Raw genomic sequence first — 56129 nt, forward strand, 5'->3', positions numbered from 1 at the left:
CCCCCCCGGCGCTTAGATTTTGGGTTCAGCAAAAACCTAGACCCACCCCTTCGCTTTCACATCCGCATACGTCTTGTCCAGGCACAACCGTATCAAGCCCACCATTTCATCGATCTGCGCGCGCGTCATCACCAGCGGCGGGGCGACGATCATGCGCTCGCCCACGGCGCGCATGATGACGCCGTTGTCGAACATGTGGCCGCGGCAGATCATGCCCACGCCCTGGCCCTCGTCGAACAGCTCGTTCTCGTGCACGGTGGCGCCCTTCTTGCGCACCAGGTTCAGGCCCGCGACCAGGCCGCAGCTGTCCGCATAGCCGACCAGCGGGTGTTCGCCCAGGCTGGCGAAGCACTGCTGCAGGTACGGCCCCGTATCCTCGGCCACCTTGGCCACCAGCTGCTCCTCCTCGATGATGCGGATGTTTTCCAGCGCGGCCGCGCAGGCGACGGGGTGGCCCGAATACGTGAAGCCGTGGGTGAACTCGCCGCCCTGTTCAATCAAGACTTTAGCGACGCGGTCCCCCACCAGCACGCCGCCCAGCGGCACATAGCCCGAGGTGACGCCTTTGGCAAAGGTGATCAGGTCGGGCTTGATGCCGAACAGTTCGGAACCGAACCAGCGCCCCAGGCGCCCGAAGCCGCAGATGACTTCATCGGCGATGAGCAAAATGCCGTATTTGTCGCAGATGCGCTGGATCTCTGGCCAATACGTCGACGGCGGGATGATGACGCCGCCCGCGCCCTGCACCGGCTCGCCGATGAAGGCGGCCACCTTGTCGGCGCCGATTTCCAGGATTTTGTCTTCCAGCCAGCCGGCCGCCTTCAAGCCAAAGGCCTCCGGCGTCAAGCCGTGGCCCGACTCCAGGTAATTGGGCTGGCCGATATGCGCGATGCCCGGTATCGGCATGCCGCCCTGCGCATGCATGCCGTCCATGCCCCCCAGCGACGCTCCCGCCACCGTGCTGCCGTGATAGGCGTTGTGGCGGCTGATGATGGTATGTCTTTCCTTGTGGCCGAGGATATCCCAGTAGCGGCGCACCATGCGCAAATTCGTGTCGTTACCTTCGGAACCTGAACTGGTGAAGAACACGTGCTGGAACTGCGGCGGCGATATCTGCGCCAGCTTGGCGGCCAGCTGCGCGGCCGGCACGTTCGTCGTGCCAAAGAAGCTGTTATAGAACGGCAGCGTCTCCATTTGCCGGTACACGGCTTGCGAGATCGACGTGCGGCCATAGCCCACGTTGACGCACCACAGGCCGGACATGCCGTCGACGATCTTCTTGCCCTGGCTATCCCACAGATAGACACCGTCGCCGCGCACCATCACGCGCGCGCCCTTGCTTGCCAGATCTTTAAAATCGGTGAATGGATGCAGGTAGTGGGCCGAGTCCATCTGCTGGATGGCGTTTGTATCGTACACCTGCGGCGCCGCGTTTTTATGCGCCACGGAGGCGACCAAAGCGGCGCTGGGCGCCAGCGGATTGTTGGATGTGCTCATTGATATCCTTTCTTAAACGTGGAGCAGAAGATGCTCGCGCTCCCACGGGCTGATGACGGTCATGAACTCCTGGTGTTCCAGGTCCTTGATGGCCGCATACACGTCGATGAAGCGCTCGCCCAGCACCGTGCGCAGCTTGTCTTCCGCGCGCAGCAGCTGCAGGGCCTCGGGCAAGCCTTGCGGCAGTTCGAACTTCATGTCGTAGGCGCTGCCCACCATCATCGGTGTCGCCTCCAGCTGCTCCGTCATGCCAAGGTAGCCGCAAGCCAGGGTGACGGCCAGGGCCAGGTAGGGATTCGCGTCGGCGCCGATGATGCGGTTTTCCACGCGCCGGTCCTGCACGCCCGATTCGGGCACGCGGAAGCCCACCGTGCGGTTGTCCAGGCCCCACTGGATATTGATCGGCGCGGCCGTGTGGCGCACGATGCGGCGGTAGGAATTCACGTAGGGTGCGACGATGGCCATGGCCGACGGCATGTAGCGCTGCAAGCCCGCGATGTAATGTTTGAAGATGGGCGCGGCCGAACCGTCCTCGTTGCTGAAGATGTTCAGGCCCGTCTTCGCATCGACGACGCTCTGGTGCACGTGCATGGCGGAACCCGGTTCGCCCGCCATGGGCTTGGCCATGAAGGTGGCGTACATATCGTGTTTCAAGGCCGCTTCGCGCAAGGTGCGCTTGAAGAAAAACACCTTGTCGGCCAGGCCCAATGGGTCGCCGTGCAGGAAGTTGATTTCCATCTGCCCTGCACCGATTTCATGGATCAGGGTGTCGACGTCAAGGTTCATCAATTCGCAGTAATCGTAGATATCCTCGAACAGGGGATCGAACTCGTTGACGGCATCGATGCTGTACACCTGGCGGCTCGTCTCGGCCCGGCCGCTGCGCCCGATGGGCGGCTTCAGTGGCAAGTCCGGGTCCGTGTTTTTCGCCGTCAGGTAGAACTCCAGCTCCGGCGCCACCACGGGTTTCCAGCCCTTGTCCGCATACAGTTTCAGCACGCGCCGCAGCACGGATCTTGGAGCAAAATCGACCAGCGCGCCATCGGAAAAATAGCAGTCGTGGATGACTTGCGCGGTGGGGTCCGTGGCCCACGGCACCATGGTGATGGTGGTGGGGTCGGCCTTCAAGATCATGTCGCGGTCGGTGCTGGAAATGGCGCGGTCATAGCCGCCATCGTCGACCGGGTAATTGCCCGTCACCGTCATGCCCAGTACCGCTTCCGGGATGCGCATGCCGCGCTCCTGGGTGAATTTCCCGCGCGGCAGGATCTTCCCCCGCGCCACGCCCGTCAAGTCGGGGACCAGGCATTCGATTTCCGTGACGCGCTTTTCATTGAGCCACAAATCCATGTCCGTATAAGTGAAATTTTCGCGTATTGCCATGTTTCCCTCTCGTTGGTCTTGCGCTTTTCCTGATTAAGCGCCGCATGGTGCTGGTGCGGCGCGCCTGTCATCCTTTTTTCATCCTTCCTTGTCATTCATTCTTTCGGTGCTGCTGTTCCTGGTAATCGCGGCATGCCTGGCCGAAGGCGCCAAACAGGCGCATGGACTGCGGATTGTCTTCCACCTGCCATTCCGGATGCCATTGCACGGCCAAGGTAAAACCGGCGGCGCTGGCCACGCTATACGCTTCCACCAGGCCGTCGTCGGCCAGCGCTTCCACGAGCAAGCCATCGGCCAACCGGGCGACGCCCTGGCCATGCAGGGAATTGATCATCATCTCGCTCTCGCCGCCCAGCAGCCGTGACAGCAGGCCGTCGGGCATCAGCTTGATGCGGTGCGAAGGCGCGTACTGGCGGTTCAAAGGATCGAGCACGTTTTCACGGTGGTCCTGCATGCCGGGCACCGCATGCACGGCCTGGTGCAGGCTGCCGCCCAGGGCCACGTTGACTTCCTGGAAGCCGCGGCAAATGGCCAGCAAGGGCAGCTGGCGCGCCAGCGCGGCGCGGATCAGGGGCAAGGTGGTGGCGTCGCGCGCGGGGTCTTGCGGCAGGTCGGGATGCAGGATGTTTTCGCCATACAGGCGAGCGTCGACGTTCGAGGCGGAGCCGGTCAGCATGACGCCGTCGGCGATCTGCAGCGCCGCGTCCAGGTCGGCGTCCAGGCCCAGCGCGGGCAACAGCAGCGGCATGCAGCCGGCGCCGCGCAGCACGGCGTGCAGGTATTTATCCTGCGCCATGTGCCAGGCGTAGCTGCCGAGCTGGCGCTGGCAGGCGGGAACGAGAACGATGGGACGGCGCATGGAGCTTCCTCGCTGGCGTGACGATCCAATGACAGCGCCATGACAGCGCTGCCGCTCGCTTCACTGTACAGCAGAGCCGCAGGCAGCGGCCACACGGATGGGAATGGCCAGCGGTGGCACACATCGCCTACACTACGGCTTTGCAATATTGCTCTTGATAAAATCATCATATGCCCGTCCGGCGCCAAACACCAGCGCCGCAGGCAAAGTCCCTACCGTTCCCATGCATCCACACCGTTTTCCAGTCATCCCGAACACCATTGTCACCCTGCGGGGGCAGCCATGAAGCACATGCCATGGCGCGACTTCTTCGCCCTCGTCGTCAGCATCGGCGTGGTGGGACTGGGTCTGGGCGCCACCATGCCGCTCACCGCATTGACCTTGCACCAGCGCGGCGTGGGCACGGACATCATCGGCATGATCACGGCCGTCAGCGCCCTGGGCATCCTGGCCGCCTCGCCATTCGTCTCGCGCTGGGTGGGACGTTTCGGCGCGCGCGCCACCATGCTGGGCGCCGTGTGGGTGGCTTCGCTGGCGACGATCGCCATGCAGTGTACCGACCACCTGCTGGCGTGGAGCATGCTGCGCTTCCTGTTCGGCGGCGCCATGGGCGTGCTGTTTACCATCGGCGAAGCGTGGGTGAACCGGCTGGCGCCCGACAATTCGCGCGGCAGGGTGGTGGCCATGTACACCACCAGTTTTACGTTTTTCCAGCTGATCGGCCCTGCCCTCGTGGCGCTGTTCAATGACAAGATCAGCTGGAGCTTCGCCGCCTGCGGCCTGCTGTTTTTGCTGGCCGTGCCGGGATTGATGCTGATCTCGAACAGCGGCCCGGAAAAGGAACCGGAAGAGCATGGCGTGAAGTGGACCTTGATCCTGCCGCGCATGCCGATGATCGTGCTCGGCGCCGCCTTCTTCGCCCTGTTCGACACCCTGGCATTGAGCTTGCTGCCCCTGTACGCGATGGAGCACGGCATCGGCACGGACCTGGCCCTGCTGTCGGCCACCGTGGTGCTGGTGGGCGACACGGGCCTGCAATTCGCGCTGGGCTGGATGGCCGACCGCTACGGCCGCGCCAAAGTCCACGCGGCCTGCGGCGTGGCCGTCTGCCTGCTGCTGCCGCTGCTGCCATTCGCCGTCGGCACGCCGTGGCTGTGGTGGACCTTGCTGCTGTTGCTGGGCGCGGCGGCGGGCGGCATCTACATGCTGGCTCTGGTGGCTTGCGGCGAGCGGTTTACGGGCCTGTCGCTGACCAGCGCCAGCGCCATCGTCAACGCCACCTGGGGCATCACCAGCGGCGGCGGCCCCCTGCTGACGGGCGTGCTGATGCAATCGGTGGGCGTGAACGCCCTGCCTGCCGTGATGTGGGTGTGCGCCGCCATTTTCGTCGGCAGCGCCGTGTGGGAACGCAGGAAGGGGATCGTTTAGCGTTTTTTACTTACTATCCAGCCGCTGCCGCAGTTCCTCGGCCACCGGATAATCGGGATACGCCTGCCGGAACGCCGTCCACTCCTCCTGCGCCAGCGCGCCTTCGCCCGCCTTGAGCAGCGCGTCGATCTTCACCAGCCACACGGAAGCATCGAGCCTGGCCGGTGGTGGCAGCGGCGCCGACTTTGCCACGACGGGCGCGGGCATGGCCAGCGCCCGCTGTGCCGGCGCCTGGCGCTGCAGGCTGGCTTCGGCCTGCATGGCCGCTTGCTGCTCCATCGCCTCCCGCATTGCCGGAGGCGGTGGCGGGGCCGGTGGCGCTGGCGGAGGAACGGGTGCTGACACGGGTGCTGGCACTGGCTCGGCTTGCGCCGGCGGCCTCGGTGCCGCCTTGGCCATGGCGCGCGGTGCTGGCGGTAGTGGCGCAAACTCAGTCGCAGGTGCGGCCGCCGGTACAATGACCGGTGCGGCTTCCCGCATCACCTCTTGCGTGACCGGTTCCCCCACCACGGGAAATTGCGCCGGCTTCGAACCGAACCAGTCCACGCCGATCAGGTTCACCGTCAACAGCACGGCGGCGGCCAATCCCAGCGGAACGCGCCAGCGCTGCAGGTAGTCCGGTGATTTTTTGGCCGGCAGGGTGCGCAGCACGCCATCGGCGCTGTCGTTCGCGGCCGTCGGCTGGCGCAAGGCTTTTTCCGCATCCGCCAGGATGGCCGCATCAAGCGCGCTGGAAGGCGCGGGCTGCGGCAAGCTGGCCAGCAGCGCCTTCAATTCCTCGTCATGCAAATCGTCGTTATCTTGATCGTGCGTCTTCATGCCTGTCCTCCCGCGCCCGCGGCGCTGTCCAAGCCCGCGCGCAATTTCTGCATGGCGTAGCGCAGCCGGCTCTTGACGGTTTCCGCTTCCGCTCCCGTCACCACGGCGATCTCCAGGATACTCATGCCGCTGAACTGCTGCAGCACCAGCGCTTCCTTTTGCTCCACCGGCAGCGCGGCGATGGCCGCATGCAGCAATGCGTGCTGCTGTTTCTGTTCCAGCGATTGCGGCGGCGATGCGCCCTCGTCCGCCAGTTCGCCCACGTCGCCGTGTTCCTGACCTTCGCGCTGGCGCAGGAGGTCGATCAGGCGGTTGCGCGCGATCTGGTACAGATAGGTGCGGAATGCCGCTTGCGGCTGGTAGCCCGTGCGCGCCGCGTGCAGGCTGGCCCACGCATCCTGCACGATCTCGTCCACCCACGCGCGGCGCGGCGAACGCCATGCCACGAAGCGATACAGGCCCTGGCTATGGCGCCGGTACAATTCGCGAAACGACGGCAGGTCGCCGGCGCTGTAGCGCAGCATCAGGTCTTCATCCGTCGCGGTAATGAGGGTGTCGGGCATGCGGAGCAGTGTAGCCGAACTACGCGGCAGCGGCAATTTCCCTGCGCCGTCAGCGAACAGGGGACGCAATGGGTGCATAGCTGATGCGGCGCACTTCGCGGATCTGTCCATCCTTGAGCGCCCCTTCCACCACTTCATAGCCGAGCAGGGCGAAGACGCGGCCCAGCAGGAACAATGGCCGCGCATTGCCATACCAGTCCACGCACGATGCGCGGCAGCCGTCGTCCGGTGCCGGACCGGGACGCGCGGCCAGCGCACCGAGTTCCGTCAATGTCAAACCATTGTTGCGCAGATACAGGACGGAGGCGGCCGGCTTGTTGAGGCCAGGCCGCTCGTCCGCGCCCAGGATGGGCAGGCCGATCAGGCCTTCGCTGGCCGTTTGCGGCTTGTAGAAAAAGCCGTGGCTGCGCGACTCGCCCTGCGCCGCGTCGGCGCGGATGTAGCGCGTGGCGATCGCCGCCTGCGCCCCCAGGCGGATGGTGCTGAAGTGCAGATCCCTGCCCTGCGCGCCGATCACCACGGCGTCATTGCCCAGCGCCTCGATGCGCTCGACGCCATGCGGCAGGGACAAGGCTTGCACGCTGCCCGCATCGGCCCAGCGCACGGCATACAGTGGCTGGCGCGGCCAGGCCTGGTCCGCCTGACGGCGTCCAGGATTGCCCGGATTGCCGTACAAGAGATAGGATCCCACATAACGGTTTTGCAGCCCATAGCCGCCACCACCGGGCAGCGGCTGGTAGCTGCTGGCGGGCGCACTGTCGCGGCCATCGGAAAACGACGTCAATGGCACGCGCAGCAAGGCCATGTCGCCGCGCCCCCGCGTACCATCCCACATGGCGTCGCCCTGGCCTTCGGCGCGCAGCAGCACGTTCAGGTGGCCATCGCCACTTTCCAGGAACGAGAACTGGTCGACGGGTGCGCCCGCCACTTTCAATGCGCTGGGCGCGCTGCCATCGAGGGGAATGCGGAACACGCCCGAGTCGCGGCCGCGGCGCGTGGTCCACACGAAAACGGATTCGCCCGACACATAAAACACGCGGCCCTGCGGCCCCATCACGGCCGTCGCTTCGCAGCGCATGTCGCGCTGCGCCAGGTCGCACACGGTGACCGTGTGCAGGGTCAGGCCAAAGCCCGTTTCCGGTTCTTCATCGGTGCGGTAGATGCGCGTGGCCGGCGCGATGCGCTTGAAGTCGGACGGCACGGCGTCAGGACGCCAGCGGCGCAGCGCGGGAAAGCCGCCGAACGGGTCGCCCCGGCGCAGGTTCAGCGACAGGGGCGAATAGAACACCAGTTTGCCGCCGACCAGGCGGCTCGCGTAATTGCGCGACGAATAATAATCGTTGGAGCGCAAGTGATAGGTGGAGCGGTAGGCCAGCTTGCCGTCGGCGTTGACGTCGAACAGGCCGATCTCCGTGCCGCCACGGCTGTAGCTGTAGCCGATCACCACGACCGTGTCGCCATCGATCAGCATCTCGTCATACCAGCTGCCCGACGGGTCGCTGCCCGGCGCGAACGCGTCGAGCGACGACACGGGCTGCAGGGCATTGCCCCCCACCTGCACGGTAAACAGCTTGCCGCGCCGGAGCATCACCAGGTGCTTGCCATGCAGCTTGACGATGCCGCCTTCGTCCACGCCCGCCGTCTGCACATTGGTGACGGATTCCGCCGCTTCGGCCGATGCCGCCGGCGCGGATTTCGCCATCATCGGCGCGGGAGAGGCGGGAGGAGCCGGCGGCGCCGACATGGACTGCGCCGTGGCGCGCTGCAGTTTCTGCTGCTCCTTCTGCAGTGCTGCCTGGCGCGCCTGCAACTGCTGCAGATAGCTGCTCAAGGCTTGCTCGCTGGCGAACGGCGCCAGGGTTTTCCTTGGTGCCGTATCGGCGGCATGGCTGCCTGCCGACAGCAGCAGGGACAGTATCAATGTGATCTTGAGGGCGCTGGACATCGCTTCTTCTCCGGTTGGCTGGGGTGTCCAACATGAAACGCGGCAGCGCAGAAAAAGGGGTTAAACGCGCGTGAAAATATTCACGCAGCGTTTTACCTTATTCAAAACCCCGTATGCGGTCGCCATTGAAATTCGGCAGGCGCCATTCAAAATGCAGGGCCAGGAAGCGGAACAGGAAGCCGGCGCCGATGGACGCCAGCTGCGCCACCGAGCTGTCGACCTTGAAGTGCAGCAGGCCCACGTACAGGGCGCCCGTGAACAGGGCCACGGTGGCATACACTTCGCGCTGCAGCACGAGGGGAATCTGGTTGCACAGGATATCGCGCAGCAGGCCGCCGAAGACGCCCGTGATCATCCCCGCCAGCACGACGATGGCCGGATGCATCTTGGCCGACATGGCGATGTCGCAGCCGATCACGCAAAACGCCACCAGGCCCAGTCCATCGACCAGCAGGAAGATGGCGCGCAAATGGTGCAAATAGCGCGCGACAAAGGCCGTCACGATGGCCGCGCCGATGGTAAACAGCAGGTATTCGGGATGCGCGATCCAGCCCAGCGGATAGTGCCCCAGCAGCACGTCGCGCACGGTGCCGCCGCCGAGCGCCGTGACGGTGCCGATCATGCAGATGCCGAACAAGTCCATGCCGCGCCGCATGCCCATGATGGCACCGGACATCGCTTCGGCGACAATCGCCACCAGGTAAATCGTATATAGCAGCATGCTCTTATTCTTCCGAAAATGATTTGAGAATTTGTTCGCGTTCGCGCGCTTCGTTCAAGGTGCGCGCTTCATTCGTGCCCGTGCCGGAGCCGCCATCGCCGGCGTCACCGTGCGCCATGCGCGTATCCGCACCGCCGCTGCCGCAGCCGACACTGCTGTGGATAAAGGCAAAGTTATCCTGCAGGCAGTCGCCAGCCAGGTATTCGGCATACACGTAATCGCCATCGAGCAGCGCCAGGCCTGGCGGCTCGGCCAATACCTGTTCGCGGCGGCCCTGCACGGCCACCTGCATGTAGTCGCGCCAGACGGGCAGCGCCAGGGTGCCGCCCGTGGCGTTGCCCAGGCTTTTCGGCTGGTCGTAGCCGAGCCAGACGACGGACACCAGGCCCGAGGAATAGCCGGCGAACCAGGCGTCATACGCGTTGTTCGACGTGCCCGTCTTGCCGGCCGCGTCGCCGCGTCCCAGCGCCAGCGCGCCGCGTCCCGTGCCGCTCTTGACGACGTCGCGCAGCATGCTGTCCATGACGTAGGCATTGCGCGTGGAGATCACTTGCGTACCGGGCGCCGGCGCATCCTTGGCGCGTGGCGCCGCATCGCTGAACAGCACTTCGCCGCTGCGGCTGCGCACTTCCTTGATCAGTTTTGGCGGCATCTGCATGCCGCCATTGGCAAACACGGCATACGATTGCGCCAGCTGCAGCGGTGTGACGGCACCCGCGCCCAGCGCCAGCGGCAGGGAGACGGGATTGCGCGCGCCCTCGAAACCAAAGCGCGTGGCGTAGTGCTGCACGTAGCCGGGACCGGCCGCCTGCATCAGGCTGACGGCCACCAGGTTTTTCGAGCGCACGAGGCCGCGCCGCACGCTGATGAAGCCTTCATAGTTGTTGCCGTAATTGCGCGGACGCCACGGCCGCGCGCCCGTTTCCTGCGGCAGCAGCAGGCGCTGCGTGTCGTCCACGGCCGTGCCGGGAAAATATCCCTTTTCCAGCGCCGCCGAATACACGAAGGGCTTGAAGCTGGAGCCGGGCTGGCGGTAGGCTTGCATGGCGTGGTTGTAGTGGTTGCGGTAGAAATCGAAGCCGCCCGCCATGGCGACGATTTCGCCGCTGTGCGCCTCGACGGAGACAAGCGCGCCTTCCATCTCGGGCAGCTGGCTCACCAGCCAGCCCTTCTTGGCCGCGTCGTGCACAACGCGGATCACGCTGCCCGCGACGATGGCGCGCTTGCCATCCCATTGCAGCTTGCCGCCCAGGCGCGCTTCCGAGGCCGTCAGCACGATCTCGTCGCCATTGCGCAGCTGCGCCGTCAGCTGGCGCTTGCCGGCGGTATCGACTTTGCGCACGAGGGCGGCGCGCAGTTCACCGCTGTCCGGGTAGGCAGCCAGTTGGCGCGCCACGCTGTCTTCGGAAGCGGCCAGACGCGCTTCCGGGCCACGGTAGCCGCGTCGCGCCTGCGCATTCAGCAAGCCATCGCGCAGCGACTTGTCGGCCGCCCGCTGCGGCGCCATGCGGATGGTCGTCGTCACGTCCAGTCCCATGCTGTAAGCGCCTTCGGGATAGCTTTGCAAGATCAATTGACGCGCTTCCTCGACCGCATACGCGGCCGCATGCACGGAGCTGTTGCGGTCCTTGTTCAGGGCCAGTTTTTCCGCCACCGCCGCATCGTATTCGGCCGGCGTGATGTAGCCCAGTTCACGCATGCGCTGCAGGATGTAATGCTGGCGCACGGTGGCGCGCTGCGGATTGGCGACGGGGTTGTAGGCCGACGGCGCTTTCGGCAAGCCGGCCAACATGGCCGCTTCGGCGATGCTGACGTCGGCCAGCGGCTTGTCAAAGTAAACGTTCGAGGCGGCGGAAAAACCGTAGGAACGCTCGCCCAGGTAAATCTGGTTCATATACAGTTCCAGCAGTTTGTCCTTGCCGTAGTGCTGTTCCAGCTTGTAGGCGAGCAGCATTTCCGTCAGCTTGCGCTGCACGGTTTTTTCGCGCGACAGGAAAAAGTCGCGCGCCACCTGCATGGTGATGGTGCTGGCGCCCTGCGCATGATGGCCCGTGACGACGTTGGCCAGTGTTGCCCGCGTCAGACCATAGAAATCGACGGCGCCGTGTTCGTAGAAACGCGCATCTTCGATGGCCAGCAAAGCCTGGCGCATGCGCAGCGGGATGTCTTTCAAGGGCAGGAACTCGCGGCGCTCTTCGCCGTATTCGGCCAGCAGTTCGCCTTCGCTGGAAAAAATACGCAGCGGCAGCGCGGGCTTGTACTGGGCCAGGTGTTCGACGGCCGGCAAATCCTGCCATGCCTGGCGCAGCCACCAGCCGCCCGCCAGCGCGGCGGCCATGCCCAGGCCCAGGGTCAATCCCAGGCCGAATTTCAGATTGCGCGCCAGCTTAGACTGGGGCTTGCGGGTGGTGCTGTCGTTCGCTTGTGCTTCCATGGTGGTATTCCTTGCTGCCAGGAGGCCGCACGCTGACGCGCGGCACTCCATCAAAGAGGCATTGTGCACTGCAACACACCCATCCTTATCAAAAGTAAGTATTATTTAGTATTGATAAATTTTTCTTATGCAAGGCAATCACCATGGATCTCAACCCCAAGCACACGGAAGCGTTTCGCGCCGTCGTCGAAACGGGCAGCTTCGAGCAGGCGGCGTTGCGGCTGCACCTGACGTCTCCGGCCATTTCCCAGCGGGTGCGGGCGCTGGAAAGCCAGCTGGGCAATGCGCTGATCGTGCGCAGCCGTCCCGCGCGCGCCACGCGCATGGGCCAGCGCCTGATGCAGTACCTGAAACGCGCCAAGCTGCTGGAAGCGGACTTGCAGGCGGAACTGGCGGTGCAGCAGGATGCCCCGCTGACCCTGGTGCTGGCGCTGAATGCGGACTCGATGGGCACCTGGTTCTTCCCGGCCCTGTCCGAGGTGCTGATACGCGAGCGCGTACTGCTGGATCTGACCGTGGAAGACCAGGACCACACGTACACCTTGCTGGAGACGGGCATGGCCATCGGCTGCATCAGCACGGAAGCCAAGCCCATGCGCGGCTGCACGGCCGAGCCGTTGGGCGTGATGCGCTACTGGCTGGTGGCCACGCCCGCGTTCCGCCAGCAATGGTTCGCGAATGGCCTGACGCGCAAGGCGGCGCGCACGGCGCCCGTCGTCGCCTACACGCGCAAGGACACCTTGCAATCGTCGTTCCTGCAGGAAGCGCTGGGGCTGCCCGAAGGCGCTTACCCCTGCCATTACGTGCCGGGTGCCACCTCGCACTTCAATGCCATCCGCTATGGCCTCGGCTACGGCATGGTGCCCGAGCTGCTGCTGAAAGCGAACACGGATGGCGAACTGGTGGAAATGCTCACGGCCAAGACCCCGGCCGACGTGGCCCTGTACTGGCACACGTGGAAGGTGCAATCGCCGCGCATGGAGCAACTGTCGCGGCAAATCATCGCGGCGGCACGCAGCATGCTGAAATAGTTGTCGTGAGAACTAGCGCTGCATACCCCAGCGTTTCAGCGTGACGCGCTCCAGGCTGCGAAAGCCAAGGTTTTCCACAATTAGACCGATGACGATGACGGCCGCCAGACCAGCGAAGACCTTGTCCGTGTACAGCTCGTTACGGTTCTGGAAGATGTACCAGCCCAGGCCGCCCTGCCCCGACGTGGTGCCAAACACCAGCTCGGCCGCGATCAGGGTGCGCCAGGCGAATGCCCAGCCTATCTTCAAGCCCGAGACGATGGAGGGCAAGGCGCCCGGCACGAGGATGTGCAGCACTAGGCGCAAGCCGTTCAAGCCGTAATTGCGGCCCGCCATGCGCAGGGTTTCGGGCACGCCCTGGAAGCCTGCATACGTGTTCAGGGCCAGCGGCCACATCACGGAATGGACGATGACAAAGATCAGGCTGGCGCGCCCCAGGCCGAACCACAGCAGAGCCAGCGGCAGCAAGGCGATGGCCGGCAAGGGATTCAACATGGCCGTCAGGGTTTCCAGCAGGTCGCGCCCGATGCGGCTGGACACGGCCAGCAAGGTCAGCACGAAGGCGGCCAGCACGCCCACCGCATAGCCTTGCAGCAAGACAACGAGGGAGGCGGCCGTGCGCGTGAGCAATTCACCGCTGGCGATGCCGCCGATAAACGCCTGCGCCGTCTGCAGAAAACTGGGCAGCAATAAATCGTTCTGCGTCCAGCGCGCCGCGCCTTCCCACAGCAGGGCCAGGCTGAGCAAAATGAAAGCCTTGCGCCACAGCGCATGCTGGCTCAGACGCTGCCAGCGCGACAGCGGCCGCTCGACGGTGACGCCGGCCGGCGGCGGCGCCGCGTAGACGAATTCCTGGCGGATAGGCGGCTCCAGCAGCGCGCTCATACGGCCTCCCGCTGCGCGGTCACTGCTTGCGGGACGGGAGCGACTTCCTCATCGAACAGCAAGCCATGGATGCGGCTGCTGGCTGCCTGGAATTCCGCACTGCCCGCACTGTGCAAGCCGAACTGATGGCTGTTCAATTCAGCGCGCACGCGGCCCGGATGGGGTGACAGCAGCAGGATGCGGTTGCCCACGACCAAGGCTTCCTCGATCGAATGCGTGACGAACACAAGGGTAAAGCGCAGCTCTTCCCACAAGCGGCTCAGCTCTTCCTGCATCTTGCGCCGCGTCAAGGCATCGAGGGCGGCGAACGGCTCGTCCATCAGCAGCACTTCCGGCTGCATGGCCAGCGCGCGGGCGATGGCCACCCTCTGCTTCATGCCGCCCGACAAGGTATGCGGATGGGCATCTTCAAAGCCAGCAAGGCCCACCTTGGCGATCCAGTGATGGGCGCGCTCACGGGCCGCCTGCTTGTCCAGGCGCTTGCTGGCCAGCAAGGGGAACATGACGTTTTCCAGCACCGTTTTCCATGGCGGCAACTGGTCGAATTCCTGGAACACGACAACACGGTCCGGCCCCGGTTTGTGGATGGGCAGGCCCTGCATGGCGATGCTGCCCGCGCGCGGCGCGATGAAACCGGCCACGGCTTTCAGCAAGGACGACTTGCCGCAGCCGGATGGCCCCAGGAGCACGAAGCGGTCGCCGCGAAACACGTCGAAACTGACGTCATGCGTGGCGCGCACGGTGCGCTGCTCGGTGCGGTATTCCAGGCTGACATGCTTGACGCTGAGCAGCGGCTGTAGCGCAACGGGAGGACGGACCAGGTGAAAAGCGGGCGCGTTCATGTCAGCCTCCTTGCGTGATGGCAGGATCGTCAAAGAAATAATCGCGCCAGCTGTCGGGCAAGTTGCGGATGGCGCTCACGCGGTGCAGGAATTGCGCCAGGCCATAAGTGTTTTGCGGCGCGATCTTGAATTGCACTTGCGGGTTGGCAAAGATTTTCAGCAGCAGATTGCGGTCCACCTTGCTTTTATTCACCTTGATGTAGATGTCGGCCGCGCCTTGCGGGTTGCTGCTCGCATACTGCGCCGCTTCCGCCAGGGCGGCGATGAAGGCGCGGTACGTTTTCGGATTGTCCTTGCGGTATTTTTCCGTCGCATACAGCAAGGTCGACGAACTCGGTCCGCCCTGCACGTCGTACGAGTTCAGGATGATGTGGGCGTTCGGGTTTTGCGCCAGTTCCTGTTCCTGGAACGGCGAATTGCCGAAGTGGCCGCTGAGCTCCGTGCCGCCGGCGATGATGGCGGCGGCCGCGTCCGGGTGTGGCAGGGTTTGCGTGATTTTATCGAGGCGGGCAAATTCCTTGTCGCCCCACTGTTTCGCCACGGCCATTTGCAATATCCTCGCCTGGACGGAGACGGAGACGGCAGGCAAGGCGATGCGATCCTTGTCCGTCAAGTCGGCCAGGGTTTTCACCTTGGGATTGTTGCTGACCAAATAGTAGGGGAAGTTGCCCAGCGACGCCACGCCGCGTACATTCTGCCGGCCTTTGGTGCGGTCCCAGATGGTCAGCAGCGGCCCCAGCCCGGCGCCTGCGATATCGATATTGCCCGACAACAAAGCGTCATTGATGGCCGGCCCGCCGGACAGGGTAATCCACTCGACTTTCACATCGACGCCCTGCTGCTTGCCATGCTTTTCAATCAGCTTTTGTTCCTGTGCAATATTGAGTAGCAAGAAGGTGATGCCATGCTGGCCCGCGATGCGGATCTGCCCCTCGGCCCGGGCCATGGGCATGGCCATGCACAGCACGGCGATGGTGGCGAGCAGGCGGCGGGAAAAGCTAAAGATCGGCAACATGGACACTCCTTGGGTCAACTACGTTCAAAAAAATCAGTACGGCGCATCGCCTTCAATCGTGGTGCGATACAGCTTGCGGCGCTGCTCGGGCGGGCAACCCGTCGCCAAATGCATCAGGGAACGGTTGTCCCAGAACACCAGGTCATGCGGCTGCCAGCGGTGCACATACAGGTGCTCCGGGCGCACGCTGTGGGCAAACAGTTCGTCGAGCAGGGCGCGGCTTTCATCGTCGGGCAAGCCGACGATGCGCGTCGTGAAATGTTCGCTGACGAACAGGGCGCGGCGTCCCGTTTCCGGATGCACGCGCACGACGGGATGGGTGACGGGTTGGACTTCATCGATCTGCGCCTGCGTCAGGGCGGGCCGCCACGGGTTACGGCGACGCAATTCCTCATACTGGCTCAGGTAGCTGTGCTCGGCACGGGCGCCACGTACGGCATGGCGCAGCGCGGCCGGCAAGCTGTCCCACGCCAGGTGCATATTCGCAAACACGGTATCGCCGCCGTCCTGCGGCAACTCTTGCGCATGCAGCATGGAACCGAGGCTGGGCACTTCCTTGTACGACAAATCCGAATGCCAGAAATGGCCCGCGTCGCCGAGGCCGATGGGCTGGCCGTTTTCAACGATGTTCGAGATGATCAGTACTTCCGGCTGCGTTGGCAGCTGGAACTGGCGCAGCACGTGGATTTGCAGCGGACCGAAGCGGCGGCTGAAATCGACCTGCTGCTGCGGCGTGATGCGCTGGTCGCGGAACACCAGCACGTGATGGTCGAGGTGGGCGTGGTGCAGGCGCTGGAAGTCGTCCAGCGACAGCGGCTGCGCCAGGTCCAGCCCCAGCACTTGCGCGCCGAGCGGCGCATCGAACGTCTCGATACGGAAGTGGCTGGTGGAGTACTTGGGTTTCAGGACGGCCGACATGGGAACTCGCCTAGAGTCTGGGGAAGTCCACTGTATGCCTGCTCGCCCATCCTGCAAACGAAGCATTTCTGATATGGATATGCGCGGCGCGTTGTGCCACGCTGCAACAGGCACTGTCACGCAATGGCGCAGCTGCGCCGGCTTTGCCGGGGAATGGGGCTAGCACGCAACTTGCTTAGCTTATCTACCAGCTTCAATCGTTGATCAGGAAAGCCATGCCCACCTACGCCCTGCTGCTCGCCTTGCTGTTCCCTGCTTTCGTCCACGCCCAGGATAGCGAGGGCGAAAGTGATCTCAGCTACAAAGCCTATGTGCACAGCGACAAGCGCATCAAGTGTTTGTACGGCTATGCGGCCGACAAGACGGGCGACCATGCGTCCGCCGTCGCCATCTTTGAAGATTGCATCCGGCGCTGGAACGATGTGTATTCGATGATTTGGCTGGCCCAGCTGTACGAAACGGGCATCGGCGTGACTAAGGACTTGCAACAGGCGACGGCGCTGATGCGGCGCGGCGCGCATACGAATGATGACGCGGCCTATGCGCGGCTGGCGCGCTACCACTATGGCGTGGCGCTGGCCGAAGGCCGGGGCACGCCGCAAGACATTCCCCAGGCCAGAACCTGGCTGCGCCAGGCGGCGCAGGAGGGCGTGCGGGAGGCGGCCGATTACCTGGACCGCCTGGACAATGCGGCGCCGTAGGCACGGCGCCAGCATCGACTAAGCGATTGCTTCGTAGCGGGCCAGGCGCGTCGCCATGCGCGGCGCCAGCTCGTGGCCGGCCGTGACGGTCACTTCCAGGTCATTCAGCAAGCCATCCTTCAAACCATAGACCCAGCCGTGAACGCTGAGTTCCTGGCCCCGTTCCCACGCATCTTGCACGACCGTGGTCTGACACACGTTCAAGACTTGTTCCACGACGTTCAGTTCGCACAAGCGGTCGCCGCGCTGGCGGCTGGTCAGCACGTCGCCCAGGTAGCGTTCGTGCTTCTGGCCCACGTCCTGCACGTGGCGCAGCCAGTTGTCGACCAGGCCGATGCGCGTGCCCGTCATGGCCGCATGCACGCCCTTGCAGCCGTAATGGCCGACGATGATGACGTGTTTGACTTTCAGCACGTCCACGGCAAATTGCAGGACGGACAGGCAATTGAGGTCGGAATGCACGACCACATTGGCAATATTTCGGTGCACAAACACGTCGCCAGGCGCCATGCCCAGCAATTCATTCGCTGGCACGCGGCTGTCGGAGCAGCCGATCCACAGGTATTCGGGCGACGTTTGCGCTTCCAGGTTCTTGAAGAAGTTCGGGTCTTTCGCCACCATCGAGTCGGCCCAGCGGCGGTTACGCTGCAGCAGTTCCGCCAGGGCCGGGCCATTTTTCTGTTCGGTCATATCGCTCCCATTGTGTACGTACGACTGCATTGGCGGCAGATCGCGCCCATAGGCCGGCGATGCGCGCACATTGCTCAGTCGTGATGAAAAAAACGCCGGGATGTTGAAGCATCCCGGCGCATGGTATTACGTGTGCTTATTCAAAAAAATCCTTGACCTTGTCTTTCCAGGTCTTGCTTTGCGGACTGTGCTTGGCACCGCCCTCGGTGGTCGACTTTTCAAAGTCGCGCAGCAGGTCTTTCTGTTTTTCCGTCAGTTTCACGGGCGTTTCGATAGCCACGTGGCAGAACAGGTCGCCCGCGTAACCGGAGCGCACACCCTTGATGCCCTTGCCTTTCAGGCGGAAGGTTTTACCCGACTGGGTGCCTTCCGGGATCGTGAACGACACTTTGCCGTTCAGGGTAGGCACTTCGATTTCGCCGCCCAAAGCCGCCTTGGTGAACGAGATCGGCATTTCGCAATGCAGGTCGTCGCCTTCGCGCTGGAATACGGCATGCGGCTTGATGTGGATTTCCACATACAGGTCGCCCGACGGACCGCCATTCGTGCCCGGTTCGCCGTTGCCGGACGAACGGATACGCATGCCGTTGTCGATACCGACTGGAATTTTCACTTCCAGGGTCTTGTTGCGCTTGATGCGACCGGCGCCGCCGCATGGCGTGCACGGGTCGGTGATGACCTTGCCGCTGCCATGGCATTTCGGGCAGGTTTGCTGGATGCTGAAGAAACCTTGCTGCATGCGCACCTGGCCGTGGCCACCGCAGGTACCGCAGGTGGTGGGCGACGTGCCCGGCTTGGCGCCGCTGCCGTGGCACGTGTCGCACTTGTCCCAGCTCGGCACGCGGATGGTCGTGTCGAAGCCGTGCGCAGCTTGCTCCAGTGTAATTTCCAGGTTGTAGCGCAAGTCGGCGCCACGGTACACCTGTGGCCCCGCATTGCGGCTGCGTCCACCGCCACCGCCAAAGATGTCGCCGAAGATATCGCCGAAGCTGTCGGCAAAGCCGCCAGCACCGCCGCCGAAGCCGCCACCGCCGCCCATGTTCGGATCCACGCCAGCGTGACCATAACGGTCATACGCGTCGCGCTTTTCCGGATTGGTCAGCATCTCGTAGGCTTCTTTGACTTCCTTAAACTTTTCTTCCGATTCTTTGCTATCCGGATTGCGGTCCGGATGGTATTTCATCGCCAGTTTACGGTAAGACTTTTTGATCTCTTCTTCCGAAGCATTTTTTGCGACACCGAGTGTCTCGTAAAAATCACGCTTTGCCATGTTGTCGGCACCTTGCAGTCTATCTACTGATGTAAAAATTACACGAAAAAGCCGAGTCGAGTGCTGCGCTAGGCGCAGCGACTCGGCTCGGCCGGTCTTCGCGGCTAATCCCGCGATGTAGCGTTCAGCCCGGCTGCCCCCAGTTCATGGGAGCGCAAGACATTACTTGCTGTCTTTGACTTCTTTGAAGTCAGCGTCAACAACGTCGTCTTGCTTGGCGCCTGCGTCCGATGCGCCAGCAGCTTGCTGTGCACCTTCCGCGCCGCCGGCAGCTTGCTGCGCTTGCATGTCGGCATACATTTTTTCGCCCAGTTTCTGCGATGCGCTCGACAGTGCTTCCACCTTGGCGTCGATCTCAGCCTTGTCGCCCGCCTTGATGCTTGCTTCCAGGTCGGTGATTGCCGCTTCGATCTTCTCTTTCTCGCCCGTATCCAGCTTGTCGCCGTATTCGGTCAAGGATTTCCGGGTCGAGTGTACCAGAGCATCGGCCTGGTTGCGCGACTCGGCCAATTCTTTGACCTTCTTGTCTTCTTCCGCGTTCAGCTCGGCATCCTTGACCATCTTCTGGATTTCAGCCTCGGTCAAGCCGGAATTGGCCTTGATCGTGATCTTGTTTTCCTTGCCGGTGGCCTTGTCTTTCGCGCCGACATGCAAGATGCCGTTGGCGTCGATGTCGAAGGTCACTTCGATCTGTGGCGTGCCGCGCGATGCTGGCGGGATGCCTTCCAGATTGAATTCGCCCAGGCCCTTGTTGCCGGCGGCGATTTCGCGCTCACCCTGGAAGACCTTGATGGTCACCGCAGGCTGGTTGTCGTCGGCCGTCGAGAACACTTGGCTGAACTTGGTCGGAATCGTCGTGTTTTTGTGGATCATCTTGGTCATCACGCCGCCCAGGGTTTCGATACCCAGGGACAGAGGGGTGACGTCCAGCAACAGCAAGTCCTTGCGTTCGCCCGACAGGACCGAACCTTGAATCGCTGCGCCCACGGCGACGGCTTCGTCCGGGTTCACGTCCTTGCGTGGATCCTTGCCGAAGAATTCCTTCACTTTTTCCTGCACCTTCGGCATACGCGTCATACCGCCGACCAGGATGATGTCATCGATGTCCGACACTTTCACGCCAGCATCTTTGATAGCGGTGCGGCATGGTTCCATCGTGGCCGTGATCAGCTCTTCCACCAGCGACTCCAGCTTGGCGCGGGTCATCTTCAGGTTCAAGTGGACCGGTGCGCCGTTCGCCATGGCGATGTACGGCTCGTTGATCTCGGTTTGCTGCGACGACGACAATTCGATCTTCGCGCGCTCGGCCGAAGCCTTGATGCGCTGCAGGGCGATCGGATCTTTTTTCAGGTCGATGCCGTTGATCTTCTTGAACTCGTCGATGATGTAATCGATCACGCGCTGGTCGAAGTCTTCGCCGCCCAGGAAGGTGTCGCCGTTGGTCGACAGCACTTCAAATTGTTTCTCGCCATCAACATCCGCGATTTCGATGATCGACACGTCGAACGTACCGCCACCCAAGTCATACACGGCGATTTTACGGTCGCCTTTTTCGGTCTTGTCCAGGCCGAACGCCAGCGCTGCCGCGGTTGGCTCGTTGATGATGCGCTTGACGTCCAGGCCAGCGATACGGCCGGCATCCTTGGTGGCTTGACGCTGCGAGTCGTTGAAGTACGCAGGCACGGTGATGACGGCTTCGGTGACTTCTTCACCGAGGTAGTCTTCTGCCGTTTTCTTCATCTTGCGCAGGACTTCGGCCGAAATTTGCGGCGGCGCCAGTTTTTTATCGCGTACACCGATCCATGCATCGCCGTTGTCGGCTTTCATGATCTGGTACGGCATCAGAGCGATGTCTTTTTGGACTTCTTTTTCGTCGAACTTGCGACCGATCAGACGCTTGACTGCGTACAGCGTGTTTTTCGGATTGGTCACGGCCTGGCGTTTCGCTGGCGCGCCGACGAGAATTTCGCCATCTTCTTGATAAGCAATAATCGACGGCGTCGTGCGTGCGCCTTCAGCGTTTTCGATTACCTTTGGTTGACCGTTTTCCATGATGGAAACGCAGGAATTCGTGGTTCCCAGATCGATACCGATAATTCTACCCATGATTTATTTCCTTTTATTTGCTAGATTTCAGATGGTTCTTATATGTGGCAAAGCGGCATGGTTTCAAGGCTTGCTTGATGCCGCACTCTGATTATTTTGCTTGCGCGGTCGTTACAATGGCTGGACGCAGCAGGCGGTCCGCAATCATATAGCCCTTTTGCAGGACTGACACGATGGTATTGGCTTCCTGGTCCGCCGGCACCACGGCAACGGCCTGGTGTTTCATCGGATCGAGCTTCTCACCCTGCACTGGCAATACTTCCACCAGGCGGTTGCGCTCGAACGCGGCGTTCAGTTGCTTCAAGGTCATCTCGACGCCTTCTTTCAGCGATTCGATGGTCGGTGCTTCCACCGTCAGCGCCGTTTCCAGGCTGTCTTTGACGGGCACCATGGCTTCGGCAAAGCTCTCGACTGCGAATTTGTGCGCTTTAGCAACATCTTCCTGCGCGCGGCGGCGGATATTTTCGCCATCAGCCTTGGCGCGCATGAAGGCATCGTGCATCTCTGCAAGACGCGCTTCGGTACTCGCCAGCTGCTCTTCCAAAGTAGGCTCTGCGGGAGTCGATGGGGCAGTCGCCGCGGCGTCCGCTTGCGGATTAGGTACAGCTTGGTTTTCCTGATCTTGCATCTGAAAAGCTCCTACAATCAATGACTTAAATGAGTTAGTCTAACTATCTTTACAACACTAACGGGCAGATGGGGCTATATCCTATTGTTTCAAGGGGTATGCATGGCAAAACCAGAATTACATCGATCCATGTTACAGCGTATTACAAACGCTATCCATTTTGGCCAGCGATCCGTGCGCGCATCCCTTGATTTTCCTGGCTTCCCACGGCAAAGCGGGCATTCTACCAGCCCCGCCACGACCATCGCCACTGGCGGTGTTGCTATTTGGAAAACCCCTTGGCCGCGCCAGACATGACAAAGCCGCGCAAGCGCGGCTTCAAGATGGCAAAAATTCAATGATGTCAGTTCGTCGCGCCCAGGGCCAAGGCCGCCGCGCGCGCCTGTTCGCCCGCTTTCTTGTCCGCCTCGCGCTGCGCCGCCGTCTTCATCGTCGGCCAGCCAATCATGTGCTGTTCCGCAATTTCCGCCAGGCCCGCGATCCACGCTGGCGTTTCGTTCAAACAAGCGATGTAGTGAAACTGCTGGCCGCCGGCCGTCTCGAAATCATGCTTGGCTTCCATGGCGATCTCTTCCAGGGTTTCCAGGCAATCGCTGGTAAAGCCGGGACACAGCAGGTCGACGCGCTTGACGCCCTGCTGCGCCAGCGCCACCAGGGTGGGCGCCGTGTACGGTTGCAGCCATTCGGCCTTGCCAAAGCGCGACTGGAAGGTCACCACATATTGCTCTTTAGTTAATTTCAACTTTTCCGCCAGCAGGCGCGCCGTTTTCAGGCATTGGCAGTGATACGGGTCACCCAGCAGCAAGGTCCGCTTGGGCACGCCATGAAAGCTCATCACCAGTTTTTCCGGACGGCCATGCGCTTCCCAATGGTTCAGCACCGAGTCGCGCAAGGCGTCGATATACGTGTCGTGCTCGTGGTATTGCTTAATAAAACGCAATTCCGGCACATTGCGCACGGTGGCGTAATGGGCAAACACGGCGTCGTAGATGGAACCGGTCGTCGTGCCAGAATATTGCGGATAGGCAGGCAGGATGGCGATGCGCTCGCAGCCTTCGCTTTTCAGCTTGGCCAGCACGTCGGGCAAGGAAGGCGAACCGTAGCGCATGGCCATGGCCACCGTGACGCCGTCGTGGCCACGCTCGGCCAGCGCGCCGGCCAGCAGCTTGGCCTGCTTTTGCGTATGCACTTTCAGCGGCGAGCCTTCGCGCGTCCAGATCGACGCGTATTTCTTGGCCGACTGGCCGGAGCGGAACGGCAAGATGATCAGGTTCAAAATGAACCACCAGACGAGGCGGGGAATTTCCACTACGCGCGGGTCCGACAAAAATTGCTTCAGGTAACGCCGCACGGCCGACGACGTCGGCGCATCGGGCGTGCCCAGGTTGACCAGCACCACGGCGCTGCGGTCGATACTGCCATGCGTGTACGGAGGTTCTGTTTGAAATGACATGAAGGCTCTTCGAAGGCGTTGGATGGATTAGCCAGTTATTATAGTTGCATTGAGTTAATAGCGAAGTGCTGGGGTCAGACCCTCAATGCCGCTAACGTCAAGCTCAGCGCTAACGCATCCGGGGGTCTGACCCCGGATTTAAGCCTGCGTCTAAATTGCCAGCAGTTCACGTGCATGCTTGCGCGTGGTGGCCGTGATTTCCAGGCCGCCCAGCATGCGCGCCACTTCTTCCACCCGGGCCTTGGCGTCGAGCATGTCGATGCGCGAGGCCGTCTTGCCATTGTCCAGGGTACTTTTTGCCACTTGGAAATGTTGATTGGCCTGGCTGGCCACTTGCGGCAAGTGGGTCACGCACAGCACTTGCCGTCCCTGCCCCAGGCGTTTCAGCAAGCGCCCCACGACTTCCGCGACGGCGCCGCCGATGCCGCTGTCGACTTCGTCGAAGATCAGGGTCGGCGTGGTGGTGGCGTGCGAGGTGATGACGGAAATGGCCAGCGCGATGCGCGCCAGCTCACCGCCGGACGCCACTTTCGCCAGGGAGCGTGGCGCCGTGCCCGCATGGCCGGCGACGAGGAATTCCACCTGTTCCAGGCCGTGGGCGGCCGGTTCGCACGGGTGCAGGGCGATTTCAAAGCTGCCGCCCGTCATGCTCAGTTCCTGCATGGCGCGTGTGACGGCTTGCCCCAGCTCCAGGGCGGCGGCGCGGCGCGTGTCTGATAACCGTTCGGCCACGGCGCGGTATTCGGCCTCGATCTTCGCTTCCTGGCGCAGCAAGCCTTCGATGTCGGAAGCATCGGCCAGGTGCTGCAGCTTTTCCGACAGCTTGGCGTGTTCTTCCGGCAATTCTTCGGGCGTGACGCGGAATTTGCGGGCCGTGCTGTGCATGGCTTCCATGCGTGCGTCGAGCTGGTGCAGGCGCTCCGGGTCCAGTTCCACCCGGTCCAGGTAATTGTTCAGCGCGTACACGGATTCCTGCAGCTGAATGCGCGACGATTCGATCAGGTCGATGATCGGTTGCAATTCCGCATCGACGGAGACCAGCTTGCCCAGCTTCTGGTTCAGGGCCGACAGTTGCGACACGATCGGATGGTCTTCCTGCTCGGAAATGATCGCCAGCGCTTCCTGCGCCCCTTCCAGCAGGCTGGCCGCGTGCGACAGGCGGCTGTGCTCGTTCGTGATGTCCGTCCACTCGCCGGGCTTGGCGGCCAGTTTTTCCAGTTCACCCACTTGCCATTCCAGGCGTTCGCGCTCGTACAGCACGTTGGCGGCATTCGTTTCGAATTCTTCTCTCTGGCGCACGAGGGCGCGCCAGCGCTTGTGCAGGGCCGCCACTTGCCGCGCATCCTGTTCCGCGCCCGCTTCGCGCGCCGTCGCCTGGCCGTCGAGCAAGGCGCGCTGCGCTTCGCTTTTCAGCAAGGACTGGTGCGCGTGCTGGCCGTGGATGTCGACCAGCATGTCACCGAGTTCGCGCAGCTGCGCGGCCGTGGCGGGAATGCCGTTGATGTACGCCTTCGAGCGGCCCGCGTTGTCGATCACGCGGCGCAGCAGGGCGCCGCCCTCGTCGTTGGCGAATTCGTTGGCCACCAGCCACGCTTGCGCCACGTCACTGACGGAAAAATCGGCCGTGATGTCGGCCTTGGCCGCACCTTCGCGCACCACGCTGGCGTCGCCGCGCCCGCCCAGCGCCAGGGTCAGCGCATCGATGAGGATGGACTTGCCGGCGCCCGTCTCGCCCGTCAGCACGCTGAAGCCGGCGGAAAATTCCAGTTCAATGGTATCGACAATGACAAAATCGCGAATGGACAGTGTATGGAGCATGGCTTCAGTGGTTGGGCGGCGCACCGCGGGTTGAAGTGGAGAAAAATGTTAGCTGAGCTTGCCCTCGCCCGACGGGTACTCATTCCAGTGCAACTTTTCACGCAGGGTGTTGTAGTAACTCCACCCTTCCGGATGCAGGAAGGTAATCGTGTGCGGCGAACGGCGGATGAGGATGCGGTCTTGCTGCACCAGGCTGGCAAAGGTCTGCATGTCGAAATTGACGCTGATATCGCGCCCGCGCACGATTTCCACGACGATCTGGCTGGAATCTGGCAAGACGATGGGGCGGTTCGACAGCGCGTGCGGGGCGATCGGCACGAGCACGATGCCGCCCAGAGTCGGGTGCAGCAGCGGGCCGCCGGCCGACAGCGAATACGCGGTCGAGCCCGTCGGCGTGGAAATGATCAAGCCATCGGAACGCTGGTTGTACATGAAGTGGCCATCGACCTCGACGCGCAATTCGGCCATGCCGGCGCCAGCGCCGCGCGAGACGACGACATCGTTGACGGCCATGCCCACGTGAATCGATACACCGTCGCGCAGCACGCTGCCTTCGAGCAAGGTGCGGCGTTCGGCCTTGAAGCGGCCGCCGAGAATTTGCGCCAGCACGGGCAGCATGCGCTCGAGCGGAATATCCGTCATGAAACCCAGGCGTCCTTGATTGATACCGATCAAGGGGACGTCGAATGGCGCCAACTGGCGCGCAATGCCCAGCATGGTGCCGTCGCCGCCCATGACGATGGCGCAATCGGCGGCGGCGCCGATCTCGGCCGGCGACATGGCGCGCACGCCGGGAAACGCCAGGTTCAGGTGCGCGGCCGTCTCCGCCTCGAAGACCACCGTGTGGCCCAGCACTTGCAGGAAATCGACGATGCTTTTTACGGGCTCGGCAATGCCATCCGTATTCTGGCGCACGACCAGGGCGATGGTCTTGGCGCCCAGGTTGAAGCGCTCGCCCGGGGCTGGCAATGTCGCTGCTGGCTGTTCGGCGCGCTGTTCGGCGTGTGTATCGACGGGCATAAGAGTCTCGGTAATGAATTCGGTGGCAAACCGCCCCAGGCTGTCGCGTCGCACGCCGGCATCGCATGATACTGTATATATGCACAGTATAGTGCGGCTGCCGTGTGCCCGCAAGGGGCGTTCTTGGTGTTGCACGCAGTGTAGCGCAGAAAAAGAATCGTCCATGCGTGCGCCAGCGCTCCCTGCATGAGCAAAACCGCTTGCGTGCGGCCCATGGCGGCGGGACACTGGTTTTACTTTTCTGTCAGGAGGCCATATGGTTACCCAGCATAGCGAACGCAAGATCAATACCGACGAAAAGGTCAAGAATGACGGCGTCGATCGTCTGCCGCATGAGCGAGATGAATCGCCCGATGCGCAAAACGTGCGTCCGCGCAAGATCATGCAACAGGCGGCCAGCGACCTGGAACAGGGCCTGGTCGATACGGACCGGCGCGCCCAGCCCGGCGTGGAAAAGGTCAAACCGGCTGCACCGCAGCAAGCGCGTCCCGATCCGCAGCTGGAACCAAAGAAAGCGCGCTGAATCGAACTGTCAGACACCGCTACTTTTTCCGGAGTACGCCATGCACCGTTACGTCTATTCATTCCTGCTGGCCGCTGCCTGCGGCGCCACCACCGCCCACGCCCGGGCACCACCCGCCATGCCCGCGGGATTTGGTCCGCAGCCCGCCCTGCCCGCACCGGACAAGCAATTCATTCCCACCGTCAACGTGGCACCCGTGCAGCGCTGGTCGGCAGATCAACGTCCCGTGGTCGCCGCCGGCCTGGCCATCCACGCGTATGCGCGCGACCTCGACCATCCGCGCTGGCTGTACGTGCTGCCGAATGGCGACGTGCTCGTGGCGGAAACGAATGCCCCGCCGAAGCCCGACGATAACAAGGGCATCAAGGGCGCCATCATGCAGATGCAAATGAAAAAGGCGGGCGCCGCCACGCCCAGCGCCAACCGTATCACTTTGCTGCGCGGCATCGATAGCAAGGGCATGGCGCAAACGCGCAGCGTGTTCCTGCAAGGCTTGCACTCGCCATTTGGCATGGCCCTGGTGGGTAACGATCTGTACGTCGCGAATGCCGATGCGCTGCTGCGCTTTCCCTACAAGGAAGGCCAGACGGCCATCACGGCGCCTGGCGTCAAGGTGATCGATTTGCCGGGCGGCCCCATCAATCACCACTGGACCAAGAACGTCGTCGCGAGCGCCGACGGCAAGTTTTTATATGTTTCCGTCGGCTCGAACAGCAATGTGGGCGAGAACGGCATGGCGGCCGAAGATGGCCGCGCCGCCATCTGGCAAGTCACGCGCGCGACGGGCAAGGCACGCGTGTATGCGACGGGTTTGCGCAACCCTGTCGGCCTGGCCTGGCAACCCAAGACGGGCGCCCTCTGGACGGCCGTCAATGAACGCGACGAGCTGGGCAACGACCTGGTGCCCGACTACATGACGTCAGTCAAGGACGGCGCCTTCTATGGCTGGCCCTACAGTTATTTCGGCCAGCACGTCGATGCGCGGGTCCAGCCGCCGCGCCCCGAACTGGTGGCCACCGCCATCGCGCCGGACTACGCGCTCGGTGCGCACACGGCCTCGCTGGGCCTGGCGTTTTATGACGGCGTCTTGTTGCCCGAACGCTACCGGGGCGGCGCCTTCGTCGGCCAGCACGGCTCATGGAACCGCAAGCCCTTCAGCGGCTATAAAGTCATTTATGTTCCCTTCGCCAATGGCTTGCCCAGCGGGCCGCCACAGGACGTCGTCAGCGGCTTCCTGGACGGGAACGGCAAGGCGCAGGGCCGCCCCGTCGGCGTGGCCGTCGACAAGGCGGGCGCGCTGCTGGTGGCGGACGACGTGGGCAATGTCATCTGGCGCGTGACGCCGGCGCCGTGAGTGACTAAGCCCTGCACGTGCTCCCCTGCATGCGCCCCCTGTGTGGCGCAACGAACGGAAGGGCAAAGGAGGCTCGCGCATGATGGATGCTCGAACCACGCAAGGAGTACATCATGAAAAAAACAGGATCAGCCGTCTGGAGTGGCGGCCTTAAGGATGGCAAAGGGTTTATTTCCACCCAAAGCGGTGCGCTCGACAATATAGCCTATGGTTTTAATACGCGCTTCGAAGACGGTCCCGGCAGCAATCCGGAAGAACTGATCGGCGCGGCCCATGCGGCCTGCTTCACCATGGCCCTGTCCGGCCAGCTGGGCGAGGCGGGCCTGCGCGCCACGGCCCTGAAAACCACGGCCGACGTCAGCCTGGAAAAAATCGATGGCAGCTATGCCATCACGGCCGTCCACCTGACCCTGGTGGCCACCATTCCCGGCGCCACCGACGAAGCGTTCCAGGACGCTGCCCTGCGCGCCAAGCTCGGCTGCCCAGTATCGAAGTTGCTGGCGACGGAAATCACCCTGGACGCCCATCTGGAGTAACGCCGGCATGCCGTCCGCTGCTGTTCCATCACCGGGCGGCAGGGGCGGTCTCGGCAAGAAAGCCGTAAAACGCATAAAATCCTGCCATTCCCCTACACCCTCAAGGATTTACGATGCGTATTTTGCACACCATGTTACGGGTCGGCGACCTGCAGCGCTCCATCGATTTTTACACCAAGGTCCTGGGCATGACGCTGCTGCGCACCAGCGACAATCCGGAATACCAGTACACGCTGGCCTTCGTCGGCTATGGTTCGAACCCCGACCACGCGGAACTGGAACTGACGTATAACTATGGCACCACCAGCTACGAGCTGGGCACGGCGTACGGCCACATCGCCATCTCGGCCGACGACATCGTCGCCGCGTGCGACGCGGCACGCGCGAATGGCGGCAACGTCACGCGCGAACCGGGTCCCGTGAAAGGCGGCAACACGGTCATCGCCTTCATCACCGATCCCGACGGCTACAAGATCGAATTGATCGAACGCAAGTTCGACGGCCAGGGCGGCGGCTTGTAATAACTCAGCCTGGCTCGACGGCCTGGGCAATGGCCGCGCGCAGCCAGGCAATGCCCGCATCGCCATCCGTACGGCGGTGCCGTATCGTTTCAAACGCAAACGGCGCGATGGCAAACGGCGCAGCATACAGCGCCAGCCCTTGCGCCACATTCCCCTGCAAGGCCCGCTGCGCCACCGTCAGGATCAAGTCCGTCCCCCGCACGACATCCGGTGCGACCGTCCAGTAAGGCACACGCACGGCGATGCGGCGCGCCTTGCCCAGCTGGGCCAGGGCCGCGTCGACTTCGGCCGCCATGCCGCCTTCGCTGGACGCCACCAGCACATGCGGGCGCGCCAGATACGTGTCCAGATTCCATGTTGCGCCATCCGCCAGGCTGGCCGGATCGAGTGCGCACACGAACGTTTCCTCGAATAAGGTTTCACGGTGTAACTGCTCGGGCAATTGCGGGAACACGCCCAGCGCCAGGTCGATTTCGCCATCCTGCACGCCAGCGATCACGGCCGGTCGGCTGGCATAGCTGATGGCCAGGTCGATGCCGGGCGCTTCCACGCGCAGGCGCCGCAACAAACGGGGCAAGATCAGCGCCGCGCCGTAATCCGACATGGCCAGGCGAAACACGCGCTGCGCCGTGGCCGCCTCGAAGACGGCGCCACCGAGCACGGAGCGCACGCTTTGCAGGGCTTCGGCCAGCGGCCGCGCCAGCTCCAGGGCGCGCGCCGTTGGCTGGAAGCCGCCCTTGCCGCGCAGCAGCAGCGGGTCGCCGAGCAAGTGGCGCAAGCGGGCCAGCGCATGGCTGACGGCAGGCTGGCTCATGTGCAAACGCTCGGCCGCGCGCGACAAATGGCGCTCGCTGAACAGCGCGTCCAGGATCACCAGCAAGTTCAAATCGACGGCGCGCAGATTATTCATTTGGTGCATAGTTAGATGACAAACTACGAATTGGATTTAATCATGACAGCATAATACGATGATCCCATCAACTCAACTGTGGGAGTGTCACATGCATGGATGGATTACCGTATTTGCCCCGCTGGCCATGCTGGCCGGCGCCGTCGTCCCCTTCCAGGCGGGCGCGAACGCCGCACTGGGCCGCAACCTGGGCCACCCGTTGTGGGCCACCCTCGCTTCGCTTGCCGTCAGCGCCGTGCTCGCCTCGCTCGTGATGCTCGTCTGGCGGGTACCGGCGCCCGATGTCGGTCTCGCCATGCGGGGACCGGGCTGGTCCTGGCTGGGCGGCGCGGCCGGCGTGTTTTACATTACGGCCGCGCTGATGCTGGCGCCACGCATGGGCTCCGGTCCCTTCATGGCGGCCGTCATCGGCGGGCAAATGCTGGCCGCGCTGGCCATCGACCGCTACGGCTTGCTGGGCTTTGCCGTCAAACATATTTCTCCGCTGCACTGGGCCGGCGCGGGGCTGGTGGTGGCCGGTGTAGTGCTGACCCAATTCGCCAACAGCCGCGCCGTGTAACACCACTTCAAGACGAAAAAAACCAGCACCGTTGCCGGGGCTGGTTTTCATTCAGAGCAAGATTGCGCTTACTTGTCGAGCAAGGCGTTGACGGGCATCAAGTCCGTTTCCTTCAGGGTACCGGCCGCCGCCTTCAGGCGCAAGCCGTTCATGATGGTGTCGTAGCGGGCTTTCGACAGGTCTTTTTGCGTCGAGAACAATTGTTTCTGCGCATTCAAAACGTCGATATTGATGCGCACGCCCACTTGATAGCCGAGCTGGTTCGACTCCAGCGCCGACTTGCTCGACACTTCCGCCGCTTCCAGCGCCTTGACTTGCGCCAGGCCGCTATTGACGCCGAGGAAAGCCTGGCGCGCGCCTTGCGAGGCCGTGCGGCGTGCCGTTTCCAGGTCGTTGCGGGCCTTGTTTTCCAGCGCGATCGATTCACGCACCTTGCTGGTGACGGCAAAGCCGCTGAAGATCGGGATGCTCCACTGCACGCCGATGGCGTTGTTGTTGTTGCCGTTGCCATTGCCGCCACCCGAGGAATAGGTATGGCCCGTGTTGGCGATCAGGTCCAGGGTCGGGTAGTGGCCGGCGCGGTTGCGGCCGATGTCGCGCTTGGCCGATTCCACGTTGAACTGGGCCGTGACGACGCCGTAGTTCTGCTCTTCGGCGGACGATACCCACGGCTCGACGGCAGCCGGTTCCGGCGCGCTGATGACGACGCCCGTGCGCATCGGCGCCAGCGACGTTGGCGCTTCGCCGATGATGGTTTGCAAGGCGCTGCGCTTGTTGGCCAGGTCATTGATGGCGGCAAATTCCTGCGCCACCACCAGGTCGTACGCCGCTTGCGCTTCGTGCGTGTCGGTAATCGTTTGCGTGCCCACTTCGAAGTTGCGCTTGGCCGATGCCAGCTGCTCCGTCGTGGCGACCTTTTGCGCCTGCGTGGCGCCCAAGTTGTCCTGCGCGCTCAGCACGTCGAAATACGCCTGCGCCACGCGGGTGATCAGGTCTTGCTGCACTTGCGCAAATTGCGCTTCCGCAATCGCTTGCGCCAGCTTGCTTTGCTGATAGGTTTCCCAACGGTCCCAGCGGAACAGCGGTTGCGCCAGGGTCAGGTTGTAGCTATTCGTGCGCACGTTGACGGATGGCGAAGTGATCTTGTTGCCGCCATTGTTCTGGACGATTTGCTCCTGATTGCCGCGCGTATTGCTGCCCGAGGCGGAGATTTGCGGCAGCAAGCCTGCCAGCCCCTGCGGAACCCGCTCCATCCCGGCCGACAGGGCCGCGCGCGCGCTCGCATACTGCGCGTCATTGGCCAGCGCCTGCTGGTACACCTGGATGAGATCGGCCGCCTGCGCTTGCAGCGAGCATGTCATCGAGACAAAGGCGCTGGTCATCAGCACGGCGATAAGGGGTTTCCGCATTGCATTTCTCCGTTGGAGTCGTCAAAAGTTGATGGAATCAAAAATCTGCTACCGCTTGCCTTGCGCCCGCCGGATCAGCGGGGTACAGGCCTCCGCAGGCATGCGGGAAAACATGCCTGGGTGCATCTACTGCAAAATAACTTAGTATGTAGGCATCGCGCTGTCGACTTGCAGCGCCCAGGCATGCACGCCGCCCGTCAAATTACTGATCTTGCCAAAACCATTGCGCTCCAGGAAGGCCGCCACTTGCATGCTGCGCATGCCGTGATGGCAGATGCAAACGATCTCGGCGTCTTCATCGAGGTCATCGATGCGCGCAGGAATCGAATTCATCTGCATCAGGGTGGCCCCGTCGAGGTGGCACAGGTCGAACTCCCACTGTTCCCGCACATCCAGCAACAGCGGACGCGGGCGGGAAGGGTCAGCCAGCCAGGCGGCCAGCTGCGGTGCACTCAAATGCTCCATCGAATCGGTCGCCTCAGAACTGGAAATGCGACGGTGCCACGGCTTGCAGCGGCGTGACATTGGTTTCAAACAGCTTGCGCGTGTCGTAAGCCTTGTCCGAGCTGCGCGTAATCAGGTGCGCCGACATGATCGGCGCTTCGCCGATGATGGCCAGGATGCGGCCGCCGACTTTCACCTGTTGCAACAGTGCTTCCGGCAACACGGCCAGGGCGCCGGACACGACGATCACGTCGTACGGTGCGCCCTTGTTCCAGCCTTGCGCGCCATCGCCCAGTTCCACGGTGACGTTCGTCACGCCGTTGGCGGCCAGAGTCTGCTCGGCCAGGGTTTTCAATTGGGGAACGATTTCCACGCTCGTCACATGACGCGCCTTGTGCGCCAGCAAAGCGGCCATGTAGCCGCTGCCGGTGCCGATTTCCAGCACATTTTCATGCTTTTTGACGGCTACGTCTTGCAAAATGCGCGCTTCCAGCTTCGGCGTCAACATGCATTCGCCGCCGCCCAGTGGAATTTCGGTATCGACGAAGGCCAGGTTTTTATAGGCGGCCGGCACGAAATCTTCACGCTTGACCACGTTCAACAGCTCCAATACGTCGATATCCAGTACGTCCCATGGACGGATCTGCTGTTCGATCATATTGAAGCGGGCTTGTTCGATATTCATCTTTGGACTCGGTAAGTGAAGTAATAATCCGCCATTTTATCGTTGAACTGGCTGAAAGCACATGTTAACCATAAAGACGGGGAATGGAGGAAATTTGCGACGATCTGCAGATTTGAGGGGGCGAACCTTGGATAGGGGCAACTGAACGGTAGAGGCAAGCGCCGCATGTCAACTTTGCCCGGGCGCCTCCACCTGCAGGCTGCGCAAGCTCATGTCGATAAAGGCATCCATATAGGCGACGGGATCGATGTTCTTGACCTCGCACGGCAGGAAGGAGTGCGTCCACATCATCAGCATGGTGACGGGCGCGCTGAGGATGGTGCTGACCAGCACGGGATCGACCTGGCGGAATTCGCCGCGCTGCATGCCCCGTTCGAGCAGGGTGGCGATCAGCGCATTGCCGCGCGCGACCACCTCTTCGTTGTAAAACTGCGCCAGTTCCGGGAAATTGTTCGCTTCAGCCAGCATCAGCTTGGTCAAACCGGCGAGCTTGGTGGCGCCAAACTCTTCCCACCATTGCATCATCATGCTGCGCAATAACTCGGCGCTGCTGCTGTCCGAGGCGGCCATGCTGTTTTCCGCCTCGCCGATGGAATGCACGATATTGTCGCGCACCACGGCCTTGAACAGCTCTTGCTTGTTCTCAAAGTACAGGTACAGGGTGCCTTTCGACACACCGGCCCGTTTGGCCACATCCTCCAGGCGCGTCGATGCGAAGCCCCGTTCGACAAACAGGTCGAGGGCGGCGGCGAGCAATTCCTGCGGGCGGGCATCCTTGCGCCGCTCCCAGCGGGGCTTGGTATCAATCGGGGCTTGCATGTATCTTTCCAAGTAACTTACTTTTGAGTCATTAATGGTAGACCGGTCTACCGTCAAGGTCAAGCGCGGGGCATCGCCCGGCATCCCGAACACAGGCATTGTACCCTCCGTGCCGGCGTTGGCGGCACGGCCCTCTGGCGCCGGACCTGCGGCGCCGGGTGAAGCAGAATGCGTTTCAGCCCCCATTTTGCGCAGTTCATCGCATTTCCCTGCAAGCCAAGGTATCGCCTTGCTATCTTCTCATCGACAGCACGGCAGCCGCGGCGCGGCAGCCGGCTTTTTTCTTGTCCTGAACTAAAACAATCATAAAGGAAACACCATGCGTACCTTGCTGGCCCTGTGCTGTGCCGTTGCCCTTGGCGGTTGCGCCATCGTCATCAACCCCAACGATGGCGAAGTGCGCTATGCCGACTCAAGCGGCAATGCCGTCCAGGGCAGCGGGCAAGTGAGCCGCGACGTGCGCCAGGTCAGCAACATCAGCGCGCTCGACATCGACAACATGAAGCGCATCGACATCAAGATCGACGTGCGCGTCGGCCCGACGGCATCGCTGGTGATCGAAGCGGACAGCAATCTGCAACCGCTGATCCACAGCGACGTGAGCGGCAATACCCTGCGCCTCTGGAGCGATACGAACATTCGCAGCAGCAATGGCATCCACGTCATCTATACGACGCCGCAATTGAAGAAAATCAATATCTCCGGCTCGGGCCGCCTGGTGGTGAGCGGCCTCAATGGCGATGATTTCAGCCTGGAGCAGCGCGGTTCGATGAAGAGCGAACTGTCGGGCACGGTGGGCCGCTTCGGCGTGACCAACGGTGGCTCGGGCAGCATCAACGCGGCGGCCCTTGCCAGCGGCAATACGGACGCGGCGCAAAACGGCTCGGGCAGCATCCAGCTGGGCAGCGTGCGTGGCGAGCGCATCAACGTGGCCGTCAACGGCTCGGGCAGCATCAGCGCCAGCGGCGCCGTGCAGCGCCTCGACGCCAACGTGAATGGCTCGGGTGATGTCAACCTGGCGGCCCTGCGCAGCGACGTTGCCTATCTGGCGAGCAACGGTTCCGGCGACATCGACGTCACCGTCCAGAGTGAAGTCAACGCCCGCGCCAGCGGTTCCGGTCGCATCACCGTGCATGGCGATCCGGCCCGCCGCACGTTGTCGGGCAAGCGCGTCAGCATCGTGCGCTAAACACACCCTGGCGACGCATGGGAGCTGGCTTGCTATACTGTCAGCTCCTCACCCGTTCGCCTGAAATCCCATGTCACCATCCGCCACCCTGGCATGCCGTCCCTCGTGCGGCGCCTGCTGCACCGCACCGTCCATCACCAGCCCGATCCCCGGCATGCCGGATGGAAAACCTGCGGGCGTGCGCTGCGTGCAGCTGGCCGATGACAACCATTGCAAAATCTTTGGCCAGCCGCAGCGGCCCGCGTTTTGCGGCGGCTTGCAGCCATCGGCAGAGATGTGCGGCGACAGCCGCGAACACGCAGTGCACTGGCTGGCCGAGCTGGAACGGCTGACGGCGCCCTGAGCGGCGCGACGAACGGCGTCCCTGCCTGCCCCGTGCTCAGCGCGCGTCCTCCGCTTCCTCGGCGTCGCGCTGGCGCTTGTATTCCAGCAATGTGGCAATCCCGAAATAGATTAACAGCAGGAACACGGAATCGCGTGCATCGCTCCAGCCCAGCGTGCCATTGCGCAAGTAATGCAGCGCGTTCAACACGATCATCATGCCCAGGATCAACCATCCACTGCGGCGCAGGGCGCGGCCCGGCAAGCTTGCCTTGAAAGAAGTAACTGAAAACATGGCTTCCCTTATTTAATTCCATTTTTTACAACACTAACAGAGTTTATATTTTTTCGGCCATATTTGACGGAAGCGTAGCGTACGCTTGACTCCATCTGCACGTTTGCGTATATTTATACACATTCCTGCACGTTTCAAACATATACCAATGTCCGCCACCCTGCTCCTTAAACAACGCCACGCGCTGATCCAGCAACAATTGCATGCCGACGGCCGCGTGCTGGCGCTCGATCTGGCGCGCCAGCTCGACGTTTCCGAAGATACGATACGGCGCGACCTGCGCGAGATGGCGGCGGCCGGCCTGTGCCAGCGCGTGTACGGCGGCGCCCTGCCGCTGGCGCCGGACGGTGGCACCTTGACGCAGCGCAAGCAGGAAGCGCCGGAACGCAAGGCTCGCCTGGCGCAGGCCGCCGTGTCACTCGTGCGCGCGGGCCAGGTGCTGTTTTTTGATGCGGGTTCGACCAACCTGGCCATCGCCAGCGCCTTGCCAGAGTTGGCGCTCACTGTCATCACCAACGCGCCAGCCATTGCCATGGCGCTCATGGAACGCCCGGAAATCGAGCTGATCATGGCTGGCGGCCGGGTCGACCGCCGCGCCGGCGCCAGCCTCGGGCCGCAAGCCTTGCGCACGGTCGAGCGCATGCATCCCGACCTGTGCTTCCTCGGCGCTTGCGGCGCCGATGCGGACGCGGGCGTGACGGCCTTCAATTACGACGAGGCCGAGTTCAAGCGCAGCATCGCCGGCGCCAGCAAGGCGGTGGTGGTGGCCGTCACCAGCGACAAGCTGGGCACGGCCGCACCGTTCGGCGTGCTGGCCACGGGCTTGCTGCAGCACCTGGTGCTGGAAGCCGATGCCGACGCCGCCCACATGGCCGCCTTTGAACGGCTGGGCGTGCAAGTGTTGCGCGCCCGCGCCTGATTTTATCCACCTCCACCCCGACCTTGAAAAGTTCCCCCATGCATCTCACCGGCACCCTGCAACAACGCGCCACGCGCCTGGTCTTCTTCGCCGCCGGCCTCGGCATGGCCGCCTGGGCCCCGCTGGTTCCCTACGCCAAGTCGCGCCTGGGCCTCGATGAAGCCACTCTTGGCATTTTGCTGCTGTGCCTGGGCGCCGGCTCGCTGTGCGCGATGCCGTTTACGGGCATGCTCACGGCACGCTTCGGCTGCCGCAAGGTCATCGCCGGCGCCGGCCTGCTGCTGACCGCTATCCTGCCCGGCCTGGCGCTGGCCGCCACGCCGCTGCAACTGGGCCTGGTGCTGCTGGTGTTCGGCGCGGCCATGGGCACCTTCGACGTGGCCATCAATATCCAGGCCGTGATCATCGAAAAAGCCAACGGCGGCGCCATGATGTCGGGCTTTCATGCCCTGTTCAGCGTGGGCGGCTTCGCCGGCGCGGCCTGCATGGCCCTGCTGCTGTGGCTGGGCCTGACGCCGGCCTGGTCCTGCGTGGTGGTGATGCTGCTGCTGTGCGGCGTGCTGGGCGCGGCGCAAGGCCATCTGCTGCCGACGGCGTCCGCCTCCGGCGAAAAGACGCCGCTGTTCGTCATGCCGCATGGCGCCGTCATTTTCATCGGCCTGCTGTGCTTTATCGTCTTCCTGGCCGAAGGCGCCATCCTCGACTGGAGCGCCCTGTTCCTCACCACCACGCGCGGCGTCGAAGAAGCCAAGGGCGGTCTCGGCTACGCCGCCTTCGCCATCGCCATGACGGTCGGTCGATTTACGGGCGACAAGGTAGTCAGCCGCTTTGGCGGCAAGCGGGTGCTTACTTTTGGCGGCCTGTGCGCAGCGGCAGGCTTCTTCCTGGCCGTCATGGCGCCGCACGCCAGCCTGGCCATGCTCGGCTTCGTGCTGATCGGCCTGGGCGCGGCGAACATCGTGCCCATCCTGTTTACGGCGGCGGGCAATCAGCATGCCATGCCAGCCAGCCTGGCCGTGGCAGCCATCACCACCATCGGCTACGCGGGCATCCTGGCCGGCCCGGCCGTGATCGGCTTCATCGCCCACGCCACCAGCCTGAATATCGCTTTCGCCATGCTGGGCGCCGCCCTGCTGCTGGTGGCGGCCAGCGCGCGCCTGGTGGCGCCGGCAAAACAGGCTTCCTGAAGCCTCCCCCCGCCTGGCGGACGGCGCTAAAAAAGCGCCGCCCAACTGCGCCCAAATAAGGTCCGCGGGCCTGCGGCATGGTAAGCTTCGACCCCGCGCACATTGCGGGCGCCGCACACTCACCCCATCCTGCCACTTATACCCGTTTATACCTATGGATCTCATTCTTGCGTTAAAAGCCATCATCATGGGGCTGGTCGAAGGTTTTACCGAATTCTTGCCGATTTCGTCCACGGGTCACCTGATCCTGGCCGGTAGCCTGCTCGACTTTACCAAGGATGTCTCGAAAGAGGTCATGGATGTCTTCGAGATCGCCATCCAGGCCGGTGCCATCCTGGCCGTGTGCTGGGAATACCGCCAGCGCATCGGCAGCGTGCTGACCACCTTCGGCAGCGAAGCCAAATCGCGCAAGTTCGTGCTGAACGTGGCCATCGCCTTCCTGCCCCTGGCCATCATCGGCCTGGCCATCGGCAAGATGATCAAGCATGCGCTGTTCAAGCCAGTGCCGGTGGCCATGGCCTTCATCATTGGCGGCATCGTGATCTTGCTGGTGGAGCGCCGCGCGCGCACCAATCCCGTCACCGTGCGCGTCAACTCGGTCGATGAAATGACGCCGTTCGACGCCCTGAAAGTGGGCTGCGCGCAGGCGTTCGCGCTGATCCCCGGCACCAGCCGCTCCGGCTCGACCATCATCGGCGGCATGCTGCTGGGCCTGTCGCGCAAGACGGCCACCGAATTCTCGTTCTTCCTGGCCATCCCGACCCTGCTGGCGGCCACCTTCTACTCGCTGTACAAAGCGCGCGACATCCTGTCGGCCACCGACGTGCCCCTGTTTGGCCTGGGCACCGTGTCCGCCTTCATCTCCGCCTTCCTGTGCGTGCGCTGGCTGCTGCGCTATATCAGTTCGCACGACTTCACGTTTTTTGCCTGGTACCGCATTGTGTTCGGCTTGCTGGTGTTGGCCAGCGCCCACTACGGCTGGGTTGTTTGGGCAGAATAAGGCACTATGAATCAAGATCTTAACCAGCGCGCGCTGCACCTGCTGCAAACCGTTTTCGGCTACCCGGCCTTCCGCGGCCAGCAAGCCGACATCGTCGACCACGTCAGCCATGGCGGCGACGCGCTGGTACTGATGCCCACCGGCGGCGGCAAGTCGCTGTGCTATCAGATTCCCGCGCTGCTGCGCGACGGTGTTGGCGTCGTCGTCTCGCCGCTGATCGCGCTGATGCAGGACCAGGTGGACGCTTTGGCCGAAGTCGGCGTGCGCGCCGCCTTCCTCAATTCCACGCAAACCTATGAAGAAGCGAGCCGCATCGAACGCCTGGTGCGCACGGGCGGCATCGACGTCGTCTACGTGGCGCCCGAGCGCCTGATGACGCAGCGCTGCCTGGACCTGTTCCAGGCCTCGAAGATCTCCCTGTTCGCCATCGACGAGGCGCACTGCGTGGCCCAGTGGGGTCACGACTTCCGTCCCGAATACATCAAGCTGTCGGTGCTGCACGAGCAGTTCCCGGACGTGCCGCGCATCGCGCTCACGGCCACGGCCGACCCGCAGACGCGTGCCGAAATCGCCCTGCGTTTGCAGCTGGAAGACGCGCGCCAGTTCGTCTCGTCCTTCGACCGCCCGAACATCCGCTACCAGATCGTGGAAAAGGCGAATGGCCGCAAGCAGCTGCTCGACTTCATCAACACGGAACACACGGGCGACTGCGGCATCGTCTACTGCCTGTCGCGCAAAAAGGTCGAAGAGACGGCGGAATTTCTGAACCAGAGCGGCATCCGCGCCCTGCCGTATCACGCCGGCATGGAGTACGCCAAGCGCAGCGCCAACCAGGCGCGCTTCCTGCGCGAAGAAAACATCGTCATGGTCGCCACCATCGCCTTCGGCATGGGCATCGACAAGCCCGACGTGCGCTTCGTCGCGCATCTGGATCTGCCGAAAAGTATCGAGGGCTATTACCAGGAAACGGGGCGCGCTGGCCGCGACGGCATGGCCGCCAACGCCTGGATGGCGTACGGTTTGCAGGACGTGGTGCTGCAGCGGCGCATGATCGACGAGTCCGAGGCCGACGACACCTTCAAGCGCGTGCTGGGCGTGAAACTCGACGCCATGCTGGGCCTGTGCGAAACGCTCAGCTGCCGCCGCATGCGCCTCCTCGAATACTTCGGCGAACCGGCTTCGCCGTGCGGCAATTGCGATACCTGTTTAGTGCCGCCCGTGTCCTTCGACGGCACCGTGCCCGTGCAAAAACTGCTGTCGGCCATCTACCGCGTCGACCAGCGCTTCGCCGGCGGCCACGTGATCGACGTGCTGCGCGGCGTGGAATCGGAACGCATCAAGACCTGGCACCACGATTCCTTGTCGGTGTTCGGCATCGGCTCGGACCTGGGCGAAGCCGAATGGAAGTCGATTTTGCGCCAGGCCATCGCGCTGGGCCTCGTCTCGGTCGACCATGAACAATACAGCTCGCTGAAACTGACGGACGCTTCGCGCCCCGTGCTCAAGGGCGGCCAGAAAGTGCAGCTGCGCCAGTACCAGAAACCGGTGAAAACCAGCAAGCGCAGCACCAGCGTGGCGAAGGGCTATGTCGAGACGGATCTGTCCACCAGCGAGCAGGCGATCTTCGACAAGCTGCGCTGGTGGCGCGTGGAGACGGCGCGCACGCACAACGTGCCGGCGTACGTGATTTTTGTCGATGCCACCCTGCGCGAAATCGCCAAGGCCAAGCCTACTTCGCTCGAGCAGATGCGCGGCGTGAGCGGCGTGGGCGAGAAAAAACTGGCCTCGTACGGCGACGAAATCGTCGCCATGATTCTGGAGATGATTTGATGGAAGATTTGATGGAAGCGCTCTCGCCGGACCTGATTTACCAGGCCGTGAAAATCCTCGGCGGCCAGCCCGACGCCGAAGACGCGGTGGAAGCGCAAGTACGTTTACTGGTGCAGGACGACCTCACCGTGCGCCGCCTGGCCGACGTGGTGCCGGAAGCCTTCGGCCTGGTGCTGGCGTCGCACCTTCCCGGCGCCGAAAACATGACCTTGCCCGACACTTTCTGCGCGCAGGACGAGGACGGCGAATGGGTGGAGTTTCCCCTGCGCCGCGAACCGATCTTTGTCGTCGCCGCCGATATCGCCCAGCATACCTTCCACAACGGCCCGCGCGCGCTGATACAAAACCTGGCCGACCGCAGCTCCCTGCTGGCGGCCATCAACAAGGCGCTGAACGCGGGTGGCTCGCTCGATGGCACGACCCTGGGTCCGCCGTCCTTCTTTGGCCTGCCCGCCGCCCTGTACCAGCCGGCGGCATCGGCCGATACGCCCTGAGCACTGCACCTTGCCTTTGCCCTTGATAAGAGAACGCTGCCGCGATGGAAACCAAATGGCTGGAAGACTTCATTTCACTCGCTGAAACGCATAACTTCAGCCGTTCCGCGGCCCTGCGCCACGTTACCCAGCCAGCCTTCTCGCGGCGCATCCAGTCGCTGGAAAACTGGCTCGGCATCGACTTGGTCGACCGCACCTCCTACCCCACGCGCTTGACGCCGGCCGGCGCCGTGTTCTACGAACAGGCGCTGGAAATGCTGGGACAAATCAATGGCGTGCGCGCCCTGTTGCGCGGCAAACGGGCGGCCACGCAAACGAGCGTCGATTTCGCCGTGCCGCATACCCTGTCGCTGACCTTCATGCCGAAGTGGCTGACGGCGCTGGAAGAGGGTTTTGCGCCGATCAACAGCCGTTTGATGGCGCTGAACGTGCACGACGCCGTGCTGCAGCTGGTCGACGGCGGCTGCGATTTGCTGCTGTGCTACCACCATCCGCGCCAGCCGGTGCAGCTGGACCCGGGCCGCTACGACATGCTGGTGATGGGCCGCGAAACCCTGCGCGCGTATGCGCGCTGCGGCCAGGACAAGGTGCCGGACTTCGTCCTGCCCGGCAGCGCCAAGGAGCCGCTGCCCTTCCTTTCCTACACCAGCAATGCCTACCTGGGACGCATGGTGGAACTGCTGCTGGCCGACGCCAAGGCGCCCCTGTTCCTGGAAACCTGCTACGAAACGGACATGGCCGAAGGCCTCAAAATGATGGCGCTGGAGGGACGCGGCATCGCCTTTCTGCCCGAATCGGCCGTCATGCGCGACGTCAAATACAAGCATCTGGCACGCGCCGACGGCGGCGCGCCAGGCTGGGAAATCGAGCTGGAAATCCGTTTATATCGCGAGCGCCCATCGAGCCTGCGCCCTGGCAAGCAGATCGTCGAAAGCCTGTGGCAGTACCTGGTGCAGGCGCAGGAAGGCAAAGCGCGCATGGGCAAGCGCCGCAAGCGCGCAGCCGAGGCTGCCCGATCCTGACTGGCAATCCTGGTAATATAACTATGCAATAAATGCATAACCGGATGCGCACAAAGCATTGGCCCGGGCATGAGGCTATCGCCTACGATGCGGTTCCGCTGCGCGCAGCTGCATCTCGGCTGTGCCTCTAACGTATTCGTATTGTCCAGGAGCTTATCAAGCATGACCAGCAAGCACGCACTTCCTTCCTACCTCAATCCTGAAGACCTGGGCCCATGGGGCGTCTACCTCGAGCAGATCGACCGCGTTACGCCGTACCTGGGCAACCTGTCGCGCTGGGTGGAAACGCTGAAGCGTCCAAAGCGCATCCTGACGGTCGACGTGCCTATCGAGCGCGATGACGGCACCATTGCCCACTACGAAGGCTACCGCGTGCAGCACAATCTGTCGCGCGGCCCGGGCAAAGGCGGCGTGCGCTTCCACCAGGACGTGACCCTGTCGGAAGTGATGGCCCTGTCGGCCTGGATGACGGTCAAGAATGCAGCGGTCAACGTGCCATACGGCGGCGCCAAGGGCGGTATCCGTGTCGATCCGAAGACCCTGTCGCGCAACGAACTGCAACGTCTGACCCGCCGCTATACGAGCGAGATCAGCATGATCATCGGACCGAACAAGGATATCCCGGCGCCGGACGTCAACACGAATGAACAAGTCATGGCGTGGATGATGGACAGCTACGCCATGATCGGCGGCAATATGTCGACCGGCGTGGTGACGGGTAAACCAATCTCGCTGGGCGGCAGCCTGGGCCGCCGCGATGCGACGGGCCGCGGCGTCTTCGTCGTCGGTTGCGATGCGGCCGCCAAGGTCGGCATGTCGCTCGAAGGCGCGAAAGTCATCGTGCAAGGTTTCGGCAACGTGGGCGGCGTCGCTGCCCGCATGTTCGCTGAAGCCGGCTCGAAAGTGGTCGCGGTACAAGACCACAAGACCACCGTCGTGCATGCCGGCGGCCTGAACATCCCGCAATTGCTGGCACACGTGGCCGAAGTGGGCAGCGTCGAAGGCTTCCCGGGCGCCGAGGCATTCGTGCCACGCGAAGATTTCTGGGGCATCGATTGCGACATCCTGATCCCGGCCGCGCTGGAACAGCAGATCACGGCTGAACGCGCACAAGTCATCCGCGCCAAGATCATCCTGGAAGGCGCCAACGGCCCGACCCTGCCGGCAGCGGACGACATCCTGACCGACCGCGGCGTGCTGATCGTGCCGGACGTGCTGGCCAACGCCGGCGGCGTGACCGTCAGCTACTTCGAGTGGGCGCAGAACTTCTCGAGCTTCTTCTGGACGGAAGAAGAAATCAACAGCCGCCTGACCCGCATCATGCGCGAAGCGTTCGACTCGGTATGGCAAGTGTCGCAGGAGAAGAAAGTGTCGATGCGTACCGCGACCTTCATCCTGGCATGCACGCGTGTTCTCCAGGCTCGCGAAGTGCGCGGCTTGTATCCATAATCGCAGGCAGTTGTACTTTGCCTGAAAAAATCCCGCTGCACAGCGATGTGCAGCGGGATTTTTTATGGGTGAAGCATGTTGAATTTGCAAAATCACACCCGTAAAACGGGTGGACTCTTTCAATGAATCCAGCCAACTTCAGGCATACTATTGACACCAATATAAACAGGAACATTCATGAGCCGTATTTTAATCTCCGGAAGGACTGGACAGGTAGGCTATGAACTCGAACGTAGCTTGCAAGGCTTGGGCGAGGTCATCGCATTGGACCGTAGTCAAATGGATTTAAGTGATCTCCAGCAAGTGCGTGACGTGATTCGTAGCGTAAAGCCTACCCTGATCATCAATCCTGCCGCCTACACCGCGGTCGACCAGGCAGAGCGCGAACCGGAACTTGCGCTGCGCATCAATGGCGAGGCACCGGGCGTTATCGCAGAAGAAGCAAAGAAACTTGGTGCTGTACTCATACATTACAGCACCGATTACGTGTTTGACGGTAAAAAAGATGAGCCGTACACAGAAACAGATCCAACCTGCCCATTGAATGTTTACGGCAGCAGCAAGCTGGCGGGAGAGCAAGCCATTCAAGCTACCGGCGTTGCGCACCTCATTTTGCGCACCAGTTGGGTCTACAGCACACATGGGAAAAACTTCCTGCTGACCATGCGCCGCCTGGCGGCAGAACGCGATTCACTGAACGTTGTATCGGACCAGTATGGCGCGCCGACCTGGAGCCGTACCATCGCCGATACCACCGCGCATATCGTGGCGCAAAGCCTCACGGCAGAAGATTCTAAAGCCTGGTGGGAGGAAAAATCCGGCCTGTACCATTTGACGGCCCAGGGAAAAACCTCGTGGTTCGGTTTTGCGGAAGCGATCATGGCGCATCCGTCGGTCATCAAGAAACCGCAACTGACAGCAATACCAGCGCGCGACTATCCGGTACCGGCACAGCGCCCCACCAATTCGCTACTGTCCTCGCAGCGATTGCTGAATACCTTCTGCGGCTTGCCGCACTGGCAAGACGCATTGGCGCTTTGCCAAAGCTGAGGGATCCAAGCTTGAACCATAGCAATGGCATCGACCTATGCCATGAATAACCAGGATTGTGCAGCGCGCCGCCATTCATGGCAGTAGCGTTAGCACATTCTTAAGCTAAATAACCTTGCGGGTTCTGGTGCTGCCAGCGCCAGTGGTCACGGCACATGTCGTCGATGTTTTTCTGTGCTTGCCAGCCCAGCAATTGCTTCGCCTTGTCGGCCGAGGCGTAGCAGCTGGCGATGTCGCCGGGGCGGCGCGGCACGATGTCGTACGGCACCTTGCGGCCGCTGGCCGCTTCGAAGGCGCGCACGGTGTCGAGCACGCTGTAACCGTGGCCCGTACCCAGGTTGACGGTAAAGCCGCCCTCGGTGGAGAACAGGCGGTTCAGCGCGGCCACATGACCCAGCGCCAGGTCGACCACGTGAATGTAGTCGCGCACGCCCGTGCCATCCGGCGTAGCGTAGTCGTTGCCGAACACGGCCAGGCGCTCGCGACGGCCCACGGCCACCTGGGCGATGAAGGGCATCAGGTTGTTCGGGATGCCGGCCGGATCTTCACCGATCAAGCCGCTGGCATGCGCGCCGACGGGATTAAAGTAGCGCAGCACGCCGACTTGCCATTGAGCATCAGCATGCACGAGATCCCCCAGGATCTGCTCGACCATCAGCTTCGAGCGGCCATACGGGTTGGTCACGGACAGGCGCGACGATTCCAGGATCGGCAAGGCGTCCGGATCGCCATACACGGTGGCCGACGAGCTGAAGACAAAACGCTTCACGTTCGCTGCCGCCAGCACTTCCAGCAGGGCCACGGTGCCCGACACATTGTTATCCATATACATCAGCGGCTGCGCCACGGATTCGCCCACCGCCTTCAAGCCGGCGAAATGGATCACGGCATCGATGGCGTGCTCGCGCAGGATGGCGGCCATGGCCGCGCGGTCGCGCACGTCCGCTTCATAGAAGGGCACGCTTTTACCGGCAATGCGCTCCACGCGCGCCATCGCTTCGCGCGCGCTGTTGCACAGATTATCCACCGCAACGACATCAAAGCCGGCAGCCAGCAATTCCACACACGTATGCGAACCGATGAAACCGGATGCGCCCGTCACGAGTATTTTCTTGGACATAATATCAACCAATGCAAAAAAGATAAGACTACCGTAATTCGCCCGCCTTGCCTAGCCAGCGCACGCTAGCGCGCGCATTAAAAAAGCCTGCAGCGTCGCCGCGGCAGGCTTGTTCTCGTGCAAACGGCACAGGTGGGCAAACCGCCAGGTTATTTCTTGATGAACACCAGATCCCACACGCCATGGCCCAGCTTCAAGCCACGGTTTTCAAATTTGGTCAGCGGACGATACGCCGGTTGCGGCGCGTAGCCCTCAGCGCTATTGCGCAGTTGCGGCTCGGCGCCCAGCACGTCCAGCATTTGCACCGCGTAATCTTCCCAGTCGGTGGCGCAATGCAGATAGCCGCCCGGCGCCAGGCGCTCGGTCAACTGCTTGACGAACGGCGACTGTATCAGGCGGCGCTTATTATGGCGCGCCTTGTGCCATGGATCAGGGAAAAAAACGTGGATGCCGGCCAGCGAATTGGCAGGAATCATGTGCGTGAGCACTTCCACCGCATCGTGCTGCAGCAGGCGCAGATTCGTCAGCGACTCTTCGCCGATCAGCTTCAACAGACTGCCGACACCGGGCGTATGCACTTCAACGCCAATAAAATCCTTCTCCGGCATGGCTTTGGCGATATGCGCCGTCGTCGCGCCCATGCCAAAACCGATTTCCAGGATCACGGGCGCCTTGCGGCCGAACACCTGCTCGAAATCCACCGGTTCCTTGGCGAAAGGCAACAGGAACTGCGGCCCCAGAGTCTCGAGCGCGCGCGCCTGCGCCACGGAAAGCCGTCCCGCGCGGGTCACGAAACTGCGGATGCGGTGTTCGGTCGGATCGTACATCATCGGCCGCGCCGGGCCGTTTGCTGGGGTATCAGAAGACATGGGAATGGAGAAATAAGTGGCTGCGCCGCATCCAGCCAGGCGCCAGCGAAAAATGGAGCGGGTGAAGGGAATCGAACCCTCGTCGTAAGCTTGGGAAGCTTCTGCTCTACCATTGAGCTACACCCGCGAAGCCTGCATTTTACGCGGGATGGCAAGGACTTGGCAAACTTGTGCGGCGCTTTCGAATTCATCAGGAATTCTCACGACAATGAACAAAAAGCCAATCCGGCCGCATCGGCTCGTCAGCGCTTTTGTTGATGAAGAACAACATCGTGGGCTGCCAGACACCGTGAATAACTTGGTATACAGCTAAAATAGAATAAATTATTGTTACCGTGAACTGTGTGGCGCAGACTAGCAAGAGAAATGTTGCTACAATCGCGTGACAGTTTAGCATTCCCGCTGTTCAACCTAAAAGGATATCCCATGAAGAAAATTCTGATCGCTTCGGCAATCCTGTGCTTCGCTTCCGCACAAGCCATGGCTCAATCGGCACCAGCTCCTGCACCAGCAGCAGCTGCACCAGCTGCTGGCGCTACCGGCGCTGCCGCCGGCGGCACTGTTGCCGGCCTGAGCACGAGCGCCCTGATCGCAATCGGCGCAGCAGTTGCCGTTGTGGCTGGTGCTGCTAGCTCGGATTCGACCACCGCGCACACGACCCCAACCCACCATTAATATCTGGCTGCCCAGGCAGCGACAGGTAGGTCCATTCTGCAGCTTGATCTCGAGCCGAAAGATGAAGGCCTGGTACCGCAATAGTTGACATACTCAAATATCCTTAGCTATTGCAATAAAAGCCCTTTTCATTTGAAAACGGGCTTTTTTACTTTTTATCAAACATCGAAACATTGGCAGCAGTCTTTCTGCTGTGTACGAATGATGCCATATCGTATGATCACGCCTGCGATCCTCATCCATTTCTTAAGAGATTCGCTTTCATGCCATTGACATATCCCACGCCATCGCTACAGTTGCCATGAAGAACCAATCTTTCTTCAAGCGCATGGGATTTGCTCTGCAAGGAATAAGCGCCGCCTTCCGCCTGGAATCGAGCTTTCGCCTGCAATGCCTGGCTGCCTTGATGGTACTCATCGTGCTCTGCTGGTACAAACCTGCCCTGATGTGGTGGGCTCTGCTATTGCTCAATTGTGGCCTGATTCTGGCTGCGGAATTATTTAATACCGCGCTGGAGCACCTGATCGACCACCTCCATCCATCGCTACATCCGAGCATCAAGATTGCCAAGGATTGTGCAGCAGGAGCAGTGTTACTCCTCAGTGTGATGGCTGTGTGCGTGTTTGTTGCTTTTTTGCTTGAAACGTTGTGTGCCAAGTAGAAATACCAGGGTAGCAAACTACAATACAGGACGCGTTAAAGTGCGCGCCTCTCAGACTCCAGCGCGTCGAGAGAAAATACAAAGATTCCTGTAATTTATTAAAATATTGCCCCCCACTGACAATATTGACGTTTTGCCAGTACATACGCCGCAGCATACAAGCGCGGCAAGCCGGGCAAGTTTTAATACCCAAATGACCAATTATTCAGTTCTATCCAATACTAAATTTAAATTGAAGCATAAATGACTATTCCCCTCTTACCGGTAATTCTTTGTGGTGGTTCCGGCACACGTTTATGGCCGCTTTCGCGCGAAGCGTTCCCAAAGCAGTTTCTGCGCTTGTCCACTCAAGGCAGCATGCTGCAACAAACGCTGCAACGCCTGGCAGATATCGACAGCGCGTCGCCAGCACTGCTGGTATGCAACGAATCCTCGCGCTTCATTGTCGCGGAGCAAGTGCGTGAGATCGGCCTGGAACATAGCCGCCTGTTACTCGAACCCATGCGCCGCAATACGGCGCCGGCGATCGCCTCGGCCGCCTTGCATGCGATGGAGAACGGCGAAGATCCGCTCCTGCTGGTGCTGCCATCGGATCACGTCATTCTGGATACCCCGGCGTTCCATCGGACCATCGCGCTGGCGCGTACTGCTGCAGAGGCAGGTAATTTGCTGACTTTCGGCATCACGCCAACGGGTCCAGAAACAGGATACGGCTATATTCGCGCCGAGGGCGCTGCAAACGGGCAAGTCCAACGCGTACTTGAATTCGTGGAAAAGCCGGCCCTGGCGCTTGCGGAGCAATATATCGCCAACGGTGATTACTTCTGGAACAGCGGCATGTTCCTGTTCCGCGCCAGCCGCTACCTGGAAGAGCTGGAGCACTTCCAACCCGCCGTCCTGGCGGCGTGCCGCGCTGCCATCACTGCAGCAAAGAGCGACCTCGACTTCATTCGTTTGGACAAGGATGCCTACGCCGCCAGCCCCGATATCGCCGTCGACTATGCGGTCATGGAACGCACCAGCCATGCTTCGACCATCGCCCTCGATGCGGGCTGGAATGATATCGGCTCCTGGAAAGCCGTACTCGAGGTGGCGGAAAAAGATGCCGATAGCAATAGCGCCCATGGCGATGTGCTGATTCAGGATTGCAACGATTGTCTGGTACACAGCACTAGCCGCCTGGTCACCGCCATAGGCATGCGCAATACCGTGATCGTGGAAACGGCCGATGCCGTGCTGGTCATGGATGCGGACCAGGCACAACAAACAAAAACCTTGGTTGCGCAACTGGTAGCCAGGGAGCGCCCCGAGGCCACCATGCACCGTGAAGTTTTCCGTCCGTGGGGCTCCTATGATTCCATCGGCAATGGCGAGCGCTTTCAGGTCAAGCGGATCACTGTCAAGCCTGGCGCCAAGCTGTCATTGCAAATGCATCACCACCGCGCCGAGCACTGGATCGTGGTCTCCGGCACGGCGCAGATCACTAATGGCGACAAAGAATATTTGCTGACCGAGAACCAGTCCACGTATATTCCCCTCGGCGTCGTCCATTCTCTGGCCAATCCGGGCAAGCTACCGCTGGAATTGATTGAAATTCAATCGGGTAGCTACCTTGGGGAAGACGATATTGTCCGCTTTGAAGACCGCTACGGCCGCGTTTGATAGAACAGATACGTCATCACCATGCATGCGGCACAGCAAGAATTCACACTGAAGTTTATAAGGTTTAGCAAGTCATCATGAAACCAATTGAAGGCATCTTTGTACAAGAAGTGAAATGGTATTGCAGCAGCAGGGCAGAAAAATATTTTCTCACCTTTGCCGATGCACTTGCCCTGCTCATGGCATTCTGGTTTGCCGGTAAATGGACGCTCGATGCCAGCGACTTGAACAGCTTCGGCCTGGACAGCTCGCGCCTGCTCAGTTACAGCCTGCTATCCCTGGTCACCCTGGCTATCTTCAAGCTGAAGGGGCATCATGCCAAACGCCGTCCGTACTCGAATGAAATCAAGGAACTCCTGAAGATCGTCATGGTCATGGGCTTGATCGATGCGGCCCTGGTCTTCCTCGACAAGCGCGACTCCTCACGCGAGGCACTGTTGGCCACCTGGCTGCTGGTGCCATGCTGTGTCTTGCTGATGCGCGGCCTGGTCAAATACTTGCTGATGAAAGCTGGCGGCTGGATACGGCCCATGGTCATCATCGGATGGGGTGACAATGCCTTGCAAACAGCGCGCGCCTTCGATGAGGAAGCATTGATGGGCTATCGCCTGATTGCGTTCCTGATACCGGAAGGCCAAGACCGTCTGGAACAACATTATGTGAACCGCAGCAAGCAAGCCGTGCCCTGCATTCAGCTAGGTGAGAACCCGGAACAAACGCTCAAGTTGCTGGGCGACCCGCATACGGTTGTCGCCCTGGAGCAAGGCGGCATCGACACTTATCAGGGCATGATTCAGCAAGTCAGCCGTTGCGTTGCCAATATGCAAGTTGTACCGGCCGTACGCGGGCTACCCTTGTACGGTATGGAGGTCAACCATTTTTTTGCACATGAAGTGTTGCTGCTGACCATGCGCAACAACCTGGCGCGGCCAGGCTTGCAACTGATTAAGCGCTGCTTTGATCTGACGGCCTCGATCTGCGTGTTAATCATCGGCGCCCCAATCTTGCTGTGGATCGCGGCCAAGGTCATGGCATCTGGCCGTCCCATCTTCTACGGCCACAAACGCGTGGGCCAGAATGGCAAGCATTTTCTCTGCTACAAGTTCCGCACCATGGCCGTGAACGCCGATGTCTTGCTCAAGGAGTTACTGGAGCGCGATCCCGAAGCCCGTGCCGAATGGGATCGTGATTTCAAACTGAAGAATGACCCGCGCATCACCTCGATCGGCCACTTCCTGCGCCGGACCAGCCTTGATGAACTGCCGCAGCTATGGAATGTGCTGAAAGGCGAAATGAGTCTGGTCGGGCCGCGCCCCGTTGTCGATGCGGAACTGGAACGTTATGGCCCCCAGGTGGACTATTACCTAGAAGCGAAACCCGGGGTCACGGGCCTGTGGCAAGTCAGCGGCAGGAACGACGTCAGCTATGATACGCGCGTTTATCTGGACGCCTGGTATGTCAAGAACTGGTCTTTATTCAATGACATTGTCATACTACTGAAAACGGTTAAAGTCATTTTCAAGAAAGATGGCGCATATTAGTAACGTTATTAAGTAAATAGTTGCATTTAAGAATATTTAATTGCCCTCGCTCTCAGGACAATTTGTCGTGGGGGCATTGTGGCAATGTTCCAGAAAAAGGATAACAGCATGATTTTAGTGACTGGCGGCGCCGGCTTCATCGGTTCCAATTTTGTACGCGACTGGCTGGCGCTCAACGATGAGCCCGTGGTCAATTTTGACAAACTGACCTATGCTGGCAATCTCAGCAATCTGGCAAGCCTGGAGCAAGACTCCCGGCATATCTTTGTACGCGGCGATATTTGCGACACCGCGCACATCTCCCGTCTGCTGGCAGAACACCAGCCACGCGCCATCGTGCATTTTGCCGCAGAGAGCCATGTCGATCGTTCGATCCATAGCCCCGGCGAATTCATTTCAACCAACGTCAACGGTACCTTCAGCCTGCTCGAAGCGGCGCGCGCTTACTGGTCCGGCCTGACAGGCGAAGCCAAGGATGGCTTCCGCTTCCTGCACGTCTCGACCGACGAGGTATATGGCACCTTGGGACCGAATGACCCGCCATTCACGGAAACAACGCCGTATGCGCCCAACAGCCCCTACTCGGCATCGAAAGCGGCGTCCGATCATCTGGTGCGCGCCTATTTTCATACCTACGGCATGCCGGTGCTCACCACCAACTGCTCGAACAACTATGGCTCCTTCCATTTCCCGGAAAAACTGATTCCGCTCATCATCAGCAATGCCCGTGCCGGCAAAGCTTTGCCTATCTATGGCGACGGCATGCAAGTGCGCGACTGGCTATATGTGGGCGACCATTGCTCGGCGATTCGCCGCGTCCTGGAAGCGGGACGCCTGGGCGAGGTCTACAACGTAGGCGGCTGGAATGAAATGGCCAACCTGGAAGTCGTGCACACCCTGTGCGACATCCTCGACACCCTCGATCCCAAGGTATCCGGCAGCTATCGCGAACAAATCACCTATGTGCAAGATCGCCCTGGTCACGACCGCCGCTATGCCATCGACGCGCGCAAGATCGAGCGTGAACTGGGCTGGAAACCGGCCGAAACCTTCGCCACCGGCATCCGCAAGACGGTCCAGTGGTACCTGGACAACCAAGCATGGGTACGCGACGTCCAGTCGGGCGACTACCTGAAGTGGGTAGAGAAAAACTACGCGGCACGCGATACAGCCCAGGAGCAAAAATAATGGAAACCACCATCGAACGCAAAGGCATCATCCTCGCTGGCGGCTCCGGCACGCGCCTGTACCCCGTCACCATGGCCGTGTCGAAGCAGCTGCTGCCCGTGTATGACAAGCCGATGATCTACTATCCGCTGACCACGTTGATGCTGGCCGGCATACGCGACATCTTGATCATTTCCACGCCACAAGATACGCCACGCTTCCAAGAATTGCTGGGTGACGGCAGCCAGTGGGGCATCAAGCTCAGCTACGCCGTGCAGCCGACTCCGGACGGCTTGGCACAGGCGTTCATCATTGGTAAAGAGTTTGTCGGCGATGCACCATCGGCACTGATTCTGGGTGACAACATCTATTACGGCCATGACTTTGAAACGCAGTTGCGCAAAGCTTCGGCGCGGACTAGCGGTTCGACCGTATTTGCCTATCACGTGCACGATCCGGAACGCTATGGCGTCGTCGCTTTCGACGCGCAACGTCGCGCCGTCAGCATCGAGGAAAAGCCACTCAAACCAAAATCGAACTATGCCGTCACCGGCCTGTATTTCTATGACAGCCAGGTGTGCGATATCGCTGCCGGCATCGCCCCGTCACCACGTGGCGAGCTGGAAATTACGGATGTCAACCGCACCTATCTGGAGCGGGGCCAACTGAACGTCGAACTGATGGGCCGCGGTATGGCCTGGCTCGATACCGGCACGCATGAATCCCTGCTCGAAGCGGGCCAATTCATCGCCACCATCGAAAACCGCCAGGGCTTGAAGATTGCCTGCCCAGAAGAAATCGCCTACCGTCGTGGCTACATCGACGCCGCCAAGCTCGAGGCATTGGCGCAACCCTTGAAAAAGAACGCTTACGGTCAGTACCTGCTGCGCCTGCTCGAAGAAAAAATATACTAAAGCCTGAACGGCTCATTTCACACCATGCAAATTCAAACCACCACCATACCAGACGTCCTAATCATCGAGCCCACCGTATTCGGCGATGACCGGGGCTTTTTCTACGAAAGCTTCAACCAGAAGCGATTTGCCGAACTGACCGGCGTCACGCGCGATTTCGTGCAGGACAATCATTCCAAGTCGGCCAAAGGCGTGTTACGCGGCCTGCATTATCAGATCCAGCAGCCGCAAGGCAAGCTAGTACGCGTCACCGCTGGCGAAGTCTTCGACGTTGCCGTCGACCTGCGCAAAAGCTCACCGACGTTCGGTCACTGGGTGGGCGTGACCTTATCCGCGGCCAACAAACGCCAGCTATGGATACCGGAAGGCTTTGCACACGGCTTCGTGGTGACCAGCGATAGTGCCGAATTTTTGTACAAGACGACCGACTATTGGGCACCGGAGTTCGAACGCAGCCTATTATGGAACGACCCGGCAATCGGAATCGATTGGCCGCTCGATGACGAACCGCTGTTGTCGGGCAAGGATAAGTCCGGCACAATCCTGTCAAAAGCCGATATATTTACCTGATCCACAAGCCTGTCCAGACACACTGCCGCCCACGGCAACCCAGCCACAACAGGTAGCTCGTCCAGCAAGGCCGCATGATTGATTGTAATTAGAAATATCCAGTTACGATCAATCAAATATGGCACGCCATCGGCAACATAAAATCGCCACTGATCAAATGATGCAATCGTAGATTTCGCAAATCCAATATATATAATATCACTTAAGGTGCAGTCAAATACTGGTTAAGCTTTCGCCCGACAAGTCCTGCGGCATAATCTGATATATGATCGGTATAGCCGTAGAGTAAACGTCCATTTTTTGTCATGGAACAAGACTCAGAAGCGGTATCGCAAAGAATATCTGTTGTATCAAATATTCGAATCTTCTCCGGATTCAAATCCTTCACTTTCAACAACAGTTCCCTGTATTTCTTAGCCGATTTTATCTGATCGGCAATTTTCATCTTACATTCAACTTTTACATTTCCATTGATGATTTTATCAAAAAACTCAGGATGCAATCTTCTTGGCAAACAATCATTTGGATCTTTGAAAGTCGGGTTATCTATTACAAATACTATCGTTTTTCCAGTCAAAAGAATTTTTCTTGTGAAATTTTGAACACCAGCTAATGCAATATCAAAATTCTTATTTTCTTCCAAATCATCTATAGAATATATATTATTTAACGAGAAAATCCCACGCGTTGCGGCGGCTATGACTACCGTCTCGAACTCTGGATTAGCCGCAATCTTCGCCACTGCAGCTATCGCATTTTTCTGATAATCTTCATAAATTTTTTCATTGGACAAAATTGGTGTCACAGGACCATTTCTACCATTACCACCAATTAGCGACCAACGCCCGTTTTTATCAGAAGTTCTGATCAACCCAGGATATAGTGCCAACGCCTTGCTATCTCCAATCAACGCATATCTCGGTTTATCACGTCGGTCACTGGTGCAAATCGAGAAATTCACATCAAGATCAGTTCTATTTTGTCCGCATCCAGCAACGATCTGACCTTGGTAACCGCCATCATATCCGGAAATACTAACCGCATTATCAGCCAAGAAAGATCTTGGCAATCCGCCCTTCCCTTCCTTAAAAAATGAAAAAATACCTATTGCACCGATTATCATGAGCAGCGCGGTCAGAGAATAATAATTTTTTTTAGATGATTTACCGAACCGAATTGGAGTCTCAATAAACTTGTAGGTCAGCCAGGCCATAATAATCGATAGCAATATCAAACAGCAGATCAAATTCGTATTGACATGGCCATGCCATAATATTCTAGCAAAAGACAATAATGGCCAATGCCAAAGATAAAGAGGAAAGCTAATCAAACCGAACCAGATCATTAAACGCGTGGATAATATTTTTCGATTTATCCAAGCATCCGGGCCAGCCATGATAAGGCAGGCTGTCGCAAACGTCGGCAATAATGCCCACCAACCAGGAAACACAGCTTCTTTAGTTATGCAAATTAATGCAATGAGCAAAGTTAGTGTACCAAGCAATGACAACTGATCAGCATAACGTTTAGTAAACCGGAAAGTTCTAACTTTCTCAAATATGCTCAAATATGCCAAAAAAGCACCAATCAGCAACTCCCAAAAGCGCATGTGGGGCATATAGAATACGGCATTTGAATCAGCCTCAGCATTCCAAACATTCAAAGAAAAAGAAATGGCAATACCAGAAAGAATAACCAATTTAAGGTTAATATTTTTCTTCCAAGATAACCAGAGAACCAGTGGCCATATGATGTAAAACTGCTCTTCAATTCCCAACGACCATAAATGAAGCAAAGGTTTTAAATCTGCAGTCACATCAAAATATCCATTCTCTAGGAAGGATACAAAATTCGATAGAAATATTGCCCCCCCAAAGATATGTTTATTAAGCCCCTTAAATTCATTTGGAAATAAAAAATGCCATCCGAAAAAGTAACAAAAAACCAAAACAAATATTAGCGATGGAAATATTCTTTTTGCGCGCCGTAAATAAAAATCAAAAAAACTGAATTTTTCATCAATTAAAGATTCAAACAAGATCGTCGAAATCAAAAACCCGGACATTACAAAAAATATATCAACACCGACAAATCCGCCTGGCAAATAATTTGGAAATCCATGAAATATAACGACACATAGGACGGCAACAGCACGTAAACCATCAATATCGGGGCGGTATTTTTTGTGGTGCTCAAGCATCGACTCGGCAATTGGATTTGAATATTTATTCATTGTATAAAAAAAGAACCATATCAAAAAATTCCATAAGCAGTATTTGATTCGACAAAACTTACCAAGATCCAAAAAACGATATAGACAAAATAAAGTATCCGAAATCTCTAAATAATTTCAGAGCAAGTTATTCAATTAAAATACATTGTTAATATTGATTAAAAATATCATCATA

General features: G+C 60.6%; 54 protein-coding genes and 1 tRNA gene (1 of these 55 running past the window's edge). 25 read left to right on the plus strand and 30 right to left on the minus strand.

Features of this window, described 5'->3' with window-relative positions; translation table 11 throughout:
- Window positions 1-36: 36 nt before the first annotated feature.
- The 3 genes from HWE17_RS18140 to HWE17_RS18150 form a co-directional block, all read right to left on the minus strand.
- Window positions 37-1497: an aspartate aminotransferase family protein gene (locus HWE17_RS18140; protein WP_176389686.1), complete on the minus strand. Its 1461-nt coding sequence runs from the start codon at window positions 1495-1497 to the stop codon at window positions 37-39.
- A 12-nt stretch (window positions 1498-1509) separates the two neighbouring features.
- Window positions 1510-2880 carry a glutamine synthetase family protein gene (locus HWE17_RS18145; RefSeq protein ID WP_099376355.1) on the minus strand — a complete coding sequence of 457 codons (1371 nt, stop codon included), beginning with the start codon at window positions 2878-2880 and terminating at the stop codon, window positions 1510-1512.
- Window positions 2881-2971: 91 nt separating this feature from the next.
- On the minus strand, window positions 2972-3739 hold the full coding sequence (locus HWE17_RS18150; RefSeq protein ID WP_176389687.1) for a gamma-glutamyl-gamma-aminobutyrate hydrolase family protein: 768 nt from the start codon (window positions 3737-3739) through the stop codon (window positions 2972-2974).
- Window positions 3740-4021: 282 nt separating this feature from the next.
- Between HWE17_RS18150 and HWE17_RS18155 the strand changes: the two genes are divergently transcribed.
- Window positions 4022-5167 (plus strand): MFS transporter, encoded by a 1146-nt coding sequence (locus HWE17_RS18155; RefSeq protein ID WP_176389688.1) that lies wholly within the window; start codon window positions 4022-4024, stop codon window positions 5165-5167.
- A gap of 6 nt (window positions 5168-5173) precedes the next feature.
- Here the strand turns inward: HWE17_RS18155 and HWE17_RS18160 are convergent, their stop codons facing one another.
- From HWE17_RS18160 to HWE17_RS18180, 5 genes are all read right to left on the minus strand, one after another.
- On the minus strand, window positions 5174-5986 hold the full coding sequence (locus HWE17_RS18160; RefSeq protein WP_176389689.1) for a hypothetical protein: 813 nt from the start codon (window positions 5984-5986) through the stop codon (window positions 5174-5176).
- Window positions 5983-6549: a sigma-70 family RNA polymerase sigma factor gene (locus tag HWE17_RS18165; protein ID WP_255206295.1), complete on the minus strand. Its 567-nt coding sequence runs from the start codon at window positions 6547-6549 to the stop codon at window positions 5983-5985. Before HWE17_RS18165 ends, HWE17_RS18160 begins: the two co-directional genes overlap by 4 nt.
- 49 nt (window positions 6550-6598) lie before the next feature.
- Complete coding sequence (locus HWE17_RS18170; RefSeq protein ID WP_176389690.1) at window positions 6599-8494, minus strand: beta-propeller domain-containing protein; 1896 nt, start codon at window positions 8492-8494, stop codon at window positions 6599-6601.
- Between the two features lie 97 nt (window positions 8495-8591).
- Window positions 8592-9215, minus strand: a complete 624-nt coding sequence (locus HWE17_RS18175; protein ID WP_035822575.1) for a trimeric intracellular cation channel family protein — start codon at window positions 9213-9215, stop codon at window positions 8592-8594.
- A 4-nt stretch (window positions 9216-9219) separates the two neighbouring features.
- On the minus strand, window positions 9220-11649 hold the full coding sequence (locus HWE17_RS18180; RefSeq protein WP_176389691.1) for a penicillin-binding protein 1A: 2430 nt from the start codon (window positions 11647-11649) through the stop codon (window positions 9220-9222).
- 137 nt (window positions 11650-11786) lie between these two features.
- Between HWE17_RS18180 and HWE17_RS18185 the strand changes: the two genes are divergently transcribed.
- Window positions 11787-12680, plus strand: a complete 894-nt coding sequence (locus tag HWE17_RS18185) for an HTH-type transcriptional regulator ArgP (RefSeq protein WP_369681748.1) — start codon at window positions 11787-11789, stop codon at window positions 12678-12680.
- A 12-nt stretch (window positions 12681-12692) separates the two neighbouring features.
- Here HWE17_RS18185 and HWE17_RS18190 read toward each other — a convergent pair whose 3' ends face one another.
- The 4 genes from HWE17_RS18190 to HWE17_RS18205 all read right to left on the minus strand — a co-directional run bounded on the left by HWE17_RS18190 (window position 12693) and on the right by HWE17_RS18205 (window position 16340).
- Window positions 12693-13565, minus strand: coding sequence for an ABC transporter permease (locus HWE17_RS18190; RefSeq protein WP_176389693.1), 873 nt, complete (start codon window positions 13563-13565; stop codon window positions 12693-12695).
- Entirely contained in the window at window positions 13562-14407 is an 846-nt protein-coding gene (locus tag HWE17_RS18195; protein WP_176389694.1) for an ABC transporter ATP-binding protein, read from the minus strand. The genes HWE17_RS18190 and HWE17_RS18195 overlap by 4 nt, the downstream gene beginning before the upstream one ends.
- Before the next feature lies 1 nt (window position 14408).
- Window positions 14409-15365 carry an ABC transporter substrate-binding protein gene (locus tag HWE17_RS18200; RefSeq protein ID WP_255206296.1) on the minus strand — a complete coding sequence of 319 codons (957 nt, stop codon included), beginning with the start codon at window positions 15363-15365 and terminating at the stop codon, window positions 14409-14411.
- A gap of 90 nt (window positions 15366-15455) precedes the next feature.
- Window positions 15456-16340: a TauD/TfdA family dioxygenase gene (locus tag HWE17_RS18205; protein ID WP_176389696.1), complete on the minus strand. Its 885-nt coding sequence runs from the start codon at window positions 16338-16340 to the stop codon at window positions 15456-15458.
- A 215-nt stretch (window positions 16341-16555) separates the two neighbouring features.
- Here HWE17_RS18205 and HWE17_RS18210 point away from each other — a divergent pair, with 215 nt between their 5' ends.
- Window positions 16556-17041 carry a tetratricopeptide repeat protein gene (locus HWE17_RS18210; RefSeq protein ID WP_176389697.1) on the plus strand — a complete coding sequence of 162 codons (486 nt, stop codon included), beginning with the start codon at window positions 16556-16558 and terminating at the stop codon, window positions 17039-17041.
- An 18-nt stretch (window positions 17042-17059) separates the two neighbouring features.
- Here the strand turns inward: HWE17_RS18210 and can are convergent, their stop codons facing one another.
- The 7 genes from can to HWE17_RS18245 all read right to left on the minus strand — a co-directional run bounded on the left by can (window position 17060) and on the right by HWE17_RS18245 (window position 26026).
- Window positions 17060-17731 (minus strand): carbonate dehydratase, encoded by a 672-nt coding sequence (can, locus tag HWE17_RS18215; RefSeq protein ID WP_035822585.1) that lies wholly within the window; start codon window positions 17729-17731, stop codon window positions 17060-17062.
- 136 nt (window positions 17732-17867) lie between these two features.
- Window positions 17868-19001: a molecular chaperone DnaJ gene (gene dnaJ, locus HWE17_RS18220; protein WP_034745985.1), complete on the minus strand. Its 1134-nt coding sequence runs from the start codon at window positions 18999-19001 to the stop codon at window positions 17868-17870.
- A gap of 162 nt (window positions 19002-19163) precedes the next feature.
- Complete coding sequence (gene dnaK, locus HWE17_RS18225; protein WP_176389698.1) at window positions 19164-21107, minus strand: molecular chaperone DnaK; 1944 nt, start codon at window positions 21105-21107, stop codon at window positions 19164-19166.
- A 91-nt stretch (window positions 21108-21198) separates the two neighbouring features.
- Window positions 21199-21735, minus strand: a complete 537-nt coding sequence (gene grpE / locus HWE17_RS18230) for a nucleotide exchange factor GrpE (protein ID WP_034745977.1) — start codon at window positions 21733-21735, stop codon at window positions 21199-21201.
- Window positions 21736-22078: 343 nt separating this feature from the next.
- Entirely contained in the window at window positions 22079-23188 is a 1110-nt protein-coding gene (hemH, locus tag HWE17_RS18235) for a ferrochelatase (RefSeq protein WP_176389699.1), read from the minus strand.
- A 150-nt stretch (window positions 23189-23338) separates the two neighbouring features.
- The gene (recN, locus tag HWE17_RS18240; RefSeq protein WP_176389700.1) at window positions 23339-25006 is read right to left on the minus strand and encodes a DNA repair protein RecN; all 1668 of its coding nucleotides are present in this window, start codon (window positions 25004-25006) and stop codon (window positions 23339-23341) included.
- A 48-nt stretch (window positions 25007-25054) separates the two neighbouring features.
- A complete protein-coding gene (locus HWE17_RS18245) occupies window positions 25055-26026 on the minus strand; it encodes an NAD kinase (protein WP_235211748.1) in 972 nt (323 codons plus the stop codon).
- A gap of 256 nt (window positions 26027-26282) precedes the next feature.
- Here HWE17_RS18245 and HWE17_RS18250 point away from each other — a divergent pair, with 256 nt between their 5' ends.
- From HWE17_RS18250 to gloA, 4 genes are all read left to right on the plus strand, one after another.
- Window positions 26283-26549, plus strand: coding sequence for a hypothetical protein (locus tag HWE17_RS18250; RefSeq protein ID WP_035822593.1), 267 nt, complete (start codon window positions 26283-26285; stop codon window positions 26547-26549).
- 118 nt (window positions 26550-26667) lie between these two features.
- On the plus strand, window positions 26668-27903 hold the full coding sequence (locus tag HWE17_RS18255) for a sorbosone dehydrogenase family protein (RefSeq protein WP_255206297.1): 1236 nt from the start codon (window positions 26668-26670) through the stop codon (window positions 27901-27903).
- A 113-nt stretch (window positions 27904-28016) separates the two neighbouring features.
- On the plus strand, window positions 28017-28439 hold the full coding sequence (locus HWE17_RS18260; RefSeq protein WP_139090596.1) for an OsmC family protein: 423 nt from the start codon (window positions 28017-28019) through the stop codon (window positions 28437-28439).
- Between the two features lie 113 nt (window positions 28440-28552).
- Window positions 28553-28960, plus strand: coding sequence for a lactoylglutathione lyase (gene gloA / locus HWE17_RS18265; protein ID WP_071653386.1), 408 nt, complete (start codon window positions 28553-28555; stop codon window positions 28958-28960).
- Window positions 28961-28964: 4 nt separating this feature from the next.
- On the opposite strand, the gene HWE17_RS18270 is transcribed toward gloA, so the two are convergent.
- Window positions 28965-29870, minus strand: a complete 906-nt coding sequence (locus HWE17_RS18270; RefSeq protein WP_176389702.1) for a LysR substrate-binding domain-containing protein — start codon at window positions 29868-29870, stop codon at window positions 28965-28967.
- Window positions 29871-29961: 91 nt separating this feature from the next.
- Here HWE17_RS18270 and HWE17_RS18275 point away from each other — a divergent pair, with 91 nt between their 5' ends.
- A complete protein-coding gene (locus tag HWE17_RS18275; protein WP_099401773.1) occupies window positions 29962-30429 on the plus strand; it encodes a DMT family transporter in 468 nt (155 codons plus the stop codon).
- 68 nt (window positions 30430-30497) lie between these two features.
- On the opposite strand, the gene HWE17_RS18280 is transcribed toward HWE17_RS18275, so the two are convergent.
- The 4 genes from HWE17_RS18280 to HWE17_RS18295 form a co-directional block, all read right to left on the minus strand.
- Window positions 30498-31838, minus strand: a complete 1341-nt coding sequence (locus HWE17_RS18280) for a TolC family outer membrane protein (protein ID WP_176389703.1) — start codon at window positions 31836-31838, stop codon at window positions 30498-30500.
- A 141-nt stretch (window positions 31839-31979) separates the two neighbouring features.
- Window positions 31980-32303: a rhodanese-like domain-containing protein gene (locus tag HWE17_RS18285; RefSeq protein ID WP_035822603.1), complete on the minus strand. Its 324-nt coding sequence runs from the start codon at window positions 32301-32303 to the stop codon at window positions 31980-31982.
- A 13-nt stretch (window positions 32304-32316) separates the two neighbouring features.
- The gene (locus tag HWE17_RS18290) at window positions 32317-32967 is read right to left on the minus strand and encodes a protein-L-isoaspartate O-methyltransferase (RefSeq protein WP_176389704.1); all 651 of its coding nucleotides are present in this window, start codon (window positions 32965-32967) and stop codon (window positions 32317-32319) included.
- A 168-nt stretch (window positions 32968-33135) separates the two neighbouring features.
- Window positions 33136-33786: a TetR/AcrR family transcriptional regulator gene (locus HWE17_RS18295; protein WP_176389705.1), complete on the minus strand. Its 651-nt coding sequence runs from the start codon at window positions 33784-33786 to the stop codon at window positions 33136-33138.
- Window positions 33787-34105: 319 nt separating this feature from the next.
- On the opposite strand from HWE17_RS18295, the gene HWE17_RS18300 reads away from it, so the two are divergent.
- Both HWE17_RS18300 and HWE17_RS18305 read left to right on the plus strand, forming a co-directional pair.
- The gene (locus HWE17_RS18300) at window positions 34106-34975 is read left to right on the plus strand and encodes a head GIN domain-containing protein (RefSeq protein ID WP_176389706.1); all 870 of its coding nucleotides are present in this window, start codon (window positions 34106-34108) and stop codon (window positions 34973-34975) included.
- Window positions 34976-35045: 70 nt separating this feature from the next.
- Window positions 35046-35318, plus strand: coding sequence for a YkgJ family cysteine cluster protein (locus HWE17_RS18305; RefSeq protein WP_176389707.1), 273 nt, complete (start codon window positions 35046-35048; stop codon window positions 35316-35318).
- A gap of 36 nt (window positions 35319-35354) precedes the next feature.
- Here the strand turns inward: HWE17_RS18305 and HWE17_RS18310 are convergent, their stop codons facing one another.
- On the minus strand, window positions 35355-35591 hold the full coding sequence (locus HWE17_RS18310; RefSeq protein ID WP_152598787.1) for a hypothetical protein: 237 nt from the start codon (window positions 35589-35591) through the stop codon (window positions 35355-35357).
- A gap of 148 nt (window positions 35592-35739) precedes the next feature.
- Between HWE17_RS18310 and HWE17_RS18315 the strand changes: the two genes are divergently transcribed.
- The 8 genes from HWE17_RS18315 (at window position 35740) to rfbD (ending at window position 44542) form a co-directional block, all read left to right on the plus strand.
- Window positions 35740-36510 (plus strand): DeoR/GlpR family DNA-binding transcription regulator, encoded by a 771-nt coding sequence (locus tag HWE17_RS18315; RefSeq protein WP_176389708.1) that lies wholly within the window; start codon window positions 35740-35742, stop codon window positions 36508-36510.
- Between the two features lie 38 nt (window positions 36511-36548).
- On the plus strand, window positions 36549-37697 hold the full coding sequence (locus HWE17_RS18320) for an MFS transporter (protein ID WP_176389709.1): 1149 nt from the start codon (window positions 36549-36551) through the stop codon (window positions 37695-37697).
- Window positions 37698-37851: 154 nt separating this feature from the next.
- Window positions 37852-38697, plus strand: coding sequence for an undecaprenyl-diphosphate phosphatase (locus tag HWE17_RS18325; RefSeq protein ID WP_034785863.1), 846 nt, complete (start codon window positions 37852-37854; stop codon window positions 38695-38697).
- A gap of 6 nt (window positions 38698-38703) precedes the next feature.
- Window positions 38704-40527: a DNA helicase RecQ gene (gene recQ, locus HWE17_RS18330; RefSeq protein WP_035822620.1), complete on the plus strand. Its 1824-nt coding sequence runs from the start codon at window positions 38704-38706 to the stop codon at window positions 40525-40527.
- Window positions 40527-41021, plus strand: a complete 495-nt coding sequence (locus HWE17_RS18335) for a hypothetical protein (protein WP_176389710.1) — start codon at window positions 40527-40529, stop codon at window positions 41019-41021. The genes recQ and HWE17_RS18335 overlap by 1 nt, the downstream gene beginning before the upstream one ends.
- Window positions 41022-41065: 44 nt before the next feature.
- Window positions 41066-42043, plus strand: a complete 978-nt coding sequence (locus HWE17_RS18340) for a LysR family transcriptional regulator (protein WP_176389711.1) — start codon at window positions 41066-41068, stop codon at window positions 42041-42043.
- 162 nt (window positions 42044-42205) lie between these two features.
- Window positions 42206-43492 carry a Glu/Leu/Phe/Val dehydrogenase gene (locus HWE17_RS18345; RefSeq protein ID WP_035822630.1) on the plus strand — a complete coding sequence of 429 codons (1287 nt, stop codon included), beginning with the start codon at window positions 42206-42208 and terminating at the stop codon, window positions 43490-43492.
- A gap of 177 nt (window positions 43493-43669) precedes the next feature.
- Complete coding sequence (gene rfbD / locus HWE17_RS18350; RefSeq protein ID WP_176389712.1) at window positions 43670-44542, plus strand: dTDP-4-dehydrorhamnose reductase; 873 nt, start codon at window positions 43670-43672, stop codon at window positions 44540-44542.
- 100 nt (window positions 44543-44642) lie between these two features.
- Here the strand turns inward: rfbD and galE are convergent, their stop codons facing one another.
- The 3 genes from galE to HWE17_RS18365 form a co-directional block, all read right to left on the minus strand.
- Window positions 44643-45662, minus strand: coding sequence for a UDP-glucose 4-epimerase GalE (gene galE, locus HWE17_RS18355; protein ID WP_176389713.1), 1020 nt, complete (start codon window positions 45660-45662; stop codon window positions 44643-44645).
- 149 nt (window positions 45663-45811) lie between these two features.
- Window positions 45812-46492 carry a tRNA (guanosine(46)-N7)-methyltransferase TrmB gene (gene trmB / locus HWE17_RS18360; protein ID WP_176389714.1) on the minus strand — a complete coding sequence of 227 codons (681 nt, stop codon included), beginning with the start codon at window positions 46490-46492 and terminating at the stop codon, window positions 45812-45814.
- A 92-nt stretch (window positions 46493-46584) separates the two neighbouring features.
- Window positions 46585-46658: transfer RNA gene (locus HWE17_RS18365), tRNA-Gly, on the minus strand.
- A 299-nt stretch (window positions 46659-46957) separates the two neighbouring features.
- Here HWE17_RS18365 and HWE17_RS18370 point away from each other — a divergent pair.
- The 7 genes from HWE17_RS18370 (at window position 46958) to rfbC (ending at window position 53721) form a co-directional block, all read left to right on the plus strand.
- Window positions 46958-47206 carry a hypothetical protein gene (locus HWE17_RS18370; protein ID WP_176389715.1) on the plus strand — a complete coding sequence of 83 codons (249 nt, stop codon included), beginning with the start codon at window positions 46958-46960 and terminating at the stop codon, window positions 47204-47206.
- Window positions 47207-47507: 301 nt separating this feature from the next.
- On the plus strand, window positions 47508-47867 hold the full coding sequence (locus tag HWE17_RS18375) for a diacylglycerol kinase (RefSeq protein WP_176389716.1): 360 nt from the start codon (window positions 47508-47510) through the stop codon (window positions 47865-47867).
- Window positions 47868-48110: 243 nt separating this feature from the next.
- Window positions 48111-49529: a mannose-1-phosphate guanylyltransferase/mannose-6-phosphate isomerase gene (locus HWE17_RS18380; protein WP_176389717.1), complete on the plus strand. Its 1419-nt coding sequence runs from the start codon at window positions 48111-48113 to the stop codon at window positions 49527-49529.
- 77 nt (window positions 49530-49606) lie between these two features.
- Window positions 49607-51070, plus strand: a complete 1464-nt coding sequence (wbaP, locus tag HWE17_RS18385; RefSeq protein ID WP_176389718.1) for an undecaprenyl-phosphate galactose phosphotransferase WbaP — start codon at window positions 49607-49609, stop codon at window positions 51068-51070.
- A 108-nt stretch (window positions 51071-51178) separates the two neighbouring features.
- Window positions 51179-52258 carry a dTDP-glucose 4,6-dehydratase gene (gene rfbB / locus HWE17_RS18390; RefSeq protein ID WP_176389719.1) on the plus strand — a complete coding sequence of 360 codons (1080 nt, stop codon included), beginning with the start codon at window positions 51179-51181 and terminating at the stop codon, window positions 52256-52258.
- Window positions 52258-53151 (plus strand): glucose-1-phosphate thymidylyltransferase RfbA, encoded by an 894-nt coding sequence (gene rfbA, locus HWE17_RS18395; protein WP_176389720.1) that lies wholly within the window; start codon window positions 52258-52260, stop codon window positions 53149-53151. The genes rfbB and rfbA overlap by 1 nt, the downstream gene beginning before the upstream one ends.
- 24 nt (window positions 53152-53175) lie before the next feature.
- Complete coding sequence (rfbC, locus tag HWE17_RS18400; RefSeq protein WP_176389721.1) at window positions 53176-53721, plus strand: dTDP-4-dehydrorhamnose 3,5-epimerase; 546 nt, start codon at window positions 53176-53178, stop codon at window positions 53719-53721.
- A 202-nt stretch (window positions 53722-53923) separates the two neighbouring features.
- Here the strand turns inward: rfbC and HWE17_RS18405 are convergent, their stop codons facing one another.
- Together HWE17_RS18405 and HWE17_RS18410 are read right to left on the minus strand one after the other, a co-directional pair.
- Window positions 53924-55921 (minus strand): acyltransferase family protein, encoded by a 1998-nt coding sequence (locus HWE17_RS18405; protein WP_176389722.1) that lies wholly within the window; start codon window positions 55919-55921, stop codon window positions 53924-53926.
- A 181-nt stretch (window positions 55922-56102) separates the two neighbouring features.
- Window positions 56103-56129, minus strand: the final stretch of a protein-coding gene (locus HWE17_RS18410) for a glycosyltransferase family 4 protein (RefSeq protein ID WP_176389723.1). It continues 1218 nt past the right edge of the window; only the last 27 of its 1245 coding nucleotides appear in the window; its start codon lies beyond the right edge, outside the window; it ends in the stop codon at window positions 56103-56105.

The organism is Janthinobacterium sp. BJB401 (assembly GCF_013372745.1).
GTDB classification, from domain to species: Bacteria; Pseudomonadota; Gammaproteobacteria; order Burkholderiales; family Burkholderiaceae_D; genus Janthinobacterium; species Janthinobacterium rivuli.

What these genes read in the sequence shown, in the direction of transcription:
- HWE17_RS18140 (WP_176389686.1), bottom strand. Translation starts at nt 1,497, where the DNA reads ATGAGCACATCCAACAATCCGCTGGCGCCCAGCGCCGCTTTGGTCGCC.
- HWE17_RS18145 (WP_099376355.1), bottom strand. Translation starts at nt 2,880, where the DNA reads ATGGCAATACGCGAAAATTTCACTTATACGGACATGGATTTGTGGCTC.
- HWE17_RS18150 (WP_176389687.1), bottom strand. Translation starts at nt 3,739, where the DNA reads ATGCGCCGTCCCATCGTTCTCGTTCCCGCCTGCCAGCGCCAGCTCGGC.
- HWE17_RS18155 (WP_176389688.1), top strand. Translation starts at nt 4,022, where the DNA reads ATGAAGCACATGCCATGGCGCGACTTCTTCGCCCTCGTCGTCAGCATC.
- HWE17_RS18160 (WP_176389689.1), bottom strand. Translation starts at nt 5,986, where the DNA reads ATGAAGACGCACGATCAAGATAACGACGATTTGCATGACGAGGAATTG.
- HWE17_RS18165 (WP_255206295.1), bottom strand. Translation starts at nt 6,549, where the DNA reads ATGCCCGACACCCTCATTACCGCGACGGATGAAGACCTGATGCTGCGC.
- HWE17_RS18170 (WP_176389690.1), bottom strand. Translation starts at nt 8,494, where the DNA reads ATGTCCAGCGCCCTCAAGATCACATTGATACTGTCCCTGCTGCTGTCG.
- HWE17_RS18175 (WP_035822575.1), bottom strand. Translation starts at nt 9,215, where the DNA reads ATGCTGCTATATACGATTTACCTGGTGGCGATTGTCGCCGAAGCGATG.
- HWE17_RS18180 (WP_176389691.1), bottom strand. Translation starts at nt 11,649, where the DNA reads ATGGAAGCACAAGCGAACGACAGCACCACCCGCAAGCCCCAGTCTAAG.
- HWE17_RS18190 (WP_176389693.1), bottom strand. Translation starts at nt 13,565, where the DNA reads ATGAGCGCGCTGCTGGAGCCGCCTATCCGCCAGGAATTCGTCTACGCG.
- HWE17_RS18195 (WP_176389694.1), bottom strand. Translation starts at nt 14,407, where the DNA reads ATGAACGCGCCCGCTTTTCACCTGGTCCGTCCTCCCGTTGCGCTACAG.
- HWE17_RS18200 (WP_255206296.1), bottom strand. Translation starts at nt 15,365, where the DNA reads ATGGCCATGCCCATGGCCCGGGCCGAGGGGCAGATCCGCATCGCGGGC.
- HWE17_RS18205 (WP_176389696.1), bottom strand. Translation starts at nt 16,340, where the DNA reads ATGTCGGCCGTCCTGAAACCCAAGTACTCCACCAGCCACTTCCGTATC.
- HWE17_RS18210 (WP_176389697.1), top strand. Translation starts at nt 16,556, where the DNA reads ATGCCCACCTACGCCCTGCTGCTCGCCTTGCTGTTCCCTGCTTTCGTC.
- can (WP_035822585.1), bottom strand. Translation starts at nt 17,731, where the DNA reads ATGACCGAACAGAAAAATGGCCCGGCCCTGGCGGAACTGCTGCAGCGT.
- dnaJ (WP_034745985.1), bottom strand. Translation starts at nt 19,001, where the DNA reads ATGGCAAAGCGTGATTTTTACGAGACACTCGGTGTCGCAAAAAATGCT.
- dnaK (WP_176389698.1), bottom strand. Translation starts at nt 21,107, where the DNA reads ATGGGTAGAATTATCGGTATCGATCTGGGAACCACGAATTCCTGCGTT.
- grpE (WP_034745977.1), bottom strand. Translation starts at nt 21,735, where the DNA reads ATGCAAGATCAGGAAAACCAAGCTGTACCTAATCCGCAAGCGGACGCC.
- hemH (WP_176389699.1), bottom strand. Translation starts at nt 23,188, where the DNA reads ATGTCATTTCAAACAGAACCTCCGTACACGCATGGCAGTATCGACCGC.
- recN (WP_176389700.1), bottom strand. Translation starts at nt 25,006, where the DNA reads ATGCTCCATACACTGTCCATTCGCGATTTTGTCATTGTCGATACCATT.
- HWE17_RS18245 (WP_235211748.1), bottom strand. Translation starts at nt 26,026, where the DNA reads ATGCCCGTCGATACACACGCCGAACAGCGCGCCGAACAGCCAGCAGCG.
- HWE17_RS18250 (WP_035822593.1), top strand. Translation starts at nt 26,283, where the DNA reads ATGGTTACCCAGCATAGCGAACGCAAGATCAATACCGACGAAAAGGTC.
- HWE17_RS18255 (WP_255206297.1), top strand. Translation starts at nt 26,668, where the DNA reads ATGCCCGCGGGATTTGGTCCGCAGCCCGCCCTGCCCGCACCGGACAAG.
- HWE17_RS18260 (WP_139090596.1), top strand. Translation starts at nt 28,017, where the DNA reads ATGAAAAAAACAGGATCAGCCGTCTGGAGTGGCGGCCTTAAGGATGGC.
- gloA (WP_071653386.1), top strand. Translation starts at nt 28,553, where the DNA reads ATGCGTATTTTGCACACCATGTTACGGGTCGGCGACCTGCAGCGCTCC.
- HWE17_RS18270 (WP_176389702.1), bottom strand. Translation starts at nt 29,870, where the DNA reads ATGAATAATCTGCGCGCCGTCGATTTGAACTTGCTGGTGATCCTGGAC.
- HWE17_RS18275 (WP_099401773.1), top strand. Translation starts at nt 29,962, where the DNA reads ATGCATGGATGGATTACCGTATTTGCCCCGCTGGCCATGCTGGCCGGC.
- HWE17_RS18280 (WP_176389703.1), bottom strand. Translation starts at nt 31,838, where the DNA reads ATGCGGAAACCCCTTATCGCCGTGCTGATGACCAGCGCCTTTGTCTCG.
- HWE17_RS18285 (WP_035822603.1), bottom strand. Translation starts at nt 32,303, where the DNA reads ATGGAGCATTTGAGTGCACCGCAGCTGGCCGCCTGGCTGGCTGACCCT.
- HWE17_RS18290 (WP_176389704.1), bottom strand. Translation starts at nt 32,967, where the DNA reads ATGAATATCGAACAAGCCCGCTTCAATATGATCGAACAGCAGATCCGT.
- HWE17_RS18295 (WP_176389705.1), bottom strand. Translation starts at nt 33,786, where the DNA reads ATGCAAGCCCCGATTGATACCAAGCCCCGCTGGGAGCGGCGCAAGGAT.
- HWE17_RS18300 (WP_176389706.1), top strand. Translation starts at nt 34,106, where the DNA reads ATGCGTACCTTGCTGGCCCTGTGCTGTGCCGTTGCCCTTGGCGGTTGC.
- HWE17_RS18305 (WP_176389707.1), top strand. Translation starts at nt 35,046, where the DNA reads ATGTCACCATCCGCCACCCTGGCATGCCGTCCCTCGTGCGGCGCCTGC.
- HWE17_RS18310 (WP_152598787.1), bottom strand. Translation starts at nt 35,591, where the DNA reads ATGTTTTCAGTTACTTCTTTCAAGGCAAGCTTGCCGGGCCGCGCCCTG.
- HWE17_RS18315 (WP_176389708.1), top strand. Translation starts at nt 35,740, where the DNA reads ATGTCCGCCACCCTGCTCCTTAAACAACGCCACGCGCTGATCCAGCAA.
- HWE17_RS18320 (WP_176389709.1), top strand. Translation starts at nt 36,549, where the DNA reads ATGCATCTCACCGGCACCCTGCAACAACGCGCCACGCGCCTGGTCTTC.
- HWE17_RS18325 (WP_034785863.1), top strand. Translation starts at nt 37,852, where the DNA reads ATGGATCTCATTCTTGCGTTAAAAGCCATCATCATGGGGCTGGTCGAA.
- recQ (WP_035822620.1), top strand. Translation starts at nt 38,704, where the DNA reads ATGAATCAAGATCTTAACCAGCGCGCGCTGCACCTGCTGCAAACCGTT.
- HWE17_RS18335 (WP_176389710.1), top strand. Translation starts at nt 40,527, where the DNA reads ATGGAAGATTTGATGGAAGCGCTCTCGCCGGACCTGATTTACCAGGCC.
- HWE17_RS18340 (WP_176389711.1), top strand. Translation starts at nt 41,066, where the DNA reads ATGGAAACCAAATGGCTGGAAGACTTCATTTCACTCGCTGAAACGCAT.
- HWE17_RS18345 (WP_035822630.1), top strand. Translation starts at nt 42,206, where the DNA reads ATGACCAGCAAGCACGCACTTCCTTCCTACCTCAATCCTGAAGACCTG.
- rfbD (WP_176389712.1), top strand. Translation starts at nt 43,670, where the DNA reads ATGAGCCGTATTTTAATCTCCGGAAGGACTGGACAGGTAGGCTATGAA.
- galE (WP_176389713.1), bottom strand. Translation starts at nt 45,662, where the DNA reads ATGTCCAAGAAAATACTCGTGACGGGCGCATCCGGTTTCATCGGTTCG.
- trmB (WP_176389714.1), bottom strand. Translation starts at nt 46,492, where the DNA reads ATGATGTACGATCCGACCGAACACCGCATCCGCAGTTTCGTGACCCGC.
- HWE17_RS18370 (WP_176389715.1), top strand. Translation starts at nt 46,958, where the DNA reads ATGAAGAAAATTCTGATCGCTTCGGCAATCCTGTGCTTCGCTTCCGCA.
- HWE17_RS18375 (WP_176389716.1), top strand. Translation starts at nt 47,508, where the DNA reads ATGAAGAACCAATCTTTCTTCAAGCGCATGGGATTTGCTCTGCAAGGA.
- HWE17_RS18380 (WP_176389717.1), top strand. Translation starts at nt 48,111, where the DNA reads ATGACTATTCCCCTCTTACCGGTAATTCTTTGTGGTGGTTCCGGCACA.
- wbaP (WP_176389718.1), top strand. Translation starts at nt 49,607, where the DNA reads ATGAAACCAATTGAAGGCATCTTTGTACAAGAAGTGAAATGGTATTGC.
- rfbB (WP_176389719.1), top strand. Translation starts at nt 51,179, where the DNA reads ATGATTTTAGTGACTGGCGGCGCCGGCTTCATCGGTTCCAATTTTGTA.
- rfbA (WP_176389720.1), top strand. Translation starts at nt 52,258, where the DNA reads ATGGAAACCACCATCGAACGCAAAGGCATCATCCTCGCTGGCGGCTCC.
- rfbC (WP_176389721.1), top strand. Translation starts at nt 53,176, where the DNA reads ATGCAAATTCAAACCACCACCATACCAGACGTCCTAATCATCGAGCCC.
- HWE17_RS18405 (WP_176389722.1), bottom strand. Translation starts at nt 55,921, where the DNA reads ATGCTTGAGCACCACAAAAAATACCGCCCCGATATTGATGGTTTACGT.